Source organism: Pantoea sp. Taur (assembly GCF_009830025.1).
Classification (GTDB): Bacteria; Pseudomonadota; Gammaproteobacteria; order Enterobacterales; family Enterobacteriaceae; genus Pantoea; species Pantoea communis.
The window spans coordinates 1-57671 of record NZ_SZZZ01000022.1 but is presented as its reverse complement, the minus strand read 5'-3'; the positions used below and the strand labels follow the sequence as shown (position 1 = coordinate 57671).

Sequence of the window (57671 nt, the reverse complement as noted above, 5' to 3'; positions counted from 1 at the left end):
CCCACCAACTCAATCGAGGCGAAGGCAAATACCACCCCTTGCACCAACACCAGCGCCGGCAGCAAGCCGTGCGGGAAGAAACCGCCGTTGTCCGTGATCAGATGGAAGCCGGTGGTATTGCCGTCCAGCGGTTTACCGCTGCCCAGGAACACCACACCGACAATCAGGAACACCACGATCGCCAGCACTTTCACCAATGCGAACCAGAACTCCATTTCAGCGAACCACTTCACGCCGATCATGTTCATGGTGCCGACAATCGCCAGTGCGCCAAGGGCAAATACCCACTGCGGCACATCACCAAACGCGCCCCAGTAGTGCATATACAACGCAACTGCGGTGATATCCACGATACCGGTCATCGCCCAGTTAACGAAGTACATCCAGCCTGCCACGTATGACGCTTTTTCCCCGAGGAATTCACGTGCATAAGAAACAAAGCTGCCGCTTGATGGACGGTGTAATACCAGTTCGCCCAACGCACGGAGGATAAAGAAGGAGAAGATACCGCACACCAGATAAACCAGTGCCAGAGCAGGACCGGCCATCTGCAAGCGCGCGCCTGCGCCAAGGAACAGGCCGGTACCGATGGCACCGCCAATGGCGATCATTTGTACCTGACGGTTACCCATTGCTTTGTGGTAACCGCTGTCGTGGGAATTGAGCCAGCGTCTTTTCGCAGCGCGTTGTTCGGCTGCGGTTTTTTTAGTTGAATTCATAGCTTTCCTGTTTGTCCTGACCATCAATCATCGCCTGACCAATCGTTTGCGTGCGGCGGTGCGAAATGGGGTAAAACCCGCTACCGATACGGCGGAACGATGTCGCGCGGTGAGCCGGGAATTTACGGCGATGAATCCTACCCGTTCTGCATGAACGAAGCAAAAAATACCGTTTGGTTGCACGAGTTGATTTGTAAGAATCGGTCGCGGTGCACAAAAAAACCGGCCAGTGAATGGCCGGTAAAGGGGTGGCTACAGGGAAATACTACGGGAGGGGATTAACGGTAAATCTCTGCGGTGCCGCTCCACAGGCTGGAATCGCCTGGGTTTTGCACGCCAATTACGCGGTAATGGCTGGCGCCCATATCTTCCGCTTTCTGCGACAGCTGGCGGGTTGCATCATCGATGGAACCGCGAACGCCGCTGATAGAAACGGTACCGCTGCTTTGCAGGTTTTCCGCCTGCTCAGCACTTAAGGGTTGCGCGGCGAAGGCCGTGAAACTTGCGGTGGCAAGCAGTGCAGCAGTCAGAATGGCAATCGGTGTCTTCATCATTTGCTCCTGTTGTCGTCCGTTCATAAAAGTGATTACGCTGCAAATTATCAGCGAAGTAATGAAAAGCAGGCACAGCAGGCCGTAAAGCCGTTCAATAATTCGCCAGCTAACGACATGCAATCCAGGGAAAGGTAAAGAGAAGTGGATTTCTCTGCTAAAAGTAACCTGATGTGACGATTCCGGCTCGCTGTCTGCCTGACGCTGCCTTATAATCCCACGCTCTTATAAGGGTTTTATTGTGATAGTGAAACGTCCTGTTACCCGCACCATGGCCCGTGCCCTGAGCGCGATTGTGTTGTTGTCGCTGCTCACCACCGGCCTGGCGCTGTTAACGCTCTCCAGCAGTTTGCGTGATGCCGAAGCGGTGAATGTCGCCGGCTCACTGCGCATGCAAATTTACCGCCTTGCCTGGGATACCACGCGCGATCCGCAGCAGTTGACGCAGCACATCCAAATCTATCAGCAAACCCTCAGCTCACCGGCTCTGCAGCATCTGGAACGCCCATGGGTGCCGAAGGAAGTGGCCAGTCGCTATCGCTATCTGCGCGACAGCTGGCCGCAGTTGCAGCTAACGCTGCAGCCCGAGCGCGCGCAGATCTATCAGCAACGCGTTGCCAGTTACGTGAGTGAGATTGATCGCTTTGTGCTGGCACTGCAACATTACGCCGAACTGAAAATGCATCTGGTGGCGGCCAGCAGCCTGTTTGGTTTCCTGGCGATTGTGGCACTGGCGCTGTGGACCATCCGCTTTATCCGTCGCAATGTGGTACGCCCGCTGGATTCACTGGTTACCGCCAGCCAATACGTTGAGCAGGCGAATTTCAGCTTTCCACCGTTGTCCGTCTCTCAGACCACCGAATTGGGTGTACTGGCACAAGCTTTTACTCACATGGCTGAACGTCTGCACTCGCACTATCGCCTGCTTGAGCTGGCGGTGCGCAATAAAACGGAAGATCTGACGCAAGCCAACCGCACACTGAAATTACTCTATGAATGCTCGCAGGTCCTCACCAGTAGCCCACTTAATCCGGAATTGTTCCAGGGGTTGCTGCGGCTGGTTCAACGTCGTGAGGCGTTAACCCTATTGAGCATCACCAGCGACGGTATTGATTTTCAGGCCGGCGTGGCAGAGGAAGGTCTCGAATGGCATCGTTTGCCGCTGCAACAAGAAGATCAGTCACTCGGCGAACTGTGCTGGCAAACACGGCGAGCGCCTCCTGCCGATGAACTGATGCAAAGCCTGGCCAACATGCTGGCGCGTTCGTTATGGATTTGGCAGACGCAAAAACAGTACCAGCAGATGCTATTAATAGAAGAGCGATCCACCATCGCGCGTGAACTGCATGATTCGCTAGCGCAGTCGCTCTCCTTCCTGCGCATCCAGCTCACGTTGTTGCGCCGCAATGTCGATCACACCCAGCCCCAGGCACAATCGATTATTGCCGAGTTTGATCGCGCCCTGGCCGAGGCCTATCAGCAACTTCGCGAGTTACTGACGACCTTTCGTCTGACTATCGAACAGGCAGATTTAGTGCAGGCGATGCAGGCAATGATCGCCCCGTTGCAGGAACAGTCTCACGCCGCGATCGCCTTCGATTACCAATCGGGCCTGCAAACGCTGGATGCGCAACAGCAGGTGCATGTGCTGCAGATTGCACGTGAAGCCCTGCTGAACGCCATTCGTCACGCACAGGCGCAGCAAATCCATATTTTTTATCAGCGCGATGAAGACGCATTCCATTTGCTGACGATTGAAGATGACGGTTGCGGCATCCGTAGCCTGGAAGAACCGCCAGGCCATTACGGTCTGACAATAATGGCGGAGCGCGCTGCCCGGCTTTCTGGCAGCTTACTGATTACTCCCCGGACGCGCGGCACGCGCGTTACGCTGCGTTTCCCACCGCGACCGGCACACCGGCTGGCTTAACGCGATACACTTATGTTGAATGGACTTTGACTGGAGAATTTATGGCCCCCTCTTCCCTGACTATTATGATCGTTGACGATCATCCGCTGATGCGTCGTGGCATCCGCCAACTGCTGGCACTGGAACCACGTCTGGAAGTGGTGGCCGAAGCCAACAACGGTACAGAAGCGCTGGCTGAAGCACGTCGCCTCTCGCCCGATGTGATATTGCTCGATCTGAACATGAAAGGCATGTCGGGTTTAGATACCCTTAAAGCCCTGCGCCATGAAGGGATCGCTTCGCGCATATTGGTGCTGACCGTTTCCGACGCACGCAATGATATTTACGCCATGGTCGATGCCGGCGCTGATGGCTATTTGCTGAAAGACAGTGAGCCGGAATTATTGCTGGCGCAGGTCATGCGCGGTGCAATGGGTGAGAATGTGTTTAGTGAAGTGGTGGCAGAATATCTGGCAACGCGCCAGCCGAGCGCCAATCCTTTCAAACAACTCACCGAGCGTGAACTGGATGTGTTGCAGGAAGTGGCGCGCGGGTTATCCAATAAAGAGATTGCCGCCACCTTGCATATTTCCGAAGAAACGGTAAAAGTGCACATCCGCAATCTGCTGCGTAAACTGGACGTTCGTTCACGCGTCGCCGCCACGGTGCTCTGGCTCGAGAGCCGCAATGTGTAGCAGCGCACAGAAAACCAGCACGACATTTACACTTTCTCCATAATTTATCCACGATTCTCTAATTTGCGCCGCGTACAGTAGGCAGCAGCAGGAGTTTTCGGGATAGCACCTTGCACTCCGCCGACGTGAAGCCGATCGCGCTTCACGTTTTACATAATAAAAGTAAAAAATACGCAGCTGAGGAGTGTCGGTTCCATGTCGAATTTTTTTATCGACCGCCCCATTTTTGCCTGGGTTTTGGCTATTTTGCTTTGTCTTTGCGGCACACTAGCGATCATCTCCCTGCCCATTGAGCAGTATCCCGACCTAGCACCGCCTAACGTGCGTATTACTGCCAATTATCCCGGTGCCTCTGCGGAAACGCTGGAGAACACCGTTACCCAGGTTATCGAACAGAACATGACCGGTATAGATAACCTGATGTATATGTCCTCAAACAGCAGTAACACGGGTCAGGCGCAAATCACCCTCACCTTTACCGCTGGCACCAATCCTGATGAAGCCCGCCAGCAGGTACAAAACCAGCTGCAATCCGCACTGCGTAAATTACCCGCCGCCGTTCAATCTCAGGGCGTCACGGTGAATAAAACCGGTGACAGCAATATCCTGATGATTGCGTTTGTCTCTACCGACGGAAGTATGGATAAACAGGATATTTCAGATTATGTCGCCAGTAACATTCAGGATCCGCTGAGCCGCATCGATGGTGTGGGTCAGGTTGATGCCTATGGTTCACAATACGCGATGCGTATCTGGCTCGATCCTAACAAGCTGATTGCCTATGCGCTGACCACCGATGACGTGGTGACGGCGATTGAATCGCAGAACACCCAGGTGGCGGTCGGCCAGGTTGGCGGCTTGCCATCGGTGGATAAACAAGCGCTCAATGCCACCGTCAATGCGCAGTCGATGTTGCAAACCCCAGAGCAGTTCAAAGCCATCACGCTGAAAACCAATAGTGACGGCTCGGTGGTAACGCTGGGCGATGTGGCTGACGTAGCAATGGGGGCGGAAAAATACGACTTCCTCAGCCGCTACAACGGTCAGGCGGCGTCCGGTCTCGGTATTAAGCTGGCGTCCGGCGCCAACGAAATGAACACCGATAAGCTGGTGCGCGCACGTGTGGAAGAGTTGTCACATTACTTCCCGCACGGGCTGGAAGCCAAAATCGCCTACGAAACTACGCCGTTTGTGAAAGCCTCGATCACCGACGTGGTGAAAACGCTGCTGGAAGCGATTCTGCTGGTGTTCCTGGTGATGTATCTGTTCCTGCAGAACTTCCGCGCCACACTGATTCCGACCATTGCCGTACCGGTGGTGCTGCTCGGCACCTTCGCGGTGCTGTATGCCTGCGGATTCAGTATCAACACGCTCACCATGTTCGCCATGGTGCTCGCCATCGGCCTGCTGGTGGATGACGCCATCGTGGTGGTGGAGAACGTTGAACGCATCATGAGTGAGGAAGGACTTTCACCGCGCGCCGCCACGCGAAAATCGATGGGACAGATCCAGGGGGCGCTGGTGGGCATTGCGCTGGTGCTGTCGGCGGTATTCGTACCGATGGCCTTCTTCGGCGGCACCGTGGGCGCTATCTATCGCCAGTTCTCGATCACCATCGTGTCGGCGATGGTGTTGTCGGTGTTGGTGGCGATGATTCTGACGCCAGCCCTGTGCTCGACGCTGCTCAAACCTCTTGAACAAGGCCATCATCATGGACGTCGCGGCTTCTTTGGCTGGTTTAACCGCAACTTTAATGCCAGCGCGGAACGCTACGAACGCGGAGTCGCGCGTATCTTAATGAAGGGCGGGCGCTGGCTGGTGCTCTATCTCGGCATCATCGGCGTAATGGCGTTTCTGTTTATCAAGCTGCCGACCTCGTTCCTGCCGCTGGAAGATCGGGGCGTGTTCCTGACGCAGGTGCAGCTGCCGCCGGGCGCGACCTTGCAGCAGACCTCCAACGTGGTGGCGAAAGTTGAAAACTATTACATGACCGCCGAGAAAGACAACGTGCTGTCGGTGTTCTCAACCATCGGTGCCGGTCCGGGTGGTAACGGCCAAAACGTGGCGCGCCTGTTTGTACGCCTGAAAAACTGGGAAGAGCGTCCAGGCAGCGACCGTACCTCATTCGCTATCATCGATCGCGCCACCAAAGCCTTCCATAAAATCAAAGAGGGCCGCGTGATCGCCAGCAGCCCACCGGCGATTACCGGCATGGGCAGCTCCTCCGGTTTCGATATGGAGCTGCAGGATCACGGCGGTATTGGTCATACCCAGTTGATGGCAATGCGTGACAAGCTGCTGGAGTTGGCCGACAGCAATCCGGCCCTCTCTCGCGTGCGTCACAACGGCCTGGATGACAGCCCGCAGCTGCAAATTGATGTCGATCAGCGCAAAGCGCAGGCGCTGGGCGTTTCGCTCGACACCATCAATGACACGCTGACCACCGCATGGGGCTCAACCTATGTGAATGACTTCCTCGATCGCGGCCGCGTGAAGAAGGTGTATGTGCAGGCCGCAGCGGAATTCCGCATGCTGCCAGGCGATATCAACAAATGGTACGTTCGCAACAGTAGCGGCACTATGGTGCCCTTCTCCGCCTTCGCCACCAGCCGTTGGGAAACCGGTTCGCCGCGTCTGGAACGTTACAACGGCTACTCTTCACTGGAGATCGTCGGCGAGGCAGCCAATGGCGTCAGTAGCGGCACCGCGATGGATGTGATGGAGAAACTGGTGGGGCAACTGCCGTTAGGCGTTGGCTTCCAGTGGACCGGAGCCTCTTATCAGGAACGTCTCTCCGGTTCACAGGCGCCTGCGCTATATGCTATTTCGCTACTGGTGGTGTTCCTGTGTCTGGCCGCACTGTATGAGAGTTGGTCGATTCCATTCTCCGTGATGCTGGTGGTGCCACTTGGCGTGGTGGGTGCGCTGGTGGCAACCTGGATGCGCGGACTCGAGAACGACGTGTACTTCCAGGTTGGCTTGCTCACCGTGATTGGCTTGTCGGCGAAGAACGCCATCCTGATCGTGGAATTCGCCAATGAGATCAACAGCAAAGGACGCGAGCTGATGGAGGCGACGCTGGAGGCCTCACGTCAGCGTCTGCGCCCGATTCTGATGACGTCGCTGGCCTTTATCTTCGGCGTGCTGCCGATGGCGATCAGTAGCGGCGCCGGTTCCGGCAGCCAGCATGCGGTCGGAACGGGCGTCATGGGCGGCATGATCTCCGCGACGATATTAGCGATTTTCTTTGTACCGCTGTTCTTTGTGCTGGTGCGTCGTCGCTTCCCGTTAAAAGAGAAGTCACACGATTAAAGCCTAAAATAAAACGGGGCCGCGATATTCGCAGCCCCGTTGTTATTAGGATTGAATTACAGCAAGTTGGGAGTGCCCTGCTTTTCTCTTCGCGATTACTTACTACGTAACATCGCTTCAATAAATTCTTTCCAGTTCCCCAATTCGGTGTCGACCATCATACCCTCTCTTATTGTAGTGGTGATTCTACGCCGATTTTTTCTACAGGTGAATACGTTTCCACCACTCAACACTATCGGCAAAAGCGCAAAAAACCTTCAATTTGTCGAAAATGTGTACTGACGCACATTTCAGCAAACCGTTAACACCACAGGGAAAAATCACCTGCGTTTTCGGGTAGCACATTTTTTTGATTAGGATAATTCTTAGGAGACTGATGATGCCACCAGGAACTATTCAGGACGTTAATGAAAACGTTTACTGGACCTAATTAATAGAATTGATAACGCTGAAATTATCATTAAAAAACAAATAAAACGCAGCGCCTAACGCCGCAGAGGTCACAGCCAGCAGAGCGCTATGGTAAACTCGCGCTTTATTTTTCACAGGATGGGAACAGGCGATGACAGCGCAGTGGGTGATGTACGGAATTAAAAATTGCGACACCATAAAAAAAGCACGCAACTATTTAGCAGAATCCGGCACCGACTATCGTTTTCACGATTATCGCGTGGATGGCATCGATGACGCGCTACTGCAATCGTTTATCGATCAGCTTGGCTATGAAGTGCTGCTGAATACGCGCGGTACCACCTGGCGTAATCTGCCAGAAGCGGAGCGTGCAGCCGTCACCGATGCGGCCAGCGCGAAAGCCGTGATGCTCGCCCAGCCTGCCATTATCAAACGTCCGGTATTGTCTGCCCCTAACGGAGACTTGCTGGTCGGTTTCAAAGATTCCCTTTATCACGCGTTTATCCAGGAGAAGTCATAACATGTTCTGTCCGGTCATTGAGCTGGCTCAGCAGCTAATTCGTCGTCCGTCACTGAGTCCGGATGATGCCGGTTGTCAGGCGCTGTTAGTGGCACGTCTGGAAGCGATTGGCTTTACGGTCGAACAGATGCACATCGGCGATACCCTGAACTTCTGGGCCACACGTGGTCAGGGCGAAACCCTGGCGTTTGCCGGTCACACCGATGTGGTGCCGCCGGGTGATGCCAATCGCTGGATCAGCCCGCCGTTCGAGCCTTCGATTCGTGATGGCATGCTGTTTGGTCGTGGTGCCGCGGACATGAAAGGATCGCTGGCGGCGATGGTGGTGGCTGCAGAACGTTTTGTCGCGGCTAATCCGCAACATAAAGGACGTCTGGCATTTCTGATCACGTCCGATGAAGAAGCCAGCGCGGTTAACGGCACGGTGAAAGTGGTTGAGCGTTTGATGGCGCGCAACGAGCGCATGGATTACTGCCTGGTGGGCGAGCCTTCCAGTACCGAAATCGTTGGCGATGTGGTGAAAAACGGTCGTCGCGGTTCGATGACCGCCAATCTCACCCTCCACGGTGTGCAGGGCCACGTGGCCTATCCGCATCTGGCCGATAACCCGGTGCATCGCGCGATGCCAGCACTGAATGAGCTGGTGGCCACCGAATGGGATCAGGGCAACGAATTCTTCCCGCCCACCAGCATGCAGATTGCCAACGTGCAGGCCGGCACCGGCAGTAATAACGTGATCCCCGGTGAATTTTTCGTGCAGTTCAACTTCCGCTTCAGCACCGAACTCACCGATCAGATGATCAAAGAGCGTGTTGCTGCCCTGCTGGATCGCCATCAGTTGCGTTACACACTGGAGTGGAATGTTTCCGGTCAGCCGTTCCTGACCTCGCGCGGCAAACTGGTTGATGCCGTGGTAAATGCTGTCGCGCACTATAATGAAATTAAGCCACAGTTACTGACCACAGGCGGCACCTCAGACGGACGCTTTATCGCGCGGATGGGTGCGCAGGTCGTGGAACTGGGCCCGGTGAATGCCACCATTCATAAAATCAATGAGTGCGTGAAAGCGTCAGATTTGCAGATGCTGAGTCGTATGTACCAGCGCATCATGGAACAGCTGATCGCTTAAGTAAGCACGCTAAAGGAGCAATGGGATGGAATTCTTTAAAGAGTACTGGTGGATCTTAGTGATCCTGCTGATGGTCGGTATTTTAATGAACGTTTATAAAGACTTAAAACGTATCGATCACAAAAAGTTTATGGACAATAAACCGGATTTACCACCGCATCGCGACTTTAACGATAAATGGGACGATGACGACGACTGGCCGAAGAAAAAATAATTGCGGTTAATCTCCTCCCTGTAACGTAGCGGCGTGATGCGCCGCGCATCTGATAGCGAAGTCGCTATAGAATTGCGCGATTAATCTCGCCGTTACGTTAAGAGCAACCCTCGCTGTTCAACCATCACATCATCATGATGACATCATCATCGCCCGGTTTAGCCCCGCTGAGCGCCTCGTCAAAGTAGCGACGCGGAATGGTATAACGCAGATGATTCAACGCCAGTTGCATGCTGCGATCATCAATGGCATGCGGCAAATCATCCACCACATCCAGCGTCACATCCCCACCCAGTGCGGTTAACCGTTGCATTGCGGCTTCGGCATGCTCCAGCGGGATCTGCTCATCATAATCACCGTGGATCAGATGAATGGTATTACGAGAGCTGACGCGCTCCGGCAGCGTGCTGTAACGACCGCTAAACACAATCGCGCGTCCTGCCAGATCGGCATGGGCTTTGACGCCTTCCAGTACCATGGTGCCGCCCTGCGAAAAGCCAACCAGCGCGGTAGCTTCCGGCCGGACACCCGATGCCTGCTGCCAGTGACGCACCGATTCCACAAACATCGGCATCACGGCATTCACGCCCTGCTGTTCCGAGCGGTCATGCGCGGGAATATCCGCAAACCATTGGCGACCCTGCGGCTCACTAGCCGGATAGGGCGCACCCACTGAGACAACGAACGCCTCCGGAAACGCTTTGGCGAACCAGTTGCCGACTTGCGCCATCGAATCAGGATTGTCATTCACGCCGTGATACAGCAAAAATAGCTGCGCAGCGTGTGTCGGTTGCTGAACAATTACATATCGTAGTGCCATAAGATCCTCCTCAAATCACTATACGCCGCTGAGGCGGGAGTGATATTGGGAAAATTTGAACGAGATAATGGATTTATTGCAACGATGCCAACTGCTGCTGCCACTGTTCCGCCCGGCTGGCATCACACTGAATCAATGCTTCAGCCGTCTCCTGGCGTAAGCGTTGCACCAGGGCTTTGCGACCACTGAGACCGGCTTGCTGTGTTGCAGCACTAAGAGGTTGTTTTTGCACAAGGATGGCTTCGAGGATCGGTTGTGGTGATGCTCGCACCAGGCGCTGCAACGCGGCATAGCTCGCCTCATAAGGCCGTTGCGCCCAGGCAAATCCTGCCAGCAGCGGCCAGTCATCCTCGCTCAGTGTCTGAGAGTGATTGGTCGTCTTGAAGGGAACATCAATAATGTCACGCAACCACACCGCGTCACGCGCAAATCGCTGTGCCGCCTGCTGCTGCAGTTGTTCTCCGGCAGGCGTTAAGGGACGTATCGCCATCGCCGCATAGCAGCCACTGCTGGCTTCACGCTGTGAGCCAATGCGTACCAGAGTAAAGCCACAACGCTGCCAGAACTGCCAGAGCGATTCGGTATAGCCAAAACTCACCGAAAGGAAATCGCATCCTTTCGCCTGCTGCTGTGCCATGGCCACCAATGCGCTGCCAATACCGCGCTGTCGTTGTGCGGCTAACACGGCAATGCGACTGATACGCTGCGAGCGCAAGGTGGCGGCTTCTGCAAATCCCGCATGGGCTGCCAGTGACTGTGCGACCAGATTGCCGCGCGGACGGCGCAACCCCGCCCAGACGGCATCAGCCAGCGGATTGTCTAACCCCCCCTCTTCCACCAGCCACAGTGCGCCGACAATATTTTCTGGCGTTCCTGCCAGCCAGAAGCGCATGCCGGGGGCATCCAGCATGCGCCGCAGGTCAATGGGAGAAGTGCGATAATGGGCGCTCGCCAGCAGACGGTAGCCCGCTTCCAGTGCTTCTTGCTCTGGTTTGGCGGGGAAAATCGTTATCTCGCCGTTAGGTCCGCTTTCTATCGCATCCTCAAACAACAGCGCCTGGCTTAGCCACTGCTCCAGTGGATCGTGCGCTGACCAGCGCAGTGGTTCATCAAGCTGGAAATAACGCACCTGTGGCAGGGTGGCGCAGAAGCGCAGCATAAAGCCGCGCCCGGTGCCTTCGTAACCCTGCACGGTAGTGATCATCAGCACACGGGGGAAACGCTGCACTAGCTGCTGCAACAACGGTGCTGGAATCGCGGCTGCTTCATCAACAATCAGCCACTGCACTGACGGCTCAGCGTCCATCGCGAGAATGGCATCCGGCGCCATAAAACGAAAATGTTCACCGGCAAACGATGCCAGCACCTCAGTGGAAACTTTGGCCGGTGCCGTCACCAGGCAGTGCTGATTATGCTTGGCCAGCATCCCGGCCAGCGCCGATTTGCCACGTCCACGTGCAGCCGTGATCACCGCCACGCCGGAGGGCATCTTAAGCAGCTGCTGCAGGATCCGCGCCTGCTGCTGTGGTGCCTGGCAGTGCCAATCGGGTAAGTCCTGTAAGGCAGGAGTACGCGCAGGCTGGTGTGGGTGCTGTAATTCGGGTACGCGCTCACATTGATGCTGATGCAGTAATTCAGATGCGCGCTCAGGTTGATGCTGATGCAGTAATCCGGATTCGCGCGCAGGCTGGTGTTGCTGCAGCAATTCGGGTGCGCGCTCATGCTCATGCTGGTACTGATGCTGATGCTGATGCTGATGCTGATGCTGATGCTGATGCTGATGCTGCAATATGACCTGCGGATCCTGTTCAATCAGCTGCTGCAGATGGCGAATAAAATGAGGCGTGGCGATCGGTTCGCCAACATCGGCCCAGCGCAGGCTGTCGCAGTCCGGTTGCGTGGCCCAGTCTTGCCACGGCGGCGTCAGTAACAACAACCAGCTTCCCGCACGCAACGTGCCCGCTAACGCCGCAAAGGCCTCCGCATGGAAACCGCTGCGCGCATCGAAAATCGCATGCTGGAATTCACGACCCAGCAGCGTGCGCAGAGCTGCAGGCGCCACGCGCTGGGGGAAATCATCGCTGTCGCTGAGCGTGAGCCAGTCGCCGGACAGCGCTGCACGCCACTCAACTACCTGCTGCAACGCCCAGTCAGCTTCACCGGCGATCACACACAAGCGACGAATGCCCGCTCGCTGCATCGCGGCGGTGATATCAACTAACGACATCAGTTGGCGGCGAAGGTGTTGCAGTCGCCCGGGTTTCCGCTGTCAAAACCGCGTTTGAACCAGGTATAGCGCTGTTGTGAAGTGCCGTGTGTGAAGCTATCCGGCACCACGCGGCCCTGGCTTTTCTGCTGCAACCGGTCATCACCAATCGCTTCTGCGGTATCCAGCGCTTTCTTGAGGTCGCCCACTTCCAGCATATTTTGCTGCTGCACATAATGGCCCCACACGCCGGCAAAGCAGTCTGCCTGCAACTCCATTTTCACCGACAGCTGATTGGCCTGTGTCTGAGTGGCACCCTGCTGCATCTGACGCACTTTAGGCTCGATGCCCAGCAGCTTCTGGATGTGGTGGCCGACTTCATGGGCAATCACATAGCCCTGCGCAAAGTCACCACCTGCACCCAGCTTGGTTTTCATATCATCGTAAAACGACAGATCGATATAGACGGTTTGATCCGCCGGACAGTAAAACGGCCCCATCGCCGACTGGCCAGTGCCGCAGCTGGTTGATGTGTAGTTGCGGTACATCACCAGCTTAGGTGGCACATACTGTTTGCCCATTTTCTGGAACAACGTGCCCCAGGTCTCTTCGGTGGTGGCGAGAATCACCTTAGTGAATTTGGCATCCTCATTATCCTGCGCAGAGTTCACCGGGCGCTGTTGCTGTTGTGTCACCGGCGTGCCGCCTTCCAGCAGCGCGGTGAGGTCGTAACCGTAATAACCCGCCACGGCCACCACAATCAGCAGAATGATGCCGCCCTTGCCGCGTGGAATGCGGATTTGCCGACCGCCGCCGCCCAATCCGGGTGAATCATTGCGACGATCTTCTACATTGTCGCTTTCACGACGACCTTGCCAGCGCATGGCTCGCTCCTGTTAAAAGGTTTTGCATGATTTTAGTTGGCGGCATCGCTAATCACCAGCGTTGCGGCGTTAGCGTCGCGAGATTGAGAGAAAGGAGGCGTATTAGATAACGTGCAGGAAGGTAAAAACAGAAAAGGCCGTCACCGATGACGACCTTTTATTTATGACGACACTCTGTTTACCGTGCGCTGGAATGCGCACTGAAAAGGCATCGCTGAAGACTTAATCCAGTTTCACACCCAGACGGTGCGCCACTTCTTCATACGCTTCAATCAGGCCACCGAGGCTCTGACGGAAACGGTCTTTGTCCATTTTGTCCATGGTCTCTTTGTCCCACAGACGCGCGCCGTCTGGCGAGAACTCATCGCCCAACGTCACCTCACCATTGAACAGACCGAACTCCAGTTTGAAGTCGACCAGGATCAAACCGGCGTCATCAAACATTTTGCTCAGTACGTCGTTGGCTTTGAAAGTCAGTTCCTGCATGCGCGCCAGATTGGCTTTGCTGACCCAGCCAAAGGTCTCGCAGTAGGATTCGTTGACCATCGGGTCGTGTTTGGCGTCATCTTTCAGGAAGAGATCAAACAGCGGTGGATTGAGCAACATGCCCTCTTCCACGCCCAGACGTTTTACCAGCGATCCTGCCGCACGGTTGCGCACTACGCACTCCACCGGCACCATCTCCAGCTTTTTGACCAGCGCTTCGTTATCCGACAGCAGCGCTTCCATCTGGGTCGGAATGCCCGCTTCCTGCAATTTAGTCATAATGAAATGGTTGAACTTGTTGTTCACCATTCCTTTGCGATCAAATTGCTCGATTCGTGCACCGTCTCCTGCTGACGTATCGTTGCGGAATTCAAGTACCAGCAGATCCGGATTATCGGTGCTGTATACGGTTTTCGCTTTACCGCGATACAACTCAGCTCGCTTTTGCATCTCATTAACTCCAAACATGAAAGAACCCGTGTTCAGCGGTGTTTCACCGCGCGATGACTGCCTGACGCAATCGTTTACTTCGCCGGGCGCTATTATGCCAAATCCAAAACAAAAAGGCCGGAGAATCTCCGGCCCATTGGCAATTTATTTGTTCAGTGCACCTTGGAACACCGCCACCAGCGCGTCATTCTGCGCCTGAGTGAGCACATGGCCCTTAGGATCAATGAACTGCAGACTGCTGCGGTTATCCAGATCGCCAACCTGCAATTTGTAATCGCCGTTTGGCAGCTCAGGATCTTTCGCACCAATCGCGTCAAACGCGCTGCTGCCCGGCTGCTTGTAGGTCACTTTCAGACTACCCTGCGAGCGGTTGTCATCGGTGACTTCCATGCCCACACGCTTCAGCGCCGCTGGCAGACGCTGCCAGGTGACGTTAAACGGTGAACGCAGCACCAGCAGTGGCAGACCGGTATCATCTGCGCCGCTCTGGACATCAATCTGCCCGGTCGCGCGGCCCGCAGCGGCATCAGCACTGGCGGTGTCGATCTTATCCAGACCGGTACTGATGTCGTTCAACATCTGGCCGGTGTAGCGTTGGATCTGTGCCGGAGCCGTCACCGTCTCACCTTTCTGCTGCAATTCCAGCAGACGGACTGTCAACACCTGCTGATAGCTCTGGTTTTGTACGCTGATCTGATAACGACCACGATACTGGTTATCTTCATCCGCACGGTTCCACTGCACCCAATCGGTGGTCAGCTGCTGCTCAGCATCATCACGCTGTGCAATCGGGAACTTGTAGGACTGGATCACATTCACCACCTGTGACCAGATCGAGCCACGGCTGCTCTCAACCGCCAGCACACCGGTATTACCAGTGAACTGTGCACGCGTGCCGTTCAGCAGCGCCAGAGGTTGAGCCGGAGGACGAATATCCAGTTCTTTACCTACTGCACCCTTCGCAACAGTGTGCGGCACATCGTAATCGCCATTCTGCAGAGGCAGAATCATCCCCGCCGGGGCTTTTAAATCATGCAGTTCAGGCGCCTGCAGGTAAGATTCATCACCGCTGACCTGGCGCTTATAACGCTGATCGCTGGAACAAGCTGTTAGCAGCATCAGGGTGGACAAGCCCACCACGGTTGCCAGCGTCGAGCGCTTAACTGAATAACTCATTGATTCTCCCTAATTTATCGCAGACCCGCTTTAATCAGCGCCTGAGCCGTTTTCGCCTGACCGGCTTCGGTCAGTGGCGTCATCGGCAAGCGCAGCGTGTCATCCGCGATTAATCCTAGCTGTTTCGCTGCCCATTTAACCGGGATTGGATTGGGTTCACAGAAAAGCGTCTGGTGCAGGTGCATCAGACGCTGATTCAGGCGACGCGCTTCGGCAAAATTACCCTGTTGCGCCAGCGCACAGAGTTCAACCATTTCACGCGCTGCAATGTTGGCTGTAACCGAGATTACGCCTTTGCCGCCCAGTTGCATGGAGTCCAAAGCTGTCGCGTCATCGCCGCTGACAATAATGAACTCATCATTAACCAGCTCTTGGATCTGAGAAATACGCGATAAGTTCCCGGTGGCCTCTTTGATTCCGATAATATTTTTAATTTCGGCCAGGCGAGCCACGGTTTCTGGCAGCATGTCGCAGCCCGTACGTGATGGTACGTTATACAGCATCTGTGGCAGATCGGTGCTTTCGGCAATCGCTTTGAAGTGCTGGAACAGACCTTCCTGAGTTGGACGGTTGTAGTAAGGCGTCACGGTCAGACAACCCACCACACCGGTGCCGGTAAAGCGCTTCGTGAGAGAGATACCTTCAGCAGTGGCATTGGCGCCGGTACCGGCAATCACCGGGATACGGCCATCCGCCAGCTCCAGGGTCTGCATCACTACATCGCCATGTTCTTCATGGCTCAGGGTAGCGGATTCGCCGGTGGTGCCAACAGAAACAATCGCCGCGGTGCCGCTGGCAACATGATAATCAATCAGTTTTTTCAAACTCTCGCGGCAGACATTACCTTTTTCATTCATTGGCGTAATGAGCGCAACAATACTTCCGGTGAACATGGGCTATCCCCTCGACAAACAAGTGCCTCATGTTACGTTTTACCTCGAAAGAAAAGCAAGCGAGCCAAGCCATTCCTACCCTTGTCAGCAGTTTTTTTTATGTTTACCTTATGGTTATTAGCGAACGTACAGGAATTGCCATTTTGTCGCAGTCACAGCCTCACCATCTGGTGATCACCGCATTGGGCGTTGATCGTCCGGGTATCGTCAATACCATCACTCGCCACGTCAGTAGCTGCGGCTGTAATATTGAAGACAGTCGTCTGGCGATGCTGGGCGATGAGTTCACCTTCATCATGTTGCTTTCGGGGAGCTGGAACGCGATAACCCTGATTGAATCCACGCTGCCGATGAAAGGGGCTGAGCTGGAACTGTTGATTGTGATGAAGCGCACTAATGCGCGCGTCACCCCGCCGATGCCTGCCACGGTATGGGTGCAGGTGGAAGTGCCAGATTCTCCTCATCTCATTGAGCGCTTTACCGATCTGTTCGATAAACATCAGATGAACATTGCCGAATTGGTGTCGCGTATTACCCCGGCACAGGAAGGTGTCCCACCGACACTGTATATTCAGATGACGGCACACAGCCCGGATAATCAGGCCAGCGCACCGTTTGAACAGGCCTTCAACAATCTGTGTGAAGAACTGCATGCACAAGGCTCAATTCGTCTTTATAGTGTCACCGACGATGCCAACAACACCCTGTAAGCTAACGCCGGATTATTTCTCCACACACTCTGCCCTGCGGCATACCGTGTAGTGAAATAACCCAGAGGGTGGCACCCGCTGGTGCTTTTTGCCGCGAGGGTGTATTACCCACAGCATGAAGAAAAAATGGAGAGTTGTGATGAATCCACTGAAAGCCGGTGATACCGCACCGAAATTTAGCTTGCCCGATCAGGACGGCGAACAAGTAAATTTGGCCGACTTCCAGGGACAGCGCGTTCTGGTCTATTTCTACCCGAAGGCCATGACGCCGGGTTGCACCGTTCAGGCCTGTGGTCTGCGCGACAACATGGATGCGTTGAAAACCGTGGGCGTGGAAGTGCTGGGCATCAGCACCGATAAGCCTGAAAAGCTGTCACGCTTCGCCGAAAAAGAGGTGCTGAACTTCACCCTTTTATCTGATGAAGACCACCAGGTCTGCCAGGAATTCGGTGTCTGGGGTGAGAAAACCTTTATGGGTAAAACCTATGACGGTATCCACCGCATCAGTTTCCTGATCGACGGCAACGGCAAAGTTGAGAAAGTCTTCGACGACTTCAAAACGTCGAACCACCACGACATCGTGCTGGATTATCTGAAGTCGGCATAAAATAAAACGGGTGCACAATGTGCACCCGTTTTATTTACCCCTGCTGATGCTCCAGCGTGGTTTCCGGCCAGGCGCGCACCACGGCCTTGATTAACGTCGCCAGCGGAATGGCAAAGAACACGCCCCAAAAGCCCCACATACCACCAAAAATCACCACCGAAAGAATGATCACCAGCGGATGCAGGTTGACGGCCTCTGAAAACAGAATCGGCACCAGCACATTACCATCCAGCGCCTGCACCACCAGATAAACGATAAACATCGTCCAGAAATCCGTGCCCAAACCCCACTGGAACAGACCGACGCCAATCACCGGAATGGTGACCACCATCGCGCCGATGTAAGGGATTAGCACGGAAATCCCGACCAGCACCGCCAGCAGCAACGCATAGTTGAGCCCTAAGACCAGGAAGGCAATCCAGGTGACAAACCCTACCGCGACCATCTCCAGCACTTTGCCACGAATGTAGTTGGTGATTTGCTGATTCATCTCCTGCCACACCACGCCCGCCAACCCGCGATTGCGCGGCAGCACGCGACGCACAGCATTGAGCATCTGTTCTTTATCTTTCAGCAGGAAGAACACCATCAGCGGCACCAGCACCAGATAGATCATCAGCGTCATCAGCCCGACTAGCGAGGCCAGTGAGTACTTCACCAATGACTCCCCCAACCCGGTCAGGCGGCTACGCAGATTCTCCACGATGATATCGATGATGCCCGCATCCACCAGCGCCGGAAAACGCTTCGGCAACCCGGCGGCATAAACGTAGAGCTTGTTGAGCATATTCGGCAGGTCACGCAGCAAATTGATGCCCTGCTGCCAGGCCACTGGCGCAACAATCAGCACCATCACCAGCAAAATACCGGCAAAAACAATCAGCACCATGCTGGTGGCGCAGGTGCGGCTGCATCCCAGGCGCTGTAATCGAACGGTTGGCCACTCCAGCAGATAAGCCAGCACCAGCGCGACCAGCAACGGTGCTAATAATCCACTGAAGAAAAACAGGATACAGAACGCCATCAACAGGATTACCAGCAGGCCAATCGCCTGCGGATCGCTAAAGCGACGTTTGTACCATTGGAAAAGCAGAGCCAGCATTTCACTTCCTTGACGCCAAAAACGGGATGACGATTGTACAGAAATTTACGGCGAAAACCTGATGTGCATAAACCTGCATCTTAAGAAACCCGATGAGGATCTGCGCTTTGGGGCAGGCGGCAAAGCCTGAGCAGCTAAGGTCCAATAGCGCCTGTTTAAACACCCCATATTGGGCTGGATATTTTGCAGAATCCTGTGCGTCTGTGCACACCGTATAAATCCTGCACTTTGGTGATAGGGTCGCCATTTTGGTCGACCCTTAAGGCACTAGCGGGTAATACTGCTCACCAGCGCATCCTGCCCGGCAATCATCACGCAGTTACGTCCGGCATTTTTCGCCTGATAGAGTGCGGCATCCGCCTGTTTCAAGCTCACATCTTGCGGCTGGTTATCGGCCTCCCAATGTGCGATGCCCACTGAAAGCGTGATATGCCCAACATGGTCAATCCAGCTCTCGGCGATGCTGGTACGCACGCGCTCGGCAATCACCCGCGCTTCTTCCGTCGAGGTGGCTGGCAACAGCATCAAAAATTCCTCGCCGCCATTACGGCACACCACGTCGGTCTGGCGCGCACTGTTACGCAGGGTACGCGCCACCTGTTTGATCACTTCGTCACCCACATCATGGCCGAAGTTGTCATTCACCCGCTTGAAATGGTCGATATCCAGCGCCAGCACCGCAAAAGGCTGACGCATGGTTTCGAAGTAATCCAGCACCGCACTTAGGCCACGGCGGTTAAGCAAACTGGTCATCGGATCGGTTTGTACTTCCGATTTCAGCCGACCGATTTTGTCCTGTACCAGTCCGATCCCGGTGAGCAAGGCGCGTTTCACCTGTGCGGCTTCGAAGTACCAGGCACGAATACCGCCAATTTCACCCGAAACGCCCTGGGTGTCCATCTGACTGGCTTTACGCGCCAGTTGCCACAGCGGCAAGGCAATCAGACGGGCGAAGATCACCGCCATCAGTAAAGTCAGCAACGCAAACGGCACCGAGTTTTTCAGCACTTTCAGCAGCAAACCCGAGAGCGGTTGCAGGGTGACGTCGGTTGGTTTGAGCGCCACCACCATCCAGCCGGTGGTCGGCACAATGGCGTAACCCGCCAGTTTCGGCGTGTCTTCTTCTTTGACCTGCACCTCGCCATTAGTGCTCTCATTGCGTTGACGCTCGCTGACGATCTCTGGCGCGGTTTTACCAATCAGCTGGCTATTCTGGTGATAAAGCACCTGATTGTTGCGATCCAATACATACACGCGCGTGCCATCCCGGTAGAACTGCTCACCGAGTAAGGCATTGAGGATACTTTTCTTCTTCAGATAGATAGTGCCGCCCACATAGCCGAGGTAGCGTCCTTCGTTGCTCCAGATCGGCCAGGAGACAAACACAATCAGATTGTTGGCAGCAGAGATGGTGGGTTTGCTCACCATCGGTTGGCGCTGTGCCAGCGCTTCCCGCGAAGCCTGGCTGGTGAGCTGCATGCCTTTAAGCATCAGTGACTCAGGCGAAATCGCTTTCACTATCCCATTGGTGTCGACCACCGCAACGGAGTTGAAGCTATTGGTTTGCTCACGCAGACGATTCACTTCCTGCTGCGCCAGTTCTGGATTATCAAAATCCTTGCCCAACTGCGTCGCGCTGTAGTGCAGCTGCGACTGTGCCAGCTGGAAAAAGACTTCCGTGGTGGCAGCCAGTTTGGTGGCATAAGCGCGATTGGCTTCGAGCGTGCTCTCGATCAGCACCATACGCTGCACACGCCAGGTGGCGTATAAAGTATTGGCGAGCGTAATGACGATACTGGTGATCGCCAGCAACGCGATCAGCGTACGCAGGTCAGTTTTTGGCCGGATGCGCATCAGCATGACGCAACCGCCCTGGTGTGAAAATTCATCATTCGCGTGCCTGATAATATAGTTATAGTTGGACTAGCTACCCCTGGTGAGGGAACCGCCAATTGTACACCTGCAAACCAGATTGAGCACGAACCATCCTGTCAGACACGCGTAATTATTCAGCAAACGTTGGCGCTAATCGATCAGACCATTCGCATCATAGAACGGCCACGGGCCCGGATAATCGCCGATAGCGCACTGGTGTGTCGTCATACCTTGCTGTGGGTGCCAGCGATGTAGCAGGAAACCCGGCGGCTCCAGCACGAAATTCGCCGGACCATTTTCAGACAAATCAAAGGCCACCTGATGCGACACGCCTGGCGCAACGCAGGCTAACGTACCGGCGAAGCGCGCCTGTACCGAACGATGCAAATGACCGCTCAGCACACGTTCCACCTGCGGATGCTGGCGGATAATCGCCGCCAGCGCGTCGGGATTACGCAGGGGTTGCTTATCCATATGGCCGATACCGGAAACCAACGGTGGATGGTGCAACATCACCAGCGTAGGCAATTGTGGCTCACGTGCCAGCTGTTCTTCCAGCCATTCCAACTGCGCTTGATCCACATAGCCCCACGGCTGCTGCGGCACGCTGGAGTCCAGCGCCAGCAGCTGCACCCCTTTCACCCGCGCCTGCCAGTTGAGGGTTTCGCCACGTTGCAGATAGTGGTGATCCGGGAACGCCGCGCGTAGCTGCTGGCGATCGTCGTGATTGCCCGCCATCAGCATGTAAGGCAGTTGCAAACGTCGCAGCGCCGTTCGCAGCGTTTGATACTCTTCTGCGTTGCCGAAATCCACCAGATCGCCGGTGATCACCACCATGTCCGGGCGCGGCGTCAAACGATTCAGGGTGTCGATGACACGCAGCAGCGCCGCCTGGGTATCCACTTTTTTATACGACAGGCGACCGTTCGCCTTGATATGTAAATCACTTATTTGCGCAATCAGCGTCAATGCTTCAGACACGAATTTCTTCCTCAGGATGCAGAAAATTGCAGGGCGGCGTCTTGCGCCAGCGTCCAGCTCACCGGTTGTCCGGCATGCCAGGCTTCACGCGCATGGCGATCGACCTGAATCGGCATGGCAAGGCCGATATCGATCATCAGCCGCTGCGACGCGCCTAAAAAGGTGCTGGCAAGGATAAAGCCCTGGCGTGCGTAGCGATTATCATCGGCGAGTAGCACATCTTCCGGACGACAGAAGCGCTGAGGATTGCCGCGCTTATCCACATCGACGCAGTTAATCGCCCCGACAAAATCGGCGACAAACTTCGAAGCGGGATGCTGATAGATATTTTGTGGCGTATCGATCTGCACCAGACGCCCCTGCTCCATCACCGCGATGCGATCGCCGAGCGCCATGGCTTCTTGCTGATCGTGCGTGACGTACACGGCGGTGATCGCCAGCTTCTTCAATAAGGTGCCGATTTCCAGACGCAGGCGATCGCGCAGACGTGCATCCAGCGCCGCCAGCGGCTCATCAAACAGCAGCACTTTGGGTCTGGCTGCCAGCGCACGCGCCAGTGCCACACGCTGTTTCTGTCCACCGGATAACTTATCAATGCTGCGCTGTGACAGCGCGCTGAGATCCACCAGCTCCAGCATCTCCTGCACGCGCGCTTCACGCTCGGCACGCGCCACGCCCTGCACTTTCAAGCCGTAAGCCACGTTCTCGGCGACGTTAAGATTGGGAAACAGCGCATAGTTCTGGAACACCATGCCAACGTTGCGTTTCTCAATCGGCAACGCGGTAACGTTACGATCGTCGAACCACACCTCGCCGCCCGCATCACAGCGCTCAAGCCCGCTGATGATGCGCAAGGTGGTGGTTTTTCCGCAGCCAGAAGGCCCGAGCAACACCAGGGTTTCCCCGGGATTCACGGTCAGATCGAGCGGATGCAATGCCAGTTGGTGATTGAAGTGACGTGAACAACCGCGCAGCGTCACGGTAACGGCCGCAGGATTCATGCCGCCTCCTTGTTTTGGCGCGATACCGCGCGGTTAAGCCAGTGATTCACCGCATTCAGCATCAGCAGTAGCGGCAAAATCATCAGAATGAAAATCAGCGTATAAGCGGAACCCACTTCCAGTCGCATCGAGGCGTAACTGTCCGCGAGGCCGACCGGCAGGGTTTTGGTCAGCGGCGTATGCAGCATCCAGGTGATGTTGAACTCCCCCACCGACAGGGTGATCACCATAAAGGCGCCCGCCAGAATGCCGTTACGGCAGTTGGGTACCACCACGGTAATGAAGCGCTGCCACAGGCTGGCACCGAGGCTGGCGGAAGCTTCTTCCAGACGCGGCATATCGATCGCCTGCATCACCGCCAGCACCGGCCGCATCATAAACGGCAGCGTGAACAGCACGTGACCAATCAGAATAAATACCCAGCTGTCACGCAGGCCGGAAAACTGGCCGTAAAGCAGAATGATGCCGAGCGCAGTGGCTAAGCCGGGCAGCGCCACGGGCAACATCAGGCACTCTTCAATACGTGCTGCCCAGCGGCCGGGCGCTTTCAACAAGCCCCACGCGGCGGGTACGCCAATCACCAGATTGACCAACAAGCAGAACAGCGCTATCAGCAACGACAGCCAGAAGGTATCAGCGTACATCTCCCACACTTGCGCCACCCATTTCAGGGTCAACCCGCTGCGCAGGCCGATAAAGTAGTTATTGGTGACACCCGCCAGCATCGACAGCACCACCGGCACAATCATAAACAGCGCGGTGAGCGTCGTGACTAACAGCTGCAGGCTAAACAATCCGCGACGATTCATGCTGCCCCCTTGTGTGCCAGGCGGCGTGCTAACATCAGCGCCAGCCAGGCAACCGCGCCCATCACCACCGACAGCGCCGCCGCCGTAGCAAAGTTAGCGTAGTTAGTGAATTCGCCATAAATGGTCAGCGGTAACACCGCCAAATCGGTGCCGAGCGTAAAAGCGGTGCCAAACGCGCCCATGCTGGTGGCGAAACAGAGTGCGCCGGTAGAGAGCAATGCCGGCTGCAGGCCGGGCACGATCACGTCCCAGGTAATACGCCACTGACTGGCGCCAAGTGATCGCGCTGCCTCTTCCAGCGAGCGGTCAAGCTTTTCACTGGCCGCCACCAACGTGACGATGGCGCGCGGCAGCGAGAAATAGAGATAGCCGATAAACAATCCGGTGAGTGAATAGGCCAGCGTCCAGCGCTCGTGCACCAGGCTCATGCTAATTTGCGCCAGCAAGCCCTGACGGCCAGCGAGCATCACCACCAGAAAACCCACGACCACGCCGGGAAAGGCCAGAGGGAAGGTCAATAAGGCTAATAACGTGCCGCGCCCAGCAAAACGCTGACGCGCCAGAAAACAGCCGACAATGGCAGCAATCACCAGCGTGACCAATGTCACCGCCAGCGACAGCAATACGGTATTCAGCAAACTCAGCAGGTAATTCGGCTGGCTAATCACGGTCCAGTAGCCGCTGTGCTGGGTGGTGCGATCGTTTTGCATCCCGATTTGCAGCAGGCGCGCAAACGGCAGCAACCAAAATGCACTGAAGAACAGCAGCGCGGGCAGCGTCAGCCACAACCATTTGCTGCCCGGCAAGCTGCGAGCCTGGCGGCGTGAAGCCGCCAGGGTGTCGGAAATCGACATGATTAGTGGATCTCGCTCAGGTACTTCGCAGAGAACGCTTTCTGCGCATCGGCCATCTGCTGATAGTCGACCGTTTGGGCGCGTGCATAATCGCTATCCGGCAGGAAGAATTTCTTCGCTTCAGGTGACATTGCTGAAGTCCGCACCGGGCGCAGGAAGGCATTGGCCCAAATCGCCTGACCTTTATCCGACAGCACATAGTCGATCACTTTCTTGCCGTTAGCTTCGTGTGGCGCGTTCTTCACCAGACTGATGACGTAAGGAACCGTCACCGTGCCCTCTTTCGGGATCACAAACGCAACGTTGGCGTGATCTTTATATTTGGCGCGATAGGCGTTGAAGTCGTAGTCGAGCAGAATCGGGATTTCGCCGGAAATCAGACGCGCATAGGCCGTCTGCTTCGGTACGATTGGCTGGTTGGCCTGCAGTTTCTTGAACCAGTTCAGCGCTGGCGTGAAGTCCTGCATGTTGCCGCCTTTCGCCTGGTTAACGGCCACAGCAGCCACATAACCGACAAAGGCACTGGCCGGATCAAGGTAGCCAACCATCCCTTTGTACTCAGGTTTCAGCAGGTCATCCCAGGATTGTGGCACTGGCGCGCCGCCGAGCGCATCCACGTTGACCATAAAGCCCATGGTGCCCGAGTGCAGCGCGACCCATTTACCGTTCGGATCTTTCATTCCGGCTGGGATGTCGTCCCAGTGCTGCGGTTTATAATCGGTGATGACGCCCGCGCTGTCGGCCTGGATGCCGAAACTGACGCCGTAATACACCACATCTGCCACCGGATTGCCCTTCTCCGCCACCATTTGCGCCAGCGCCTGGCCGGAGTTTTTGTTGTCTTGTGGCACGGTGATGCCGGTGTCTTTGGCAATGGCTTTGAGCTGTGTACCCCAGTCAGCCCATTCGGGCGGACAGTTGTAGCAGATCGCGGTTTCGGCGGCCTGCGTCATCATACTGAACAGCGAACCGGCGGTCAGCGCGATCGCTCCTGCAAGAATTTTCATTTTTTTATGGAATTTCATGGTGGTTATGGTTCCCTGGTGGTGGCAGTCAAAACGGTGGCGGGTGCGGCGATGCTTTCACCGCTCCGCAACCGGTGGGCCAGTACGCGGGTGCCGCGGCTGGCTTGTTGTAACAACATATCGATGGCACAGGCACCGAGCATGTCGGCTGGCTGAGAGACGCTCGCCAGTGACGGCGCAATCTGCTCGCCAATATCGATGCCGTCAAAACCCATCACCGAAAGCTGCTGCGGGATGCGTACACCGGCACGCGCCGCGGCACCAATCAGGCTGATGGCAAGCAAATCATTTGTACAAATCACCGCTGTCAGCGGTGCTGCGCCCTGCAACTGCGGTTGCAGCAGCGCGAAATCAGAATGGGTATGGCTGGCCATTTCAATCACCGGCAGCGCATTCAGCCCTGCGGCCTGCATCGCATCGCAGTAGCCCTGATAACGCAGGCGAGCGCGATCCGATTGCAGCATCGGCCCGGCGACCATGCCGATATGACGATGGCCCAGACTTAGCAAATGTTCGGTGGCTTCCCGCATCGCCTGCTGGTTATCCACGCAAATCGCTGGCCAGTGACTCTGCTGAGGCACGTTGTGCGCCAGGACAAACGGCATGCTGGCTTCATGCAGCGTGGTCAGAACCGCGCTGTTATCCGCATCGGCCACGGTCAGCACCAGGCCCGCCACACGCTGGCGCAGCATGTGTTCGACGATCGCCGCTTCACGCTCTGGCTGATAATCACTGGTTGCCACCAGCAAACCGTATCCAGCCGCACGCGCCTGACGTTCCATCGCCTGTAACTGGCGTGAGAAGATCGGGTTGAGCAGTGAAGGCAACAGCACACCCAGCGTGGTAGAACTTTGCGTACGCAGCTGACGTGCAATGTGATTGGGGCGAAATCCGAGTTGCTCTGATGCCGCCAACACCTTTTCCAGCGTGTCAGGCCGCAACAGATGGGGATCAGAAAATGCGCGTGCGGCGGTAGCGCGAGAAACGCCAGCCAGCTTTGCCACACTGATTAAATCGGACATGTTCGCCTCGTGATTGAGCAATGAGATCGATCTCATTGGCGCTTAAAGTAGCGGCGAACTGTGACAGCAACATCGCGGGAAGATGACGAAAAAATGACAGCAGCGCGAACTGCTGTCAGGCAGGAATTACAACATCAGGAAGGCGTAACCTTCGTTTTGCAGCGAGGCAACTGTGGTGCCACTGGAGAGCGTATGAGTGACGCGCGTATCGATCCAGTCACGCTGTAGCTGATGGAACGCCACCGACTGATCGCAAATCGTCACCTTTACACCCGCCTGCTTTAACTCATCGATCAATTTCAGGTTCGGGTTATCTGTGCCGTAAGCTTTGCGGAATTGTTCGTTATTCAGCGCGGCAGGCACGGCATCGCTGTTGATCGACACCACAAAATTCAGCTGATTCAGCGGCACCCCGGCAGCGTAATAGAGGTTGGTGACACGCGCCACGCGTTCCAGTCCGAGGTTAGGTTGACGGACATCCCCTTCCGTGCGGTTGATCTGAAAAACGACCTTATTGCTCAGGCCTGGCGTATTCGCGGGGTTGTAATCCGGCGTATTCACAAAATGGATTTTGCCGTAGCCCGCGATGGCTGGCGTGCTCCAGAAGTCCGCTGGCTCGCTTTTGTTGTCAGCAAACTTGCTGCTGACCTTATCCACCAGCTCTGGAAGCTGTAACACATTACCGCCCACGAAACCCGCCAGTGCGGCGATAACAATATAGGACGCTGGACGCATTTCACTTCTCCTCGATAGAAGACCCTAAGCCCAATTACATTTGCAGGAAGGCATAACCCTGATTTTCCAGCGTCGACACCGTGGTCGGACTGGACAATGCATGAATAACCGATTGATCGATCCACTCTTTCGGGAAGTGATGGAACGCCACTGACTGATCGCACACCGACACTTTGACGCCTAATTTGTTGAGTTCACCGATCAGCGCCAGATTGGGGTTGTCAGCTTTATAAAATTGCTGGAAATGCGCGTTATCCAGCATGGCAGGCGTGGCATCACCGGTCACAGAGACCACAAAGTGCAGCTGATCGGCCGGCACGCCTGAAGCGATATAGAGGTTGACTACGCGGGCGACGCGCTCCAGCCCAAGATTAGGCCGCTTCATGTCCCCTTCGCTTTTGGTGATTTGAAACACCACTTTGTTGCTCAGCCCGACTACCGGTTTAAAGGCGGCATCAGATTCGTAATGGATTTTGCCGTAACCATCGACAGCAGGTGTGCTCCAGAAACCTTCAGGATCGGTTGGCTCGGCAGAAAAATGGCTCACCACTCGCTGATAAATATCATCACTTTTGCTGACGGTGGCGCCAACAAACCCACCCACGATCGCAATCAGGGCGTAAGAGACAACAGAACGCATAAAAACTCTCCGGCATGCACTGCGCTAATTCACAGTCCGTTTGAATAAAGTGCCTTATCTATATCACAGCGTGAGCAGGGCAAAAGTGCTGTAGTTTTGGGCTGTCCGGGGTTTTCATTGCGGAAATAATAATTAGTCAGGCTAATTGAATAATGCTTTCGATTGAGCTGAAGAGAGGCCTAAAAAAATAACTGGCTTGAATCGACTGTCAGCTATTTAGGTTTTATCAAGCCAGGGGAGCTGAAAATATGACCATACTTAACTAAAATTTCGGCGACCCTATAAAAAATCACCATTAAAATCACTGATGGATAAAACAGGCCAGTTCACTGTTTTGACGTTTGTTTTTCAGAGTAAACCTGGAAAAGTTCATGCCAGATTCAATTATTTTGAGCAACTTTACGTAACTTTAACTTCTGAACCTGTAAAAGCGCTAACTTTGTCGTGGCGGACTATTCAATTTTTTGCTGCAATCAGCGCCCGCTGTAGCCATTTTTTCATTTTAAGTCTGTGTCGCTTCTTCATTTGCTTGTTACCACGCGCTGGTTAAGATAGAAGCGCTGCGTCAAAGGAAAGTACGCGCAGAACATTTGAACGACTTACCTGTCCAATTGCAGGTGACTTTTACAGGATCAAGGCATGTTTAACCGGTTGAAAAAATCAGTGCTGGCGGCCCTTATTCCTACGCTGCTGCTGACGCCCGCACTCTCCGTGCACGCGGACGTGAGTGATAATCTGCCCGATATGGGAACCACAGCGGGTTCAACGCTATCCATTAATCAGGAATTACAAATTGGCGACTTCTACGTGCGCCAACTGCGCGCCAGTGCGCCGCTGATTAACGATCCGCTATTAAATCAATACATCAATGAGTTAGGGCAGCGCCTGGTGGCGCATGCCAATTCGGTGCGCACGCCGTTTCACTTCTTTCTCATTCAGAATGACGAACTGAACGCTTTCGCCTTTTTCGGCGGCAACGTAGTGCTGCATTCATCATTGTTCCGCTACACCGACAATGAAAGCCAACTGGCGTCGGTGATGGCGCACGAAATTTCTCACGTCACTCAACGCCATCTGGCACGTGCCATGGAAGAGCAGAAGCGTAATGCGCCACTCACCTGGGTGGGCGCGTTGGGGTCGATTCTGCTCGCCATTGCCAGCCCACAAGCCGGGATGGCGGCGTTAACCGGTACGTTGGCGGGTACGCAACAGGGTATGATCAGCTTCACTCAGGCCAATGAGCAAGAGGCTGACCGCATCGGGATTCAGGTGCTGCAACGTGCAGGTTTCGATCCGCAGGCGATGCCAGCTTTCCTGCAGAAGCTCGCCGATCAAAGCCGCTTCTCCTCCAAACCACCGGAAATTTTACTGACGCACCCCTTACCGGATAGCCGTTTGGCCGATGCGCGTAACCGTGCCAACCAGATGCGCCCGGTGGTGGTGCAGTCATCGGAAGGCTTCTACATGGCGAAAGTGCGCTCGTTGGGTATGTATGCCACGGGCCGCAACCAGCTGACCGATGAGCTGTTAAATGAATACGCCAAAGGCAACTCACGTGAGCAAATGGCATCGCAATACGGTAAAGCGGTGCAGTTCCTGCAGGCAAAAAGCTTCGACAGCGCGAAAAAAATTATTACGCCAATGCTGGCGAAACAGCCGGATAATGTCTGGTTGCTGGATATCATGACGGATATCGACATCGGTCTGAACCAGCCGCAACAGGCCATCAACATGCTGACCAGCGCTAAAGGTAGCAGCACCAATCCGGTATTACAGCTCAACCTCGCTAACGCCTATGTCGAGGCGAAACAGCCGGCTAATGCCACGCGCATCCTTAATCGCTATACCTTTGCCCATCCCGATGACGTCAATGCCTGGGATTTACTGGCACAAGCCTCGGCAGCACAGGGATTACGGGATGAGGAGTTGTCGGCACGAGCGGAAGGATTAGCACTCAATGGCCAGCTCGATCAGGCGATCACCACCCTGAGCAGTGCCAGCGCCCAGGTGCCGCTCGGCAGCCTGAAACAGGCACGTTACGATGCTCGCATCGATCAGTTCCGCGAACTGCAAAAGCGGTTCCGTCAGTATCAGAAAGGATAAAAATCATGGTGAGCATTTATCACAACCCGCGTTGCAGCAAGAGCCGCGAAACCCTGGCGCTGTTGCAGGAAAAAGGCATAGCGCCTGAAGTGGTGCTGTATCTTGAAACACCGCCTGACGTGCGGACGCTGAAAAACCTGTTGCAACAGCTAGGCATGAGTAGTGCGCGCGATCTGATGCGCCGCAAAGAAGATCTTTATAAAGAGTTAAATCTGGCAGACAGCCAGTTGAGTGAAGATCAACTACTGCAGGCGATGGTTGAGCATCCGAAACTGATCGAACGCCCCATCGTGATCAACGGTGATCAGGCACGAATTGGCCGTCCACCGGAAGTGGTGCTGGAGATTGTTTAAAGCCCCAGCGCTTCTTTGACAAAAGGAATGGTGAGCTTGCGTTGCGCGCTGATAGAGGCGCGATCTAACCGATCAAGCGTATCAAACAGCGTGCGCATTTCGCGGTCGAGGCGTTTCAGCAGGAAGCGCCCGACATCTTCCGGTAACTCAAAACCACGCAGCCCTGCTCGCATTTGCATCGCCTGGAGTTTGTCTTCATCTGACAATGGCTGCAAACGATAGATTTGTCCCCAGTCGAGACGGGAAGCTAAGTCCGGCAGGCCAAGATTGAGCTGACGCGGTGGGCGATCACCAGTGATCAGCAAGCGCGTTTTGCCAATTTCCAGAATGCGGTTGTAGAGATCAAAGATCGCCATCTCCCACTCGGCATCACCGGCAATGCATTCGATATTATCAATGCAGACCAGTGCCAGGTTCTCCATGCCGTCCAACACTTCCGGCACAAACCAGGTGCGTTTATCCAGCGGAACATATCCCACCGCTTCACCACGGGCCGACATCTCAGCACAGGCTGCATGCAGTAAGTGACTACGGCCGCCGCCTTCACGTGACCAAAAATAGAGATAGCTGCCGTGTTGCTGAGAGAGTGCGCCTTGCAGCGCCGCCAGCAGAGACGGATTTTCCCCCGGCCAGAAACTGGCAAAGGTTTCATCATCGGGTAAATAGAGTGGCAGTGAAAGCTGTGCCGGCGTGTTCAGAAGTACCTCAACGGATGAGCAGGCAGAAAACGGCGCAAGTTTATCACGATCCTTGCAAGAGATGAACCAGGCTTCCCTGCCCGGCAAAGCGCATTAACTTTCGCGCTTTTCTTCGGCATCCAGTACCACTTCCTCGGGCCGTAACAGATTGATTACGCGGAAAATCAGTGCCAGCGCCACGCCAACGATGGTGGCCAGCGCCATGCCTTTCAGTTCTGCAGCGCCGATATGCACTTTCGCGCCGCTGACGCCGATGATCAGGATCACCGAGGTCAGGATCAGATTCTGCGCTTTGTTGTAATCCACTTTAGATTCAATCAATACGCGAATACCGGAAGCCCCGATCACTCCGTACAACAGCAGAGAAACGCCCCCCATGACCGGCACCGGGATCGCCTGAATTGCGGCCGCCAGTTTACCTACGCAAGAGAGCAGAATCGCGAAGATCGCCGCCCCGCCAATCACCCAGGTGCTGTATACACGGGTTATCGCCATCACGCCGATGTTCTCACCGTAAGTGGTGTTTGGCGTGGAACCGAAGAAACCAGAGATCATGGTGGACAAGCCGTTAGCAAACATCGAGCGATGCAGGCCGGGATCGCGAATCAGATCTTTTTTCACGATATTGGCGGTAACGACTAAGTGGCCAACGTGCTCAGCGATCACCACCAGCGCCGCAGGCAGGATGGTCAACATCGCGGCCCATTCGAAGCGCGGCGTGTAGAAGGTTGGCAGTGCAAACCACGGCGCATCAGCCACCGATTGCCAGTTTACGATGCCCATAAAGGAGGAAAGCGCATAGCCTGCCAGCACACCAATCAGAATCGGGATGATGGCGAGGAAGCCGCGGAACAGCACCGAACCAAACACCGTGACCGCCAGCGTCACCATCGAAATCAGGATGGTTTTGCTGTCTGGCGAGGTGCCATCGGCTGGCAACAGACCCGCCATATTGGCTGCCACGCCCGCCAGTTCCAGGCCGATCACCGCAACAATTGCGCCCATCGCGGCCGGTGGGAACATTACATCCAGCCAACCGGTGCCGGCTTTTTTGACTATCAGCGCCACCACGCAGAACAGGAAGCCGCACAGGATAAAGCCGCCCAGCGCCACTTCATAACCCAGCGGCAACAACAGCAGCACCGGTGAAATAAAGGCAAAGCTCGAACCCAGATACGCCGGGATTTTGCCTTTACAGATAAACAGATACAGCAGCGTACCGACGCCGTTAAACAGCAATACAGTGGCCGGGTTGATGTGGAACAGAATCGGCACCAGCACCGTGGCGCCAAACATGGCGAACAGGTGTTGTAAGCTGAGTGGAATGGTTTGCAGCAGCGGTGGACGTTCATCTACCCCGATCGCGCGTCTTGTCATTATTTCTCTATCCCCATTAGTCGTTATGAATGCTGTTTGTTCAGGCCGCGCCATCAGGGAGCGGCGCAATTCATTACGCAATATTCCAACACGCTAAGTGCCATGTCGGGAAAAAAGCGCGATAAATCGCGCCGCTACCAAAGGTGCTGGTGTTTATGCGGCACTGAACTAAAGGGCATTACTTGAGTTGTTGTGTTTTTGCCAAAAAAAAGCCGACTCTCTGGCCGGCTGGATGCTTTCTTTATTTCGTTCCGAAGATCTTATCGCCGGCATCGCCGAGACCTGGAATGATATAGCCCTTCTCGTTCAATCCCTGATCGATTGACGCGGTGTACAGCTCAACGTCCGGATGCGCTTTCTCCAGCGCCGCAATCCCTTCTGGTGCCGCCACCAACACCAGCACTTTGATGCTGTTGCAGCCCGCTTTTTTCAGCAGGTCGATAGTGGCGATCATCGAACCACCGGTTGCCAGCATCGGGTCAACGACCAGCGCTAAACGCTCTTCGATGTTAGACACCAATTTCTGGAAGTACGGCACCGGCTCCAGCGTCTCTTCATCACGATAGACACCGACAACGCTGATGCGCGCGCTTGGCACGTGCTCCAGCACACCTTCCATCATGCCGAGGCCCGCACGCAGAATCGGCACCACGGTGATTTTTTTGCCTTTGATTTGATCGACGTCGACCGGGCCGTTCCAGCCTTCGATGGTGACGCGCTCCGTGGCCAGATCGGCAGTGGCTTCATAAGTCAGCAGGCTGCCGACTTCTGAGGCCAGCTCGCGGAAGCGTTTGGTGCTGATATCATGCTCACGCATCAGGCCCAGTTTATGTTTGACCAGCGGGTGTTTGACTTCCACGATCTTCATGATTGTTCTCCCGGAATTGAGTTGAGCTAAAAAAAATCGCCGGATTATACCGCCTTTTTGCCGCTGCGCCACTTGTCATTGGTCAATGGCTTAGCGCGATTCGCGTGATCTTAAGGATTGGCGAAAAATCAGCACTGTGCAAAGCGGCGTGAGATGGCACTCGCAAACGTTTGCCTGCGCTGATAGAATTAGCGCGCTTAATTTTTGCCACCAACCGCAATTCGCGTGGGGATTCCGCAGTGACCGACAAAACCTCTCTCAGCTACAAAGACGCCGGTGTTGATATCGATGCTGGTAACGATCTGGTTGACCGTATTAAAGGCGTAGTAAAGAAAACTCGCCGCCCGGAAGTGATGGGTGGGCTGGGTGGCTTTGGCGCGCTCTGTGCGCTGCCGCAGAAATACCGCGAGCCTGTGCTGGTCTCCGGAACCGATGGCGTCGGCACCAAGCTGCGTCTGGCGATGGATCTCAAACGTCATGACAGCATCGGCATCGATCTGGTTGCGATGTGTGTGAACGACCTGATTGTGCAAGGCGCTGAGCCGCTGTTCTTCCTCGACTACTACGCGACCGGCAAACTGGATGTGGATACCGCTTCTGCGGTGATCACCGGCATCGCCGAAGGTTGCCTGCAGTCAGGTTGTGCGCTGGTCGGCGGTGAAACCGCTGAGATGCCAGGCATGTACCACGGTGAAGACTATGACGTGGCTGGTTTCTGCGTCGGCGTGGTGGAAAAATCAGAAATCATTGACGGTTCGAAAGTGCAGGACGGCGACGTGCTGATCGCACTGGGTTCAAGCGGCCCGCATTCGAACGGTTATTCGCTGGTGCGTAAGATTCTGGAAGTCAGCCAGACTGATCCAGAAACCAAACAGCTGGATGGCAAACCACTGGCCGATCATTTGCTGGCACCGACTCGCATCTACGTGAAAAACATCCTCAGCCTGATCGAGCAGGTGGATGTGCACGCGATTTCTCACCTGACCGGTGGCGGCTTCTGGGAGAACATCCCACGCGTGTTGCCAGACAATACTCAGGCGGTGATTGACGAGAAGAGCTGGCAGTGGCCCTCCGTGTTCAGCTGGTTACAGCAGGCCGGTAACGTCAGCCGTCATGAAATGTATCGTACCTTTAACTGCGGCGTGGGCATGATCATCGCGCTGAGCCCGGCCGATGCCGATAAAGCGGTACAGCTGATGACCGACGCTGGCGAACAGGCGTGGAAAATCGGTGTGATTAAAGCCTCTGACTCAGAAGAGCGAGTGGTTATTAATCCATGAAAAAACTGGTTGTACTGATCTCCGGTAACGGAAGCAATCTTCAGTCCATCCTCGACGCCTGCGCAAGCGGGCGTATTAACGGCAGCGTCGCTGCCGTTTTCAGTAATAAAGCCTCGGCATTTGGTTTGACGCGTGCGCAGGAAGCCAGCGTGCCGGGCCATAGCCTCGCCGCCAGTGACTTTGCCGACCGCGATGCGTTTGACCGCCAACTGATGCAGGAAATCGATGCCTATGCGCCGGATTTGGTGGTGCTGGCCGGTTACATGCGCATTCTCAGTCAGGCGTTTGTCGCGCATTATCACGACCGGTTGGTGAACATCCATCCGTCGCTGCTGCCGAAATATCCCGGACTGCATACTCATCGTCAGGCGTTAGAAAATGGCGATGAGGAACACGGTACGTCAGTGCACTTTGTTACTGACGAACTGGATGGCGGACCGGTGATTTTGCAGGCGCGCGTGCCGGTGTTTGCTGAAGATGATGAAGAAGAGATCACCTCACGCGTGCAGCATCAGGAGCATGCGATTTATCCGCTGGTGATCGGCTGGTTTGTCGATGGACGCTTGCAGATGCGTGATGGAAAAGCCTGGCTGGATGGGCAACCGTTGCCGCCTCAGGGTTACGCACACGACTGATTTTCACCTTATCCAGCCGCTTGCAGACACATTGACCTGCTTAATTCTCCCCAGTCACTGGCTGATGTCAGCGCCTGGGGCTTCTAAGACCTGTTGCCTTTCTGCGCCCTGAAAACGTAGCGCACGTTGCCTATCCCTTAACCAAATCTACCCGTAATGTAATCTTCGGTTTTGCGCGCTTTTGGCGAGGTGAAGATGCGGTCGGTTTCATCAAACTCCACCAGTTGTCCGTTATGCATAAACGCCGTGTAATCTGACACGCGCGCCGCCTGCTGCATGTTGTGCGTCACCAGCACCAGCGTGAAATGCTGCTTTAACGTGGTCATCAACTCTTCGATCACTAGCGTGGAAATCGGATCGAGCGCCGACGTTGGCTCATCCAGCAGCAATACTTCCGGCTCAATGGCAATGGCACGCGCAATCACCAAACGCTGCTGCTGACCGCTGGAGAGCGTCAACGCATTCTGTGCCAGCTGATCTTTCACTTCACTCCACAGTGCCGCTGCACGCAGTGCACGTTCACAAGCTTCGTTCAGCACGCGACGATCGCGTACCCCTTGCAGCCGCAAACCGTACACCACGTTCTCGTAGATCGATTTCGGGAATGGATTCGGGCGCTGAAATACCATGCCAATCCGGCGACGCAACGCAGGCAGATCCTGATTCGCCTGCATCACCGCATGCTGATCGAGCAGAATTTCACCTTCAATGCGGCAGCGATCAATCACATCGTTCATGCGATTAAAGCAGCGCAGCAGCGTTGACTTGCCACAACCGGACGGACCAATCAGCGCTGTGATGCGGTTTTTGGGGATGTGCAGATCGATATTGTTCAGCGCCTGGCGCTCACCGTACCACAGCGACAGCTGGTTAACGGTTAACGCGATGTCGTAATCGGGCGTCATCTAAAAACCTTTCTAGTGCGTCATGAGGCGGTAACGCTCGCGCAGCCGATGCCGCAGCGCCATCGCCAACAGATTGAGCGACAGGATGATCACCACCAGCAGCAAGGCGGTGGCGTAAACCAGCGGTCGGTCAGCGTCGATATTCGGGCTCTGGAACGCCAAATCGTAAATCTGAAAACCGAGGTGCATAAATTTGCGGTCGAGGTGCAAATAGGGGAACACCGCATCCACCGGTAACTCCGGGGCCATTTTCACCACACCCACCAGCATCAGCGGGGCGGTTTCCCCTGCTGCACGCGCTACAGCCAGAATCAGGCCGGTGAGCATCGCCGGGACCGCCAGCGGTAACACCACGCGCCACAGCGTTTCCGCCTGAGTGGCACCCAGCGCCAATGAGCCCTGACGCAAATTATCCGGGATGCGTGACAGCCCCTCTTCAGTGGCAACAATCACCACGGGCAATGTCAGCAGTGCCAGCGTCAACGCCGCCCACAGCAGACCGGGCGTTCCAAAAGTGGGATTAGGCAGCGAGCGCGAGAAGAACAACTGGTCGAGGGTGCCGCCAATGAGCCAGACAAAGAAGCCCAGACCAAACACGCCATACACAATCGACGGCACACCGGCGAGGTTCACCACCGCGATGCGCACCAGCCGCGTTAACGCATGACGTCCGGCATATTCGTGCAGCCACACCGCCGCCACCACCCCCAGCGGCATCACGATGATCGACATCAGCAACACCATCAGCACGGTGCCAAAAATCGCCGGGAACGCCCCGCTCTCGCCGCCGCCTGATGTTGGGGAATCGCTGACAAACTGCCAGATCTGACTGAAGAAGTGCTGCAACTTCTGCCTAAACGACATCGCATTTGGATACCAGGCATCCACCACCTGCGCCAGCGGAATAATATGATCCTGCCCCTGCACATCGCGCAGCACCAACGTGTCGCGTTCGCTCTCATGTTGCAGATGGGTCAGTTGTTGCGCTAGTGCGCTAAAGCGCCGTTGCAGCGCCACGCTGTTGGCATCGAATTCCGATTGATCCTGCAGGGTGAACGTGCCGCGCTGACGTTGCTCATCAGCTTGCTGCTGCAGGCTTTCCAGCTGTGCATTGAGGCGCGCCATTTGCACACGACGAATATGGCTGGCCTGACGTAGCTGCTCATGGACTTGCGCCAACCGCTGATGCAGCAGCGCATCACGATCGCGCGCGGTCAGCACTTCATTGTCTTCCCGCAGTTCAATCAGCCAACCGTAAGCGTTGCCGCCGCTGCGGCGCTGTAAAACCACCGCATCTGCCGGGCGACGCGTTTTCGCCGCGCCCTGGCTATACAGCACACGGAAATCCGGTGCGGCAAAATCGCGATTGCCCGTTTTCACCACATAGCGCCACTGCTCGCCCTGGGGCTGTTTGTGCAGCGTTTCGCCCAGCACCATCACCGCCGAGCCTTCCGGCGGCTGGAACAGGTATTGATCCACTGGCTGCGGCCAGAAGGCGCGCATGCCCTGCCATCCCAGCAGGCCAATCAGCAAGGTAAACGCCAGTAAACACACGGCCACCGCACCGGCTGTCAGCCAGCGCCAGCGATCGTTTTGACGCATCGCTTTCATCCCTGTCCCTCATGCTGGCTGTAGCGCTGGCGCAGACGCTGACGAATCAACTCCGCGACGGTGTTGATCACTAAAGTGAATATCAGTAACAACAGCGCACTCAGGAACAGAATTCGGTAATGCGCACTGCCCGCTGCCGCTTCAGGCATCTCAATGGCGATGTTAGCCGAAAGTGCACGTAATCCGGCAAACAAGCCGCCTTCGCTGACCGGCGTGTTGCCGGTGGCCATCAGCACAATCATGGTTTCCCCTACCGCGCGGCCAAAACCGATCATCAGGGCAGCAAAAATGCCTGCTGATGCGCCAGGCAGAACCACACGCGTCAGGGTTTGCCACGGCGTGGCACCCAGCGCCAGTGAACCTTGCCCCAGCGCGCCGGGCACGCTGAATAAAGCATCTTCTGACAAGGTGAAAATCAACGGCACCAATGCAAAGCCCATCGCCAGCGCTGCGACCAATAAGTTGCGTTGTTCATAATGCGCCAACCGCTCGCCGATATCCGGCCACAACTGCGTGGGCAGCCAAAGCGTCAGGAGTGTGACGGCCAGCAATACCGGCAGCAGCAGAATCACCTCGAAACCTGGGCGTCGCCAACGCGCTGGCAAATGCGGACTGAGCACGCCGCACAGCAATAAAGTCACCGCCAGCACCAGCGGTAGCAGCAACACGCCGACCAGCGCAGTACTCACGTGCGGTGCCAGCCAGACACCGGCAATCAAGCCAATCACCACGCTTGGCAACGCACCCATCATTTCAATGCCCGGCTTCACCCAGCGGCGTAATCCCGGAGACATAAACCATGCGGTGTACATTGCCGCCGCCAGAGCCAGCGGCGTGGCAAACAGCAGCGCCAGCGAGGCGGCTTTGAGTGTACCCAGCACCATCGGTATCAGACTGAATTTGGCCTGATAGCTGTCGCCAGCCGCAGTGGATTGCCATACCCAATCCGGCTGCGGATAGTTTTCGTACCAGATTTTTTGCCACAGATTGCGCCAGGTGAAATCGGGCCACGGATTATCCAGCGCAAACTGTTGCCACTGCCCTTCCCGTTCAATAATCAGCGCATCGCCGCGGGGTGAAAAGGCCAGCGCCTGGATGCCCGGTGCCAGCTGACGCGTCAAAATCGGTCCCTGCTGCTTGCTGGCGAACAGTTTGACCTCACCCGCTGCATTAAAGGTGGCAAACACACGACGCTGCGCCTCAGGCACAACCTTCAGCGCATCCTGGCTGTGATCAAAGGTATGAATTTCCTGCAACCGCGGCCCTTTATCGCCTGCGATGGCAAACCATTGCTTGACCCCCTGGGTATCCTGAATCAGCAGCGTGCGCCCCCCGGTGAGGATATGCAGGCTTAGCGGACGCTGGTTAAGGGTCTGCGTTTCGCGCAGCTGTGCGCCCTCAGGGGTGATTTGCCATACGCGCAGCAAACGTCCTTCGCTGGCGTACAGCAATGTGCCGTCGGGGGATAACAGCAAATGCTCGGCTTGCTGCTGTGGCAGCAAAATCTGATTAACGGTTTGCTGGTTCTCCAGCGTCATTACGCTGATGCCTGCCGGCGTTTGGGCGGCAATCCGCCATTGGTGATCGCTTAGCGAGGTGAGCGCCATGGTGGTGACCGCGCCCTGCGCCAGACGCAGCGGACGATCGCCAAACGGGAAGAACCATTGACCGTGATTTTCGTGGATCAGCGGTTGCATCAGCAGCAGTGCGCCCTGCATATTGAGCAACACGCTACTGCTATTGCTGCTGTTGACCGCCGCATCAGGGTGCTGTTGCAGCACCAGCGCCTCAGCGGCGGGCTGTCCATCAAGCGGAATAAAGCGCGCCTCGTTGCGGCTGATGCGCCAGCCGAGACGCCCATCGCTGCCCATCGCCAGTACCTGGGCTTTATCCCAAAGTTGGATATTGGTGGTGGCTTGCATGCCCGGCGCGCTGAAAAGGGGTAACACCACCCAGATCAGCCAGAAGAATAGCAGCAGCATCAGCAGCAAAATGCCCACGCCGCAGCCTGTCACCACGCGACGAACAAACTGATCGACAGCGCGGCGACGGCGGTCGCTGAAATGGACAGGGATACGATTTATGCTCATGCAGGCCAGGTTACAGGTGAAAACACGTCGCTATGTTGCCCGTAGCTGATTGATAAGACAACCTTTGGCGTTGGACAAGCTTGCCATACTCTCGCCATAATGGTGACGGACACTGAGCGGAGGCGCATTTTTGCGATTTTCCCGCCGGACAATCCGTCCAGCAACAGCATCACGGAGTCAGAATGGGTCAGGAAAAGCTGTATATAGAAAAAGAAATAAGCTGGTTAAGCTTCAACGAACGTGTATTACAGGAAGCAGCGGACAAGACTAACCCGCTGATTGAGCGCATGCGCTTCCTGGGTATCTATTCCAACAATCTCGAAGAGTTCTATAAAGTGCGCTTCGCCGATCTGAAACGTCGCATTCTGATTGGTGAAGAACAGGGCACCCCAACGACCCTTCGTCATATCTTGAAAAAAATTCAGCTGCGGGTGCAGAAATCGGATCAGGAATTCGATGCGCTGTACAACGACCTGCTGCTGGAGATGGCACGTAATCAGATCTTCCTGATTAACGAACGCCAGCTGTCGCCGAATCAGCAAGAGTGGCTGCGCTATTACTTCAAACATCAATTACGCCAGCACGTCACGCCGATTCTGATCAATCACGACACCGATCTGATTGAGTTCCTCAAAGACGATTACACCTATCTGGCGGTCGAGATCATTCGCGGCGACGATATTCGTTACGCGCTGCTGGAGATCCCGTCCGACAAGGTTCCCCGTTTCGTCAACTTACCGGCTGAATCACCGCGTCGTCGCAAGCCGATGATCCTGTTGGATAATATCCTGCGCTATTGCCTGGATGAGATCTTCAAAGGCTTCTTCGATTACGATGCGCTGAATGCTTATTCGATGAAGATGACGCGCGATGCCGAATATGACCTCGTTACCGAGATGGAATCAAGCCTGCTGGAACTGATGTCCTCCAGCCTGAAGCAGCGTCTTAACGCAGAACCGGTGCGCTTTGTGTATCAGCGTGATATGCCGGATGCGATGGTGGAAATGCTGCGCCATAAGCTGTCGATTTCGAACTACGATTCGATTGTGCCGGGCGGCCGTTACCACAACTTTAAAGACTTTATTGGCTTCCCGAACGTCGGCAAAGCCAATCTGGAAAACCGTCCGCTGCCGCAAATCCGTCACATCGGCTTTGATGGTTTCCGTAACGGTTTCGATGCCATCCGTAATCGCGATGTGCTGCTCTACTATCCGTATCACACCTTTGAGCACGTGCTGGAGCTGTTGCGTCAGGCATCGTTCGACCCAAGCGTGCTGGCGATTAAGATCAACATTTATCGTGTAGCTAAAAACTCACGCATCATGGATGCGATGATCCACGCGGCGTACAACGGTAAAAAAGTGACTGTGGTGGTTGAGCTGCAGGCGCGTTTTGATGAAGAAGCCAACATTCGCTGGGCAAAACGCCTGACCGAAGCCGGTGTGCACGTGATCTTCTCCGCGCCGGGTCTGAAAATTCACGCCAAACTGTTCCTGATTTCACGTCGTGAAGGCGATGAGATTGTGCGTTATGCGCATATCGGCACCGGTAACTTCAACGAAAAAACCGCACGCATTTATACTGACTATTCATTGCTGACCGCCGATGCGCGCATCACCAATGAAGTGCGCCGCGTGTTCAACTTTATTGAGAACCCGTATCGTCCGGTGACGTTCGAACACTTACTGGTGTCGCCGCAGAACTCGCGCGACATGCTGTATAAGTTGATCGATGCCGAGATCGCCAATGCCCAGCAGAAAAAACCGGCGGGCATTACGCTGAAAATCAACAACCTCGTCGATAACGGCCTGGTGGATCGCCTCTATGCCGCGTCATCTGCGGGCGTGAAGATCAATTTACTGGTGCGCGGCATGTGTTCTCTGATCCCTGATTTACCGGGCATCAGCGAAAATATTCGTATTACCAGCATCGTTGACCGTTATCTTGAGCATGACCGCGTCTATATTTTTGAGAGCGGCGGCGAGAAAAAGGTTTATCTCTCTTCCGCAGACTGGATGACGCGTAATATCGATCACCGTATTGAGGTGGCCGTGGCGATCCTTGATCCCCGCGTGAAGCAGCGCATTCTGGATATCATTGCCATTCTGTTGAGTGATACCGTGAAAGCGCGCATCGTGGACAAAGAACTGAGTAACCGTTATGTTCCGCGCGGCAATCGCAAGAAGGTGCGCTCGCAGCTGGCGATTTACGATTACATCAAGAAACTGGAACAACCCGAATAACGCCTATGCCAATTTCCCATAAAAGTACGCCGAAACCGCAGGAATTTGCTGCCATCGATCTGGGCTCAAACAGTTTCCACATGGTCATTGCCCGTGTGGTCGATGGCGCCATGCAAGTGTTGGGGCGTTTGAAACAGCGCGTGCATCTGGCCGATGGGTTAGATTCGCAAAATCGCCTGAGCGATGAGGCGATGGAGCGTGGCCTGAGCTGCCTGGCGCTGTTTGCGGAGCGTTTACAGGGGTTCAGCCCGGCAAACGTCACTATCGTCGGTACGCACACGCTGCGTATCGCCACCAATGCCGAAGAGTTCCTGCAGCGCGCCGCAGAGGTGATCCCCTATCCGATCGAGATCATCTCTGGCAACGAAGAAGCGCGTCTGATCTTCATGGGCGTGGAGCACACGCAGCCGGAAAAAGGCCGCAAGCTGGTGATCGATATCGGCGGCGGTTCAACCGAACTGGTGATCGGTGAGGATTTTGAACCGCAGCTGGTGGAAAGCCGCCGCATGGGTTGTGTCAGCTTTGCCAATCTCTATTTCCCGAAAGGGGAAATTTCGCCTGAACACTTCCGTCGCGCGCGTTTGTCCGCAGCGCAGAAGCTGGAAACCATGGCTTGGCAGTATCGTCTGCACGGCTGGCAGTATGCGCTCGGCGCTTCAGGCTCGATCAAAGCGGCCTGCGAAGTGTTGATGGCAATGGGTGAGAAAGAGAAGCTGATCACGCCGGAAACGCTGGAGATGCTGGTCTCTGAGGTGCTGAAGCACAAGTCGTTTAATGCGTTGAGCCTGCCGGGCTTGTCGGAAGAGCGTAAAGCGGTGTTTGTGCCAGGGTTAGCGATTCTGTGTGGCGTATTTGATGCGCTGGCAATTCGCGAACTGCGCCTGTCTGACGGCGCGCTGCGTGAAGGTGTGCTGTATGAGATGGAAGGTCGCTTCCGCCATCAGGATATCCGCAGCCGCACCGCGCAAAGTCTGGCTAACCACTACGCTATCGATAGCGATCAGGCACGCCGCGTGCTGGAAACAACCGAGCAGCTTTATCTGCAGTGGCTGGATCAAAATCCCAAACTGGCGAATCCACAGCTCTCGGCGTTACTGAAATGGGCTGCGCTGCTGCATGAAGTGGGATTGACCATCAATCACAGCGGCATGCAGCGCCATTCAGCTTACATCCTGCAGAACTCCAACATGCCTGGTTTTAATCAGGATCAACAGATGCTGTTGGCCATGCTGGTACGCTACCACCGTAAAGCGGTGAAGCAGGATGAGATGCCGCGTTTCACCTTGTTCAAAAAGAAACAGTTCCTGCCGATGGTGTTCCTGTTGCGTCTGGGTACGCTGCTGAATAATCAGCGCCAGGCCACCACCAAGCCGGACTCGCTCAAACTCAACGCAGATGACAGCAACTGGACGCTGACTTTCCCGCGTGGCTATCTGAGCCAGAATACGCTGGTACAGTTGGATCTGGAGCGTGAGCAAGCCTACTGGAATGATGTCACCGGCTGGAAACTGACGCTGGAAGAGGAGTAATGCGGGCTGCTGGCCCGCTGTATCACTATGACAACACGTCCCGATAACTATTTCGCGGAAAAATACGGTCTGACGCCGACCCACTCCGAAGTGCTGGCTGCACTGCCAAAACTGGAAGTGGGCAAGGCGTTAGATCTCGGCTGCGGCCAGGGCCGTAACAGTCTGTTCCTGAATCAGCACGGTTTTGACGTGACGGCCTGGGACAGCAATCCGGTCAGCCTTGAGCGTCTGAATAGCATTATTCAGGAAGAGAATCTGGAGAACATTCGCACTGAACTGTGCGATCTCAATCAGGTGCGTTTCAACGGCGGCTATCAGTTCGTGCTCTCCACAGTGGTGATGATGTTCCTGCAACCGGAATCCATCCCACAGCTGATTGCCGATATGCAGGCCAGTACGCTGAAATATGGCTATAACCTGATTGTGGCGGCGATGAGCACGGATGATTATCCCAACTCGCAGAACTTCCCGTTCACGTTCAAATCCGGTGAGCTGAGCCATTACTATCGCAACTGGCACATCGTGAAGTACAACGAGGATATCGGTGAACTGCATCGTCGCGATGAAAACGGCGATCGCATCAAATACCGTTTCGCCACGCTACTGGCGCAAAAAGCCAGCTATTGATGACGAGGCCGCGGATTGCGGCCTCATCTGATTTTGATCAACGCACCCTTAACCGTTACTGCTCATTTTTCACACAGCGATTGACCTGACAATCTAACTGTGACTAAATGTTGCCATCGCCCAGCCGGGCATTTACAGGAACCACCCTGCGTGAACAGCGCCATCCCTGCACGAAGACGTCCCAAAACCGGTACCATGACTCGCATTATTTTGCTGATCAGTTTCTTCATTTTGGTTGGCCGTCTGATTTTCATTATCCCCGGTGCGATTGAGCATCATCAGCAAAAAAAAGCCGCACCTGAGCCGGTCACCACACTGAGCACCAGCGATTCGCGCTAAGGAACTTGCGGGTCATCGTTGCTTGCCGCTTCACATTGCCCGATTGTGACAATGCTGCTTAATGCGCCCTGATTACCCGCAACGCGCTACACTTTGACCTGACTTTACAGACACAAGGGACGCGTTATGTCTGCTCCGTATGCACAACAATTAACTGAGATCCGCCAGCGCATCTTGCATCTGCTCCTCAGCGAGGACGATCTCGTTGATGTGCTGCTGGATAAATCTATCGATCTCAATGCCGCCGAGCTGCGAGAGATCACCGACTGGCGCCATCAGCTGGAAGAAGAGCTGCATCAACTGCACGCAGCTGACTTAGCGGATATCCTCGAAGCGCTACCTGAACAAGAGCGTCTGGCATTATGGCGCCTTGTGCCCTCCGAACAGCGCGGTCGCGTGCTGGTCGAAGCCTCTGAAACCGTCTGGGCCAGCCTGACGGAAGGTATGACTGATCGCGAGATTCTGCACGCTATTGAGCCGCTGGACATCGACGATCAGGTATATCTGGCTCGCTATCTGCCGCGTGATTTAACCGGACGTTTACTCACCACGCTGGAGCCAAACCTGCGTGCACGCCTGCTGGAAGTGATCGAGCTTGATCGCGACCGCGTGGGCCAGGTGATGGATTTCAATATTCTGACCGTCCGATCTGACGTGACCCTCGCCACCGTGCAGCGCTTTCTGCGCAAGCGCAAAAGCATGCCGGATGGTACCGATAAAATCTTTATTACTGACGAACAGAATCAGTTGCTGGGTGAGTTAACACTCACCGACATTTTACTCAACAAGCCAAAGACGCTGGTTTCTGACGTGATGAATGCGCGCCCGACCACCTTTCAGCTCGACGACAAAGCCGAAGATGCAGCCAGTGCCTTTGAGCGTTATAACCTGATCTCTGCCGCCGTTATTGATGCGAAAGGCAAGTTGATTGGCCGTATCACCGTGGAAGACGTGATCGATCTGGTTAACGAAGAGAACGAAAGCAACATCCGTAAGATGGGCGGTATCAGCCAGGGTGAGGACGTGTTCGCGCCGGTGCGCAAAGCGGTGGGTAAACGCTGGGCGTGGCTCGCCATCAATCTGTGTACCGCATTTATCGCTTCTCGCGTAATTGGCCTGTTTGAAGAGACCATTTCTCAACTGGTGGCGCTGGCGGCGCTGATGCCTATCGTCGCCGGGATTGGCGGTAACACCGGTAACCAAACCATCACCATGATTGTGCGTGCGCTGGCGCTGCATCAGGTGGAACCCGGTAACTTCTCCTTCCTGGTGGTACGTGAACTCGGCGTTGCCCTGATTAACGGGCTGTTCTGGGGCGGAATCATGGGCAGCATCACCTGGTTGATGTACGACAATATGCAACTCGGTGGCGTAATGATGCTGGCGATGGTGCTTAATCTGCTGCTGGCGGCGCTCATGGGTGTACTGATTCCGTTGATCATGACCAAGATGAAACGCGACCCGGCGGTAGGCTCCAGCGTGCTGATCACCGCTATCACCGACACCGGCGGTTTCTTTATTTTCCTCGGTCTGGCAACGGTGTTTTTGCTGCACCATTAAATCAAAGACAGTGCGCGTAACGTTGCAGCGCTTGCTGCAAATTGAGTTGCAACGTTGCGTGCGCCAGTTCGCTGATGCCCGGTGTTACGCGGGATGAACCGCGTTGATTTAACCACTCGACCACATCGATAAGGTGCCACAACGCGGTTTTACCATCATGAATTGGACGTGGAAACTGCGGGCTGTGAGTGAGCATTAACTTCCGCATATTTTGGCGCGATACGCCGATCAACTCGGCGATATCCGTAAGGCCGACCAGATCGGGGGCCGCTTCAATCAGTTCGGCATCGGGTAAAGCCTGAATGACTTCGGCTAAAGCATCGCGAATCGCTTGCTGCGCACTCTCCGCTTCCCGGCAGTACATCAGACTCAATTTACCGGCTACGCCAGTACCCACCAGCGCATCAGTGCAACCGGCAGCACCGAGTCGCTCCAGGGCTTCGTCATCAGAAACAGCGTCACTCAACTGAAAACGTAACGTGAATTCAAATTCCATTTTTACATCCTTATCGTTTCACTCTTAAGCAGTTATCCACCACTCGCTTTAACATCCTGGCATGATTTTCAGGGCTCTTAGGCGTGCTCCAAATGCAGGTAATACAGAAATCACCGCATCGACACTCTGCTGAATTCTCCGGGCAATACATTTTTCCCCACGCATGATGCCCACCCTGCGCAATTTTCCATCCCTGAACTTCTGCATAACGTAAAACGCTTTCAATCTCTTTGTGCGGGTGTCGCTTCCTTTCTGACATTGCATGCCACCTTATACTTTGAACACTAGGTTGTCAACTGACAACCACCTTCAGTTTTCAGATGCTATGTCATCAGCATTTAAGGCGTGAGAGAACAAGAAGTGTCCAGTGATCCCGGATTTAATTTGAGGTTGGATACCAGCGCACAAAATCGAGCGCACCTGAGTTCAAGCGCATATACACTTAGCGCTATCACTGACCTGAGGGAGAAACAGCATGTTTAAAGTTGATGATTTTGTGCAGTCGAAGACCGGTGGCCCAAAGATGCAGGTCACACGGGTTGAAGGTGAGTTGTTATGGTGCGCGCGTATTGACGATCCCATCAAACGTGAGATCGAAGTCAGGGCAGATAGCGTGAATTTGTATCACGAAGAAGGCGATTTCGGCGTGTGCTGATTCTTCCGTTACGCGATAAATAGCGCCGCTACTGGTCAGTGCGCCCTGCCATAGCGGCGTAATTTATTGTGTAATGCCTGGTTTTGCTCGCCATGAATGACGCGCTACGCTGCTCGGTGCGGTTAATGACGCCCTTACATTGTTTGGTGCGGTTTTCATAAAGTGCGCATTCATGCGTACCAGGTTAAAGACGCACTCGCTGGCTTAAGTGAATGGCATTACGCAATTTATTACACGGCATGAACGCAGACAATCACGGATTGTCCTTTTGCAGATTATCTTGCCCAATTCCGCCAATAAACGGCAAGCGCAGTTTTAATGGCGTGAAGTCCAGCCCCAGATTCAATCCCAACACATTCACTTCCAGCCCTTCTTCCGCACCCAGGGTAACGCCTAACACACCCAGCAAGGACACCTGTAACCCACGCCCCGACGGTGGTAATCCAATGGGATGAAGCAGAGAGCGATAGTCTTTGCCTAACGCATTAGCAGGCAGGTCTAACTTTAATGCAGGTACTTCACGGCCAATGTGCGCCATAAAGGTGTTGCTGTTCGGTCCCGGCCACGCGTGATAGGTCGTTGGCCACGGGTAGGATTTTATCGCCGATTCGATATGCGGAATCATTGCTTCTGCTTCCTTGCCGCGATGCTCCACCAGTAAACGCGGTTTCGCGCCGTACCAGTATCCGTCCGGCAGGTTTGCGTTGCGACGCACCTTGTCGCCACTGCCCCAGCTGATCACTTCGTAACGGTTGTACTGCGTCTCTCCCGCGCGTTTGAAAATGATCCACGGATGCACCGCGACAGCGCCCTTCCAGCCATATGTGGGCGCGGCATAGACCTGCACGATGGCCAGATTGGCATATTGATGTGGGTCCGGCGCTAACCCGGCCGAATCCCGTCGCGCCGTCGCCCAGCCACCGCGCTCACTGGTTAACTCACCGGTGCGCGTGGCTTGCGCCAGACTCGCTGCCAGTGAGAGCAACACAATACAGAGGAAAGAGAGGAGAAAGGCTTTCAATGGCAGCATCGACGGCGTCCTGATGATTAACAATTCACCGGCCATCATGCATTGATAGAGGTGGGTTTGTATTCACTAACTATGCTTTGCTGTCCTGGAAAAGAAAAAGCCCGCATTTAAGCGGGCTTGATAGGCGATTCAATCAGCGGAAATTATTCCCACTCAATCGTGGCCGGTGGCTTACCTGAGATATCGTAAACCACGCGAGAAATGCCGTTCACTTCGTTGATGATGCGGTTGGAGACGCGGCCGAGGAAATCGTACGGCAGATGCGCCCAATGCGCGGTCATGAAGTCGATGGTCTCCACTGCACGCAGTGACACAACCCAATCATATTTACGACCGTCGCCCATTACGCCGACAGAGCGCACTGGCAGGAACACGGTGAAGGCCTGGCTGACTTTGTTGTACAGGTCAGCTTTATGCAGTTCTTCGATGAAGATGGCATCGGCACGACGCAGCAGGTCACAATACTCTTTCTTCACTTCGCCGAGTACACGCACGCCCAAACCTGGACCCGGGAACGGATGGCGATACAGCATGGCGTATGGCAGGCCCAGTTCCAGACCGATCTTACGCACTTCATCTTTGAACAGCTCTTTCAGCGGCTCAACCAGGCCCATCTTCATCTCTTTCGGCAGACCGCCCACGTTGTGGTGCGATTTGATCACGTGCGCTTTGCCAGTAGCAGAAGCAGCAGACTCGATCACGTCTGGATAGATGGTGCCCTGTGCCAGCCATTTCACGTCAGTCAACTTCAGCGCTTCTTCGTCGAACACTTCAACGAATACGCGGCCGATGATCTTACGCTTGGCTTCGGGATCGTTCTCGCCCGCTAGTGCATCGAGGAAACGGTTTTCAGCGGCAACGTGAACGATATTCAGACCGAAGTGATCGCCAAACATGTCCATCACCTGCTCGGCTTCGTTCAGACGCAGCAGGCCGTTGTCCACGAATACACAGGTCAGACGATCGCCTATAGCGCGGTGTAGCAGCATCGCGGTGACAGAGGAATCCACACCACCTGACAGGCCGAGGATCACTTTATCTTCGCCGACCTGCTCACGAATACGCTCTACCGCATCTTCGATGATCTTGGCTGGCGTCCACAGTGCTTCACAGCCGCAGATATCACGGATGAAACGCTCCAGCATGCGCAGGCCCTGACGGGTATGCGTCACTTCTGGGTGGAACTGCACGCCGTAGAATTTCTTCTCTTCGTTGGCCATGATGGCAAACGGACAGGTTTCGGTGCTGGCAACGGTTTCAAAGCCAGCCGGGATAGCGGTCACTTTGTCACCGTGGCTCATCCACACGTCCAGCAGCGGTTTGCCGGCTGCGCTGATGGCATCTTCGATGTCACGAACCAGCGCGCTCTGGGTCAGCACTTCAACCTGCGCATATCCAAACTCACGCTCGTTGGAGCCTTCAACCTTGCCGCCCAGCTGCATTGCCATGGTCTGCATGCCGTAGCACACGCCCAGCACCGGTACGCCAGCATTGAACACGTATTCTGGTGCACGTGGGCTGTTCAGCTCAGTGGTGCTTTCCGGGCCACCTGACAGGATGATGCCGTTTGGATTGAAGCTACGAATCTGCTCTTCGGTGACATCCCACGCCCAGAGTTCGCAGTAGACGCCCAGCTCACGCACGCGGCGCGCGACCAGCTGCGTATACTGAGAACCAAAATCGAGGATCAAAATGCGATGTTTATGAATATTTTCAGTCGTCATTGAGGCGTTTCCATTGGGATGGACTTAATAATAAAAGCGCCCGGCAGGTGCCGGGCGTTGAATCTTACGGGATTATGAACCCATGCGGTAGTTCGGTGACTCTTTGGTGATGGTCACATCATGCACGTGGCTTTCGTTGATACCTGCGCCACTTATGCGCACGAACTCGGCTTTAGTACGCAGATCGTTGATGGTTGGGCAACCGGTCAGGCCCATGCAAGAGCGCAGACCGCCCATTTGCTGGTGCACGATCTCTTTCAGACGGCCTTTGTAAGCGACGCGGCCTTCGATACCCTCTGGCACCAGTTTGTCAGCCGCGTTATCGGTCTGGAAGTAACGGTCAGATGAGCCTTTAGACATCGCGCCCAGTGAACCCATACCACGGTAAGATTTGAACGAACGGCCCTGATACAGCTCGATTTCGCCTGGAGATTCTTCAGTACCCGCCAGCATAGAACCGACCATCACAGCGGCCGCGCCTGCGGCGATCGCTTTGGCGATGTCACCTGAGAAACGGATACCACCATCAGCCACAACCGGGATACCAGTGCCTTCCAGCGCAGCAACCGCATCAGAAACGGCGGTAATCTGTGGTACACCTACGCCAGTCACGATACGCGTGGTGCAGATTGAGCCAGGGCCGATACCCACTTTCACCGCGCTCACGCCCGCTTCGGCCAGTGCCAATGCACCTGCACCGGTCGCCACGTTGCCACCGATGATGTCCAGGTCTGGATACTTCGCTCGGGTTTCACGGATACGTTGCAGAACGCCTTCAGAGTGACCGTGAGAAGAGTCGATCAGCAGAACGTCAACGCCCGCAGCAACCAGCGCGTCAACACGCTCTTCGTTACCTGCGCCCGCACCAACCGCAGCACCCACACGCAGACGGCCTTCCGCATCTTTACAGGCGTTAGGTTTACGCTCTGCTTTCTGGAAATCTTTAACGGTAATCATGCCCAGCAGATGGAAGCTGTCATCCACAACCAGCGCTTTCTCAACACGTTTTTCGTGCATTTTCTGCAGTACGATATCGCGCGCTTCACCCTCTTTAACGGTGACCAGACGCTCTTTCGGTGTCATCACAGCGGAAACTGGCAGGCTCAGGTCCGTCACAAAACGCACGTCACGACCGGTGATGATGCCGACCAGTTCGTTGTCTGTGTTCACAACCGGATAACCCGCAAAGCCGTTGCGCTCGGTCAGCTCTTGCACTGCCGCCAGCGTGGTGGTTGGCAGAACAGTTTGCGGATCGGTCACTACGCCACTTTCGTGTTTTTTCACTTTGCGAACTTCATCCGCCTGGCGCTCAATCGACATGTTTTTGTGGATAAAGCCCAGACCGCCTTCCTGCGCCAGTGCAATTGCCAGACCGGCTTCGGTCACGGTGTCCATAGCAGCAGACAGCATAGGGATGTTCAGACGGATGTTTTTCGTCAGTTGGGTGCTGAGATCAGCGGTGTTCGGTAAGACAGTGGAGTGAGCTGGAACGAGCAGAACGTCGTCAAAAGTGAGGGCTTCTTTAGTGATTCTTAGCATTGCAATATCTCCACCTGGGGGCGATTAAAACAGATAAAATATTGCCGCGGCATTATACAGGCCGAAATCGATTGCCTCCAGTGTTTTTTAGGAAAAAGTCTTGATCCTTCGGGTAAGCAATGTAGTATCGGTTGATTAACCCTCTGATTTAAAATTTGATCTACATCACATGTCGCTACCGCCAACCGCCAATATTTTTACTGTCAGCCGCCTGAATACCACGGTGCGCCAACTGCTGGAAAATGAGATGGGCCTGGTGTGGCTCAGCGCTGAGATCTCAAATTTTAGCCAGCCCTCTTCCGGTCACTGGTACTTCACCTTAAAGGATGATGGCGCACAAGTCCGCTGCGCGATGTTCCGTAATAGCAACCGCCGCGTCACCTTCCGTCCTCAGCATGGTCAGCAGGTTTTGGTGCGCGCCAGCATTACGCTGTATGAACCTCGTGGCGACTATCAGCTGATTATCGAAAGCATGCATCCAGCGGGTGAAGGTCTGCTGCAGCAGCAGTTTGAGCAATTGAAAGCGCGACTGGCGGCCGAAGGGCTGTTCGATCAGCAGTTCAAACAGCCGCTGCCCGATCCGGCGCGCCAGGTCGGTGTGATCACCTCTGCCACCGGTGCCGCGTTGCATGATGTGCTGCGCGTACTGCATCGCCGCGATCCCTCGTTGCCGGTAATTATCTATCCCACGCCGGTGCAAGGTGTGGATGCACCGGCTGCGATTGTGCGTGCCATTGAACTGGCGAACCAGCGTGATGAGTGTGACGTGCTGATTGTCGGCCGTGGCGGCGGCTCGCTGGAGGATTTGTGGAGCTTTAACGATGAGCGCGTGGCGCGTGCTATTTTTGCCAGTCGCCTGCCCATCGTCAGTGCCGTCGGCCACGAGACAGACGTCACCATCGCCGACTTTGTCGCCGATCTGCGCGCCCCTACCCCATCTGCGGCGGCAGAAATCGTGAGCCGCAATCAGATCGAACTGCTGCGCCGTTTGCAGTCACAGCAGCAGCGTATGGAAATGGCGATGGATTTCTACATTGCAGAGCAGCAACGCCGTTTTACCCGCATACAACATCGTTTGCAGCAGCAACATCCACAGCTGCGTCTGGCACGCCAGCAAACCACACTGTTCCAGTTGCAGCGTCGCCTCGGCGAGGCAATGGATCAACGTCTGCGCGTGGCTAATCGCCAGCAGGATCGCGTGTTACAGCGCCTCAATCAGCAGCAGCCTCAGGGGCGCATTCTGCGTGCGCAGCAGCAGATGCAGCAGTGGCAGTATCGCCTGCAACAGGGCATGGAGAAGCAGCTGAATCACAATCGTCAGCGCTTTGGTAATCTGGCTGCGCAACTGGAGGGCGTCAGTCCGCTTGCGACTCTGGCTCGCGGTTTTAGTGTGACAACGGATACCCAAGGCCAGCTGGTGAAGAAAACCCAGCAATTGCATAAAGGCGACTTACTGCGCACCCGTCTGGATGATGGCTGGGTGGAAAGTCAGGTGACCGCCCTTGAACCGCAGAAATCGCGTAGCCGTAAAGCACGCTCCTAGCTGAAAAACTATACTTCTGGCATGTTCACTCACGGCCAGGAGTTACTATGACCTACAGCGTTATTCCTCCGTATATTCTTCGCAACATCATTGACCATTGCTCGGGTGCGCCTCAGGAGTCTGCTCGCCGCACCCTCACCCATGTTCAGCAACTGATGGCTGAACACAATCAAAAAGCGGCCAGCGCGGCCACCGCCCAGCCTGGCAGCGTGTTGCGTGCCATCTTTGATGCGGAGAACACACAGAATCTACCCGGCACCTTAATCCGCGATGAAGGTCAGCCAGGCAATGGTGATGTCGCTGCCGAGGAGGCCTGGAATTATCTCGGCATCACCTACGATTTCTACTGGCAAATCTTCAAGCGCAACTCACTGGATAACCAGGGCCTGAAGCTGGATGGCACCGTGCATTACGGCAAGGAGTATCAGAACGCCTTCTGGAACGGTCAGCAGATGGTGTTTGGTGACGGCGATGGCGAGATTTTTAACCGCTTTACCATTGCGCTTGATGTGGTCGCGCATGAACTCACCCACGGCGTGACCGAGAACGAGGCCGGGCTGGTTTATTTCCAGCAGTCTGGTGCATTGAATGAATCGATGTCTGATGTGTTCGGCTCGCTGGTGAAACAGTTCCACCTGCAGCAAACGGCCGATCAGGCTGACTGGTTGATTGGTGAGGGCTTGTTAGCATCCGGGATTAAAGGCCGTGGACTGCGATCCATGTCCGAACCAGGCACGGCTTACGACGATCCGAAACTCGGCAAGGACCCGCAACCGGCGGATATGGATCATTACATCGAAACCCGCGATGACAATGGCGGTGTCCATCTCAATTCTGGCATTCCTAACCGTGCGTTTTATCTCGCCGCTAAAGCGTTAGGCGGCTTTGCCTGGGAGTTAGCGGGCCACGCCTGGTACGACACTCTCTGCGACAAGACGCTGCCGCAGGATGCCGATTTCAGCACCTTTGCCCGCTTTACTGTCGAACATGGTGGTAAGCGATTTAACCGTTCGGTGGCGGAGGCGATTCAATCCGCCTGGCAACAGGTAGGCGTAAAGTGAATATTCAACTGACTGATGACGCCATTATCGAACTGGCGCGTGAAGGCGGCATTGCTTTTATCCCCAATCTGCGAGGCGAGCGCCGCTTTGCCCTGGCGCAACTGCCGGAACCGCAAAAACAGCGGGTGTGTAACGTTCTCGAACAAGCGCTGCCACTGGGCGAACCTGAAGATCAGGCGGCGAATCTTGGCAGCGGCGATCAGCGCTATTTTCGCATTCAAATCACCTATGCCACCCATCAAGAGGCGGGATCCATCGTGATTTTAATTCCAGAAACCGTGGCATCGCCAGAATTAGAGGCGCTTTGGCGCGACGGCCAGTGAAGAACTCGGAGATCTCCCAAGGCAACCTGTAACTTACTGACTATAATCATTAATGTGGCTAGCTAGTCCACGTCGAAGAAAACACCCTTAGATGAGGTCTCTGCTATGACACAAAAAAAGCAACGAGGTGGTGCCGGGAACTTTGCAGAGGACCCGGAGCGCGCCAGGGAAGCCGGTAGTGCTGGCGGCAAAGTCAGTGGGGGCAATTTCAGAAACGATCCTGAAAGAGCCAGGGAAGCTGGAAGAAAAGGAGGTCAAAAAAGCCGTCGCCCCTCCAAGCAGCAGTGAATAAGGTACCTTAAGGAGTGAAGTGCGCCACGGATGGTTAATAAAAAAAGGCCGACATCATGATGTCGGCCTTTCTTCTTACTGAGGCTTACTTGCTGTCTGGCAACGCGTAAGCAATCACGTAATCACCACGGTCTGGAGACTGACGAGCGCCACCTGCGGAGATCAGGATGTACTGTTTGCCATTTTTCGGCGAAACGTAGCTGATTGGACCGCCCTGGCTGCCGACTGGCAGACGTGCTTTCCACACTTCTTTACCGGTTGAGCTATCGAAAGCGCGCAGATAGTAATCCTGCGTACCGGCGATGAACACCAGGCCACCCTGAGTCGCTAAAGTACCACCCAGCGTTGGCATACCGATTGGCATCTGTGCGCGCATCTTAATACCGAATGGACCGGTATCCTGCACAGTACCAACTGGCACCTGCCATACGATCTGACGGGTTTTCATGTCGATAGCAGACAGCGTACCGAATGGTGGTGCCTGGCACGGAATGCCCAGCGGAGACATGAAACGGTTTTTGTTAACAGCGTAAGGGGTGCCTTTCAGCGGAACGGCGCCCATGCCGGTGTTGATCGCTTCACCACCATTGCTGGCTGCATCTTTGCTGGTGTCCTGAGGAATCATCTGCACCCACAGGCCCAGACGCATGTCGTTAACGAACATGTACTGGTTGTTCGGGTCGAACGAGATGCTGCCCCAGTTCATACCACCCAGTGAACCTGGGAAGCTAAGTGACTTATCGGTATCTGGTACGGTGAACAGGCCATCGTAACGCATGCCTTTAAAGGCAATACGGCACACCAATTGGTCGAACGGCGTCGCGCCCCACATGTCAGACTCGGTCAGCTTCTGGTTGCCGATGTTTGGCATTTCCACTGAGTGCGGCTGTGTTTTGGTGTACTGCTCGTTCGGGATATGGCCCTGCGGCATTGGCTGCTCTTCAACTTTCGTCAAAGGCTTGCCGGTCAGGCGATCCAACACCCAAATCATACCGGTTTTTGCACCGATAACGACGGCTGGCTTAGTGGTGCCATCCTTCATTGGGAAGTCGACCAGGCTCGGCTGCATCGGCAGGTCGAAATCCCACAGATCGTTATGTACGGTCTGATAAACCCATTTTTGCTTACCGGTAGTCGCATCCAGCGCCAGAATTGATGCGCCGTAGGTGTGATCCAGTTTGGTACGATTCGCACCCCACAGATCCACAGACGAGCTACCCATTGGCAGGAACACAGTGTTCATCGCCGGGTCGTATGACATCGGTGCCCATGAGTTCGGGGTACTACGGGTGTAGTCTTTGCCCGGCATCAGGATGGCATTCGGGTCATCGTTACCTGGATCAAACGCCCAACGCATCTGACCGGTGATAACGTCAAAGCCGCGCAGTACGCCGCCAGGCATATCGGTCTGGACGTTATCTGCCACACGACCACCCACCACTACGGTGGTGCCGGCCAGCTGTGGTGCAGACGTCAGCTGATACTGTGGATCGGGCGCTTTACCCAGACCTTTTTTCAGGTCAACCACACCGTGGTCGCCGAAGTCTTCACAGAATTCACCGTTGTCAGCATTGATGGCAATCAGACGCGCATCAATGGTGTTCATCAGAATGCGACGCTGACAGGTATCACCTGCCGCCAGAGCTGGCGCAGGAACCGGCGTTGAGCCAGGCTGTGTTGGCTGCTGTACGGGTTTGGTCGCATCGAAATACGCCAGACCACGGCAGCGGTTCCACACTTCTGCCTGTGCGTTGATTTCACGCTTCCAGATCTGCTTGCCAGTATCCGCTGCAACCGCAATCACGTTGTTGTGCGGGGTGCAAAGGTACAGGGTGTTGCCTACCTGCAGTGGCGTTTCCTGATCTTCCGCGCCGTTACCGGTTGGGCTGATCGGGGTATCGCCAGTGTGGAAGGTCCATGCAACCTGCAGGTCTTTTACGTTGTCACGGGTGATCTGGTCGATCGCCGCGAAACGCTCACCTTCAGGCGTGCGGCCGTAGCTGCTCCAGTCCTGCTGTGGTTTAGACTTGTCCACCGGAATCAGCGGCAGCTGTTTGCCTTCGAAAGCGACGGTTGGGTGCGGCTGGAACATCTGCACGAAAGTTGCCACCATGCCAACAGCGATAACTGCTGAAAGGACATAGGAAACTTTCGCCAGAGAGCTTTTGCCTTCACGCTTACGCAGCGCTGGCCAGGTCAGGAACGCCAGCAGCATCAGGCCTGCAGGCACCATCAGGCGTGAAACCAGCTGCCAGAAGTGGAAGCCCGCATCAAACAGCGCCCAAATCAGGGTGCCAACGAAGACCAGAATGAATAAGGTCACGGCGGATGATTTGCGACGGAAGAACTGAACCGCCGACAGCAACATCACAATACCGGAAATGAGGAAGTACCAGCTGCCGCCCAGAGCGACCAACTTGCCACCGCCGATCGCGAAGAACAGACCGACAGCCAGCAGGACCAGCCCGAACAATACAGACCAGATACTCAACCCTTTGCAGGGACGAGCGGAATTTTCTGCCATAACAAAAACTCTCCTGAAAAAATAACGCGCTGGTGCCGGCTAACAAACTGTAGCCAGTAGCAATGCTCCTGCCAACGATGGGGGACAGGAACCAAACCGTTACGCTTTATTTTATATCTATTGGTACGGGTGCAATGCCCGTAATTCGGCGCTTGTGAGCAAGGACACATCGCAGGTGAGAGTGATTCTCGCTACAAGGCGGCAGGATTGTACCACCTGGTTCATTAGAAAGTGAACATCCATAACGAAGGAGTTACTGGGCAATAGCATTTTTGCTACAAAACCAGTCATAAGTTATTAATAAATATGAGGCTGAATCAAAGTGTAATTTTTGATGTTAAGGCGATATGTCAGGGATGATGAGCTTATCGCGCGGCATCAGGGCGAAAAAAAAGGGCCCGTTTGGGCCTAATGCCAGTCAGTTAAGCCTGACTGGCATTTTTTCTTCTGGCTGTCGGATATTTATAGGGTCTCTCTTTCACCACCCTTGGGAACGAGCGCTCCCGTCGTCCCGGTAGTCTGACCATCTCT

The 57671-nt window shown here is 55.1% G+C and carries 54 protein-coding genes (1 of these 54 running past the window's edge); 22 read left to right on the top strand and 32 right to left on the bottom strand.

Going from position 1 to position 57671, the window contains the following annotated elements; genetic code table 11:
* Window positions 1-719, bottom strand: the beginning of a protein-coding gene (ansP, locus tag FD744_RS21845; protein ID WP_160869381.1) for an L-asparagine permease. Its footprint begins 784 nt before the window's first position; only the first 719 of its 1503 coding nucleotides appear in the window; it begins with the start codon at window positions 717-719; its stop codon lies off the left edge, out of view.
* Window positions 720-997: 278 nt separating this feature from the next.
* Window positions 998-1270 carry a YdgH/BhsA/McbA-like domain containing protein gene (locus FD744_RS21840; RefSeq protein WP_058959094.1) on the bottom strand — a complete coding sequence of 91 codons (273 nt, stop codon included), beginning with the start codon at window positions 1268-1270 and terminating at the stop codon, window positions 998-1000.
* Window positions 1271-1511: 241 nt separating this feature from the next.
* Here FD744_RS21840 and narQ point away from each other — a divergent pair, with 241 nt between their 5' ends.
* The 3 genes from narQ (at window position 1512) to acrD (ending at window position 7186) form a co-directional block, all read left to right on the top strand.
* The gene (gene narQ, locus FD744_RS21835; protein ID WP_160869379.1) at window positions 1512-3200 is read left to right on the top strand and encodes a nitrate/nitrite two-component system sensor histidine kinase NarQ; all 1689 of its coding nucleotides are present in this window, start codon (window positions 1512-1514) and stop codon (window positions 3198-3200) included.
* A 41-nt stretch (window positions 3201-3241) separates the two neighbouring features.
* Window positions 3242-3874 carry a response regulator gene (locus FD744_RS21830; protein WP_058959096.1) on the top strand — a complete coding sequence of 211 codons (633 nt, stop codon included), beginning with the start codon at window positions 3242-3244 and terminating at the stop codon, window positions 3872-3874.
* 195 nt (window positions 3875-4069) lie between these two features.
* A complete protein-coding gene (gene acrD / locus FD744_RS21825) occupies window positions 4070-7186 on the top strand; it encodes a multidrug efflux RND transporter permease AcrD (protein ID WP_034825785.1) in 3117 nt (1038 codons plus the stop codon).
* A gap of 95 nt (window positions 7187-7281) precedes the next feature.
* Here the strand turns inward: acrD and ypfM are convergent, their stop codons facing one another.
* A complete protein-coding gene (gene ypfM, locus FD744_RS26000) occupies window positions 7282-7344 on the bottom strand; it encodes a protein YpfM (RefSeq protein WP_141399026.1) in 63 nt (20 codons plus the stop codon).
* Between the two features lie 404 nt (window positions 7345-7748).
* On the opposite strand from ypfM, the gene FD744_RS21815 reads away from it, so the two are divergent.
* Genes FD744_RS21815 through FD744_RS21805 form a run of 3 tightly spaced genes read left to right on the top strand, consistent with a single transcriptional unit; the run spans window position 7749 to window position 9460 of the window.
* Window positions 7749-8117: an ArsC family reductase gene (locus FD744_RS21815; RefSeq protein WP_034825783.1), complete on the top strand. Its 369-nt coding sequence runs from the start codon at window positions 7749-7751 to the stop codon at window positions 8115-8117.
* Between the two features lies 1 nt (window position 8118).
* Window positions 8119-9246, top strand: coding sequence for a succinyl-diaminopimelate desuccinylase (dapE, locus tag FD744_RS21810; RefSeq protein ID WP_160834309.1), 1128 nt, complete (start codon window positions 8119-8121; stop codon window positions 9244-9246).
* A 25-nt stretch (window positions 9247-9271) separates the two neighbouring features.
* The gene (locus FD744_RS21805; RefSeq protein WP_034825779.1) at window positions 9272-9460 is read left to right on the top strand and encodes a YpfN family protein; all 189 of its coding nucleotides are present in this window, start codon (window positions 9272-9274) and stop codon (window positions 9458-9460) included.
* Window positions 9461-9584: 124 nt separating this feature from the next.
* Here FD744_RS21805 and ypfH read toward each other — a convergent pair whose 3' ends face one another.
* From ypfH to dapA, 6 genes are all read right to left on the bottom strand, one after another.
* Window positions 9585-10280 carry an esterase gene (ypfH, locus tag FD744_RS21800; RefSeq protein ID WP_034825777.1) on the bottom strand — a complete coding sequence of 232 codons (696 nt, stop codon included), beginning with the start codon at window positions 10278-10280 and terminating at the stop codon, window positions 9585-9587.
* Window positions 10281-10353: 73 nt separating this feature from the next.
* Window positions 10354-12507, bottom strand: a complete 2154-nt coding sequence (locus FD744_RS21795) for a tRNA(Met) cytidine acetyltransferase TmcA (RefSeq protein WP_237449443.1) — start codon at window positions 12505-12507, stop codon at window positions 10354-10356.
* The gene (locus tag FD744_RS21785; RefSeq protein WP_058959102.1) at window positions 12507-13370 is read right to left on the bottom strand and encodes a neutral zinc metallopeptidase; all 864 of its coding nucleotides are present in this window, start codon (window positions 13368-13370) and stop codon (window positions 12507-12509) included. Before FD744_RS21785 ends, FD744_RS21795 begins: the two co-directional genes overlap by 1 nt.
* Window positions 13371-13592: 222 nt before the next feature.
* Window positions 13593-14306, bottom strand: coding sequence for a phosphoribosylaminoimidazolesuccinocarboxamide synthase (gene purC / locus FD744_RS21780; RefSeq protein ID WP_160869377.1), 714 nt, complete (start codon window positions 14304-14306; stop codon window positions 13593-13595).
* 144 nt (window positions 14307-14450) lie between these two features.
* Complete coding sequence (bamC, locus tag FD744_RS21775; protein WP_160869375.1) at window positions 14451-15482, bottom strand: outer membrane protein assembly factor BamC; 1032 nt, start codon at window positions 15480-15482, stop codon at window positions 14451-14453.
* Between the two features lie 14 nt (window positions 15483-15496).
* Window positions 15497-16375, bottom strand: coding sequence for a 4-hydroxy-tetrahydrodipicolinate synthase (dapA, locus tag FD744_RS21770; protein ID WP_034825765.1), 879 nt, complete (start codon window positions 16373-16375; stop codon window positions 15497-15499).
* Between the two features lie 110 nt (window positions 16376-16485).
* Here dapA and FD744_RS21765 point away from each other — a divergent pair, with 110 nt between their 5' ends.
* A complete protein-coding gene (locus tag FD744_RS21765; RefSeq protein WP_373424444.1) occupies window positions 16486-17085 on the top strand; it encodes a glycine cleavage system transcriptional repressor in 600 nt (199 codons plus the stop codon).
* A gap of 139 nt (window positions 17086-17224) precedes the next feature.
* Window positions 17225-17692, top strand: coding sequence for a thioredoxin-dependent thiol peroxidase (gene bcp / locus FD744_RS21760; RefSeq protein ID WP_034825761.1), 468 nt, complete (start codon window positions 17225-17227; stop codon window positions 17690-17692).
* 34 nt (window positions 17693-17726) lie between these two features.
* Here bcp and FD744_RS21755 read toward each other — a convergent pair whose 3' ends face one another.
* The 10 genes from FD744_RS21755 to FD744_RS21710 all read right to left on the bottom strand — a co-directional run bounded on the left by FD744_RS21755 (window position 17727) and on the right by FD744_RS21710 (window position 27736).
* A complete protein-coding gene (locus FD744_RS21755; protein ID WP_034825758.1) occupies window positions 17727-18794 on the bottom strand; it encodes an AI-2E family transporter in 1068 nt (355 codons plus the stop codon).
* Window positions 18795-19061: 267 nt separating this feature from the next.
* A complete protein-coding gene (locus FD744_RS21750) occupies window positions 19062-20654 on the bottom strand; it encodes a sensor domain-containing diguanylate cyclase (protein ID WP_058959105.1) in 1593 nt (530 codons plus the stop codon).
* Window positions 20655-20819: 165 nt separating this feature from the next.
* Window positions 20820-21650, bottom strand: coding sequence for a phosphodiesterase (locus tag FD744_RS21745; protein ID WP_160869373.1), 831 nt, complete (start codon window positions 21648-21650; stop codon window positions 20820-20822).
* An 11-nt stretch (window positions 21651-21661) separates the two neighbouring features.
* Entirely contained in the window at window positions 21662-22651 is a 990-nt protein-coding gene (locus tag FD744_RS21740) for an ABC transporter ATP-binding protein (protein WP_045814894.1), read from the bottom strand.
* Window positions 22648-23460 (bottom strand): ABC transporter permease, encoded by an 813-nt coding sequence (locus FD744_RS21735; RefSeq protein WP_160869353.1) that lies wholly within the window; start codon window positions 23458-23460, stop codon window positions 22648-22650. The genes FD744_RS21740 and FD744_RS21735 overlap by 4 nt, the downstream gene beginning before the upstream one ends.
* Window positions 23457-24314 (bottom strand): ABC transporter permease, encoded by an 858-nt coding sequence (locus tag FD744_RS21730; RefSeq protein WP_160869351.1) that lies wholly within the window; start codon window positions 24312-24314, stop codon window positions 23457-23459. The genes FD744_RS21735 and FD744_RS21730 overlap by 4 nt, the downstream gene beginning before the upstream one ends.
* A 2-nt stretch (window positions 24315-24316) precedes the next feature.
* Window positions 24317-25321 (bottom strand): ABC transporter substrate-binding protein, encoded by a 1005-nt coding sequence (locus FD744_RS21725; protein ID WP_230599116.1) that lies wholly within the window; start codon window positions 25319-25321, stop codon window positions 24317-24319.
* A gap of 23 nt (window positions 25322-25344) precedes the next feature.
* Window positions 25345-26361, bottom strand: a complete 1017-nt coding sequence (locus FD744_RS21720; RefSeq protein WP_034825748.1) for a substrate-binding domain-containing protein — start codon at window positions 26359-26361, stop codon at window positions 25345-25347.
* A 126-nt stretch (window positions 26362-26487) separates the two neighbouring features.
* Window positions 26488-27096 (bottom strand): DsrE family protein, encoded by a 609-nt coding sequence (locus tag FD744_RS21715; RefSeq protein WP_058959112.1) that lies wholly within the window; start codon window positions 27094-27096, stop codon window positions 26488-26490.
* Between the two features lie 34 nt (window positions 27097-27130).
* Window positions 27131-27736, bottom strand: coding sequence for a DsrE family protein (locus FD744_RS21710; protein WP_058959113.1), 606 nt, complete (start codon window positions 27734-27736; stop codon window positions 27131-27133).
* 639 nt (window positions 27737-28375) lie between these two features.
* Between FD744_RS21710 and FD744_RS21705 the strand changes: the two genes are divergently transcribed.
* Together FD744_RS21705 and arsC are read left to right on the top strand one after the other, a co-directional pair.
* Complete coding sequence (locus FD744_RS21705) at window positions 28376-29839, top strand: M48 family metallopeptidase (RefSeq protein ID WP_097118589.1); 1464 nt, start codon at window positions 28376-28378, stop codon at window positions 29837-29839.
* 5 nt (window positions 29840-29844) lie between these two features.
* The gene (gene arsC, locus FD744_RS21700; protein ID WP_202403665.1) at window positions 29845-30192 is read left to right on the top strand and encodes an arsenate reductase (glutaredoxin); all 348 of its coding nucleotides are present in this window, start codon (window positions 29845-29847) and stop codon (window positions 30190-30192) included.
* Here the strand turns inward: arsC and hda are convergent.
* The 3 genes from hda to upp all read right to left on the bottom strand — a co-directional run bounded on the left by hda (window position 30189) and on the right by upp (window position 33135).
* Entirely contained in the window at window positions 30189-30890 is a 702-nt protein-coding gene (gene hda, locus FD744_RS21695; RefSeq protein WP_202403671.1) for a DnaA inactivator Hda, read from the bottom strand. The two genes, arsC and hda, sit on opposite strands and share 4 nt — an antisense overlap.
* 93 nt (window positions 30891-30983) lie before the next feature.
* Entirely contained in the window at window positions 30984-32267 is a 1284-nt protein-coding gene (gene uraA, locus FD744_RS21690) for a uracil permease (RefSeq protein ID WP_034825737.1), read from the bottom strand.
* 241 nt (window positions 32268-32508) lie between these two features.
* Complete coding sequence (upp, locus tag FD744_RS21685) at window positions 32509-33135, bottom strand: uracil phosphoribosyltransferase (RefSeq protein WP_034825735.1); 627 nt, start codon at window positions 33133-33135, stop codon at window positions 32509-32511.
* A gap of 239 nt (window positions 33136-33374) precedes the next feature.
* On the opposite strand from upp, the gene purM reads away from it, so the two are divergent.
* Together purM and purN are read left to right on the top strand one after the other, a co-directional pair.
* Complete coding sequence (gene purM / locus FD744_RS21680) at window positions 33375-34415, top strand: phosphoribosylformylglycinamidine cyclo-ligase (protein WP_034825969.1); 1041 nt, start codon at window positions 33375-33377, stop codon at window positions 34413-34415.
* Window positions 34412-35050 (top strand): phosphoribosylglycinamide formyltransferase, encoded by a 639-nt coding sequence (gene purN / locus FD744_RS21675; protein ID WP_160834301.1) that lies wholly within the window; start codon window positions 34412-34414, stop codon window positions 35048-35050. Before purM ends, purN begins: the two co-directional genes overlap by 4 nt.
* Before the next feature lie 137 nt (window positions 35051-35187).
* On the opposite strand, the gene pstB is transcribed toward purN, so the two are convergent.
* The 3 genes from pstB to FD744_RS21660 are packed head-to-tail and all read right to left on the bottom strand — an operon-like array spanning window position 35188 to window position 39656.
* A complete protein-coding gene (pstB, locus tag FD744_RS21670; RefSeq protein WP_038645455.1) occupies window positions 35188-35955 on the bottom strand; it encodes a phosphate ABC transporter ATP-binding protein PstB in 768 nt (255 codons plus the stop codon).
* 12 nt (window positions 35956-35967) lie between these two features.
* Entirely contained in the window at window positions 35968-37566 is a 1599-nt protein-coding gene (gene pstA / locus FD744_RS21665) for a phosphate ABC transporter permease PstA (RefSeq protein ID WP_160869349.1), read from the bottom strand.
* On the bottom strand, window positions 37563-39656 hold the full coding sequence (locus FD744_RS21660; RefSeq protein ID WP_160869347.1) for an ABC transporter permease subunit: 2094 nt from the start codon (window positions 39654-39656) through the stop codon (window positions 37563-37565). The genes pstA and FD744_RS21660 overlap by 4 nt, the downstream gene beginning before the upstream one ends.
* A 182-nt stretch (window positions 39657-39838) precedes the next feature.
* On the opposite strand from FD744_RS21660, the gene ppk1 reads away from it, so the two are divergent.
* From ppk1 to mgtE, 5 genes are all read left to right on the top strand, one after another.
* Window positions 39839-41899, top strand: a complete 2061-nt coding sequence (gene ppk1, locus FD744_RS21655; protein WP_034825724.1) for a polyphosphate kinase 1 — start codon at window positions 39839-39841, stop codon at window positions 41897-41899.
* 5 nt (window positions 41900-41904) lie between these two features.
* Entirely contained in the window at window positions 41905-43428 is a 1524-nt protein-coding gene (gene ppx / locus FD744_RS21650) for an exopolyphosphatase (RefSeq protein WP_160869345.1), read from the top strand.
* Window positions 43429-43455: 27 nt separating this feature from the next.
* The gene (gene tehB / locus FD744_RS21645; RefSeq protein ID WP_160869343.1) at window positions 43456-44055 is read left to right on the top strand and encodes a tellurite resistance methyltransferase TehB; all 600 of its coding nucleotides are present in this window, start codon (window positions 43456-43458) and stop codon (window positions 44053-44055) included.
* Window positions 44056-44205: 150 nt separating this feature from the next.
* Window positions 44206-44394, top strand: coding sequence for a YfgG family protein (locus FD744_RS21640; protein WP_034825717.1), 189 nt, complete (start codon window positions 44206-44208; stop codon window positions 44392-44394).
* A gap of 126 nt (window positions 44395-44520) precedes the next feature.
* A complete protein-coding gene (gene mgtE / locus FD744_RS21635; RefSeq protein WP_160834296.1) occupies window positions 44521-45954 on the top strand; it encodes a magnesium transporter in 1434 nt (477 codons plus the stop codon).
* Window position 45955: 1 nt separating this feature from the next.
* Here the strand turns inward: mgtE and FD744_RS21630 are convergent, their stop codons facing one another.
* A complete protein-coding gene (locus FD744_RS21630) occupies window positions 45956-46450 on the bottom strand; it encodes an AlpA family transcriptional regulator (RefSeq protein ID WP_160834295.1) in 495 nt (164 codons plus the stop codon).
* A 10-nt stretch (window positions 46451-46460) separates the two neighbouring features.
* Entirely contained in the window at window positions 46461-46709 is a 249-nt protein-coding gene (locus FD744_RS25680; RefSeq protein ID WP_237449442.1) for a hypothetical protein, read from the bottom strand.
* Between the two features lie 216 nt (window positions 46710-46925).
* Between FD744_RS25680 and FD744_RS21625 the strand changes: the two genes are divergently transcribed.
* Complete coding sequence (locus FD744_RS21625; RefSeq protein WP_034825711.1) at window positions 46926-47105, top strand: hypothetical protein; 180 nt, start codon at window positions 46926-46928, stop codon at window positions 47103-47105.
* Between the two features lie 253 nt (window positions 47106-47358).
* On the opposite strand, the gene FD744_RS21620 is transcribed toward FD744_RS21625, so the two are convergent.
* The 3 genes from FD744_RS21620 to guaB form a co-directional block, all read right to left on the bottom strand.
* Entirely contained in the window at window positions 47359-48135 is a 777-nt protein-coding gene (locus FD744_RS21620; protein WP_160869341.1) for a DUF3750 domain-containing protein, read from the bottom strand.
* Window positions 48136-48278: 143 nt separating this feature from the next.
* Window positions 48279-49859: a glutamine-hydrolyzing GMP synthase gene (guaA, locus tag FD744_RS21615; protein WP_034825692.1), complete on the bottom strand. Its 1581-nt coding sequence runs from the start codon at window positions 49857-49859 to the stop codon at window positions 48279-48281.
* A gap of 72 nt (window positions 49860-49931) precedes the next feature.
* Window positions 49932-51398 (bottom strand): IMP dehydrogenase, encoded by a 1467-nt coding sequence (guaB, locus tag FD744_RS21610; RefSeq protein ID WP_034825688.1) that lies wholly within the window; start codon window positions 51396-51398, stop codon window positions 49932-49934.
* Between the two features lie 169 nt (window positions 51399-51567).
* Here guaB and xseA point away from each other — a divergent pair, with 169 nt between their 5' ends.
* The 4 genes from xseA (at window position 51568) to FD744_RS21590 (ending at window position 54613) form a co-directional block, all read left to right on the top strand.
* Window positions 51568-52941 (top strand): exodeoxyribonuclease VII large subunit, encoded by a 1374-nt coding sequence (gene xseA, locus FD744_RS21605; RefSeq protein ID WP_160869339.1) that lies wholly within the window; start codon window positions 51568-51570, stop codon window positions 52939-52941.
* Between the two features lie 47 nt (window positions 52942-52988).
* On the top strand, window positions 52989-54002 hold the full coding sequence (locus FD744_RS21600; RefSeq protein ID WP_160869337.1) for a M4 family metallopeptidase: 1014 nt from the start codon (window positions 52989-52991) through the stop codon (window positions 54000-54002).
* The gene (locus FD744_RS21595; RefSeq protein ID WP_034825682.1) at window positions 53999-54325 is read left to right on the top strand and encodes a protealysin inhibitor emfourin; all 327 of its coding nucleotides are present in this window, start codon (window positions 53999-54001) and stop codon (window positions 54323-54325) included. Before FD744_RS21600 ends, FD744_RS21595 begins: the two co-directional genes overlap by 4 nt.
* 105 nt (window positions 54326-54430) lie before the next feature.
* Window positions 54431-54613 carry a general stress protein gene (locus FD744_RS21590; RefSeq protein ID WP_045814915.1) on the top strand — a complete coding sequence of 61 codons (183 nt, stop codon included), beginning with the start codon at window positions 54431-54433 and terminating at the stop codon, window positions 54611-54613.
* An 88-nt stretch (window positions 54614-54701) separates the two neighbouring features.
* Here FD744_RS21590 and FD744_RS21585 read toward each other — a convergent pair whose 3' ends face one another.
* Window positions 54702-57140, bottom strand: coding sequence for a glucose/quinate/shikimate family membrane-bound PQQ-dependent dehydrogenase (locus FD744_RS21585; RefSeq protein WP_160869335.1), 2439 nt, complete (start codon window positions 57138-57140; stop codon window positions 54702-54704).
* A gap of 422 nt (window positions 57141-57562) precedes the next feature.
* The coding region (locus tag FD744_RS25675) for a hypothetical protein (RefSeq protein WP_237449393.1) at window positions 57563-57671 on the bottom strand (109 nt) is incomplete at its 5' end.

Coding starts and splice junctions, on each gene's coding strand:
- FD744_RS21630 (WP_160834295.1), bottom strand. CDS start 46,450: ATGGAATTTGAATTCACGTTACGTTTTCAGTTGAGTGACGCTGTTTCT.
- FD744_RS21725 (WP_230599116.1), bottom strand. CDS start 25,321: ATGAAAATTCTTGCAGGAGCGATCGCGCTGACCGCCGGTTCGCTGTTC.
- pstB (WP_038645455.1), bottom strand. CDS start 35,955: ATGACGCCCGATTACGACATCGCGTTAACCGTTAACCAGCTGTCGCTG.
- FD744_RS21740 (WP_045814894.1), bottom strand. CDS start 22,651: ATGAATCCTGCGGCCGTTACCGTGACGCTGCGCGGTTGTTCACGTCAC.
- ypfH (WP_034825777.1), bottom strand. CDS start 10,280: ATGGCACTACGATATGTAATTGTTCAGCAACCGACACACGCTGCGCAG.
- FD744_RS21600 (WP_160869337.1), top strand. CDS start 52,989: ATGACCTACAGCGTTATTCCTCCGTATATTCTTCGCAACATCATTGAC.
- uraA (WP_034825737.1), bottom strand. CDS start 32,267: ATGACAAGACGCGCGATCGGGGTAGATGAACGTCCACCGCTGCTGCAA.
- dapE (WP_160834309.1), top strand. CDS start 8,119: ATGTTCTGTCCGGTCATTGAGCTGGCTCAGCAGCTAATTCGTCGTCCG.
- FD744_RS21805 (WP_034825779.1), top strand. CDS start 9,272: ATGGAATTCTTTAAAGAGTACTGGTGGATCTTAGTGATCCTGCTGATG.
- FD744_RS21705 (WP_097118589.1), top strand. CDS start 28,376: ATGTTTAACCGGTTGAAAAAATCAGTGCTGGCGGCCCTTATTCCTACG.
- pstA (WP_160869349.1), bottom strand. CDS start 37,566: ATGAAAGCGATGCGTCAAAACGATCGCTGGCGCTGGCTGACAGCCGGT.
- FD744_RS21730 (WP_160869351.1), bottom strand. CDS start 24,314: ATGTCGATTTCCGACACCCTGGCGGCTTCACGCCGCCAGGCTCGCAGC.
- bcp (WP_034825761.1), top strand. CDS start 17,225: ATGAATCCACTGAAAGCCGGTGATACCGCACCGAAATTTAGCTTGCCC.
- FD744_RS21625 (WP_034825711.1), top strand. CDS start 46,926: ATGTTTAAAGTTGATGATTTTGTGCAGTCGAAGACCGGTGGCCCAAAG.
- FD744_RS21715 (WP_058959112.1), bottom strand. CDS start 27,096: ATGCGTCCAGCGTCCTATATTGTTATCGCCGCACTGGCGGGTTTCGTG.
- arsC (WP_202403665.1), top strand. CDS start 29,845: ATGGTGAGCATTTATCACAACCCGCGTTGCAGCAAGAGCCGCGAAACC.
- FD744_RS21830 (WP_058959096.1), top strand. CDS start 3,242: ATGGCCCCCTCTTCCCTGACTATTATGATCGTTGACGATCATCCGCTG.
- purN (WP_160834301.1), top strand. CDS start 34,412: ATGAAAAAACTGGTTGTACTGATCTCCGGTAACGGAAGCAATCTTCAG.
- guaA (WP_034825692.1), bottom strand. CDS start 49,859: ATGACGACTGAAAATATTCATAAACATCGCATTTTGATCCTCGATTTT.
- FD744_RS21840 (WP_058959094.1), bottom strand. CDS start 1,270: ATGAAGACACCGATTGCCATTCTGACTGCTGCACTGCTTGCCACCGCA.
- FD744_RS21765 (WP_373424444.1), top strand. CDS start 16,486: ATGGTTATTAGCGAACGTACAGGAATTGCCATTTTGTCGCAGTCACAG.
- purC (WP_160869377.1), bottom strand. CDS start 14,306: ATGCAAAAGCGAGCTGAGTTGTATCGCGGTAAAGCGAAAACCGTATAC.
- FD744_RS21590 (WP_045814915.1), top strand. CDS start 54,431: ATGACACAAAAAAAGCAACGAGGTGGTGCCGGGAACTTTGCAGAGGAC.
- dapA (WP_034825765.1), bottom strand. CDS start 16,375: ATGTTCACCGGAAGTATTGTTGCGCTCATTACGCCAATGAATGAAAAA.
- FD744_RS21755 (WP_034825758.1), bottom strand. CDS start 18,794: ATGCTGGCTCTGCTTTTCCAATGGTACAAACGTCGCTTTAGCGATCCG.
- FD744_RS21720 (WP_034825748.1), bottom strand. CDS start 26,361: ATGTCCGATTTAATCAGTGTGGCAAAGCTGGCTGGCGTTTCTCGCGCT.
- FD744_RS21660 (WP_160869347.1), bottom strand. CDS start 39,656: ATGAGCATAAATCGTATCCCTGTCCATTTCAGCGACCGCCGTCGCCGC.
- FD744_RS25680 (WP_237449442.1), bottom strand. CDS start 46,709: ATGTCAGAAAGGAAGCGACACCCGCACAAAGAGATTGAAAGCGTTTTA.
- bamC (WP_160869375.1), bottom strand. CDS start 15,482: ATGAGTTATTCAGTTAAGCGCTCGACGCTGGCAACCGTGGTGGGCTTG.
- FD744_RS21785 (WP_058959102.1), bottom strand. CDS start 13,370: ATGCGCTGGCAAGGTCGTCGTGAAAGCGACAATGTAGAAGATCGTCGC.
- upp (WP_034825735.1), bottom strand. CDS start 33,135: ATGAAGATCGTGGAAGTCAAACACCCGCTGGTCAAACATAAACTGGGC.
- FD744_RS21710 (WP_058959113.1), bottom strand. CDS start 27,736: ATGCGTTCTGTTGTCTCTTACGCCCTGATTGCGATCGTGGGTGGGTTT.
- ppx (WP_160869345.1), top strand. CDS start 41,905: ATGCCAATTTCCCATAAAAGTACGCCGAAACCGCAGGAATTTGCTGCC.
- tehB (WP_160869343.1), top strand. CDS start 43,456: ATGACAACACGTCCCGATAACTATTTCGCGGAAAAATACGGTCTGACG.
- FD744_RS21620 (WP_160869341.1), bottom strand. CDS start 48,135: ATGCTGCCATTGAAAGCCTTTCTCCTCTCTTTCCTCTGTATTGTGTTG.
- mgtE (WP_160834296.1), top strand. CDS start 44,521: ATGTCTGCTCCGTATGCACAACAATTAACTGAGATCCGCCAGCGCATC.
- acrD (WP_034825785.1), top strand. CDS start 4,070: ATGTCGAATTTTTTTATCGACCGCCCCATTTTTGCCTGGGTTTTGGCT.
- FD744_RS21585 (WP_160869335.1), bottom strand. CDS start 57,140: ATGGCAGAAAATTCCGCTCGTCCCTGCAAAGGGTTGAGTATCTGGTCT.
- FD744_RS21750 (WP_058959105.1), bottom strand. CDS start 20,654: ATGCTGATGCGCATCCGGCCAAAAACTGACCTGCGTACGCTGATCGCG.
- FD744_RS21815 (WP_034825783.1), top strand. CDS start 7,749: ATGACAGCGCAGTGGGTGATGTACGGAATTAAAAATTGCGACACCATA.
- xseA (WP_160869339.1), top strand. CDS start 51,568: ATGTCGCTACCGCCAACCGCCAATATTTTTACTGTCAGCCGCCTGAAT.
- FD744_RS21735 (WP_160869353.1), bottom strand. CDS start 23,460: ATGAATCGTCGCGGATTGTTTAGCCTGCAGCTGTTAGTCACGACGCTC.
- ppk1 (WP_034825724.1), top strand. CDS start 39,839: ATGGGTCAGGAAAAGCTGTATATAGAAAAAGAAATAAGCTGGTTAAGC.
- guaB (WP_034825688.1), bottom strand. CDS start 51,398: ATGCTAAGAATCACTAAAGAAGCCCTCACTTTTGACGACGTTCTGCTC.
- FD744_RS21795 (WP_237449443.1), bottom strand. CDS start 12,507: ATGTCGTTAGTTGATATCACCGCCGCGATGCAGCGAGCGGGCATTCGT.